Origin of the sequence: Rhodococcus sp. 24CO (genome assembly GCF_050586165.1) — a bacterium.
In the GTDB taxonomy this organism is placed as follows: domain Bacteria; phylum Actinomycetota; class Actinomycetes; order Mycobacteriales; family Mycobacteriaceae; genus Rhodococcus_F.
In genome coordinates this window covers 56,992-113,279 of the sequence record NZ_JAZFNF010000005.1, presented here as the reverse complement: position 1 = coordinate 113,279, position 56,288 = coordinate 56,992, and the positions used below count along the sequence as shown (strand labels likewise).

Sequence of the window (56,288 nt, the reverse complement as noted above, 5' to 3'; positions counted from 1 at the left end):
GTTCGAGACCTTCCTGACCGTGCTCGCCGAAATGGGCGCGTACCCGGCCGTCATCGAGAAGGAACTGACCCGCTACCTGCCGTTCCTCGCGACGACACGCGTACTCATGGCAGCAGTTCGTGCGGGCGTCGGACGCGAGACCGCGCACGAAGCCATCAAGGAGAACGCCGTCGCGGTGGCACTCGCGATGCGTGAAGAGGGCAAGGAACCCGATTTGCTCGATCGCCTCGCTGCGGACGACCGTCTTCCCCTGGATCGCGCTGCCCTCGACGAGGCACTCGCGGACAAGGCGGCCTTCATCGGTGCCGCGTCGGCTCAGGTCGACGCCGTGGTGGCCGAGGTCCAGAAACTTGTCGACGCCAATCCTGAAGCTGCGGCATACGTGCCGTCAGCGATCCTCTAGGGGCTACGCCCCCGTGCGCCTTTCTGGTAGTGACCACTGCCGAAAAGGCGCACAGGGTCGAAGACCATGAACTGCATCTTCTGCTCCATCATCGCCGGCGAAGCCGAGGCAAGTGTTGTCTACGATGACGCGAATGTCCTTGCCTTCATGGATATTCGACCGTTCACGTCGGGGCATCTCCTGGTCGTGCCGAAGCGTCATGCCAGTGGATTGTCGACCCTCGACTTCGACGAAGGTGCCAGGATCTTTGCAGTCGCGCACAAGATCGCAACAGCGATGCGTACCGGACAGCTGCCTGTCGACGGGGTGAACCTGCATCTCTCCGACGGAGCCGTTGCAGGGCAGGAAGTCTTCCATGTTCATCTGCACGTCATTCCGCGCAATCGGGGCGACGGTTTCGGGCTTCGTGCAATTCCGCGCACACCCACCAGGTCAGTTCTCGACAGTACGGCTGCTGTCATCCGAGATGCCCTGATCCAGTAGTTCACCCGACGTGGGTGATTCGCAGCCTGCCATACCCTTGGACTATCTGGGGTATGGCCGACATCGAACTGACCTATTCCACCGGCAAAGTCCGTCGCGACGGAGAATTGCCCGCGCGCGCCGACATCGGTACGGTTTTCGACGAACTCGACTTCCAGACGGCGGTACAGGCGTATCTCTGGTCCCTGCCGATCGTGTCGTGGGCGCAGTGGATGGACGTCCACACCACCATTTTCGGAGCTACCGCGTCGGACTTGGTCGTTTACCGCTCGTACCGCGATCGGTTGGGCCTGATCACGGCTAACGCGACAACGCCGTACATTCTCGGCTTCTTCGATCTTGGTGCATCGGGGCCCTTGGTGATCGAGCTACCGCCGGGACCGACTGCGGGTGGTGTCGCGGATTTCTGGCAGCGCGAATTTGCCGTGCTCGGAGAAATGGGACCGGATGCGGGCAACGGTGGGAAGACGCTGGTAGTCGGTCCAGGCCAAAGTGTGGACGACACAGGTGAATACACGGTTGTGCAGTCGCCGATGATGCACATCATGTTCGGCTTCCGCACGCTCGATCCGGACCCGGTGCGTTCGGGCGCATTGGTCGACGCGGTTCGTGTGTTCCCGCATCGCGAGCGCGAGAATCCGACGCCGACGCGATTGGTCTCCCCGGATGGCAAGCCGTGGACGGGAATTCAACCTCGAGATCTGAAGTATTGGGAGCTGCTGCACACGATCCTGCAGGACGAACCGGTGGAGGAGCGGGACCGCTTTCCGTTGGCGTGGCTACGGCAATTGGGGATCGAAAAAGGAAAGCCGTTTGCGCCGGATGAGCGGGTGCAGAAAATCCTGCAACGTGCCGTCGACGTCGGCGAGGTGTTTGCTCAGGCCAATGCATTTGTCAAACGGTTCCCAGGTTCGCGTTACTGGCCGGATCGGCAGTGGGACTTGGCAATTGTCCTCGACAACTCCGCTAAACGCGGGGACGGCTACGACGAGTTCTTTGAGCGCGCGTCGTGGTTCTACGAAGCGGTCAGCTTTTCCAAGGCGATGAAGAGTACGACGCCCGGGGTCGGTCAGGCATACCTCGGCAGCTATTGCGATACCGATGGTCAGTGGTTGGACGGCGGACAGAACTACACACTTCACGTTCCCGCCGACGTTCCCGCGAAACTGTTCTGGTCGGCGACGGTGTACACCGTCGACACGCGTTGCCTGATCGACAACGAGCAGGGGCGAGGCGACCGAGGTTCGCGGGATCCCGATCTCGTTTTCGACGACGACGGATCGGTGGACCTCTACTACGGACCGAGCGCGCCGGCCGGGAAGGAATCAAATTGGGTTCAGACAATTCCCGGACAGCACTGGTTTTCGTATTTCCGCCTCTACGGTCCGCTGGAGCCCTATTTCGATCGAAGTTGGAAACTCGGAGATATCACTCATTGTGCATCTGCCATCATCGAGAGCGATAACGTGGATTAATGCCGCGCCGAGCTGGAGGATGATCGCGTGATCACAGTACTCATCGCCGACGATCAGCAGGTTGTCCGTCAAGGCTTCGAGCTTTTCCTCACCGATCACCCTCGCATCGAGGTCGTCGGCCATGCGGCATCGGGATTCGAAGCACTCCAGCAAGTCCGATTGCTTCAACCGGACGTAGTTCTCATGGACATTCGAATGCCGCATGGTGACGGTCTGACTGCGACTCGCGAGGTTCTGAAGGAATTCCCGAAAACTCGCGTTATCGTCGTGACGACGTTCGACCTCGACGAGTACGTTTTCGGTGCGCTGGACCTGGGCGCGGTCGGGTTCTTGCTCAAAGACACCGACCCGGACGATTTGGTGGACGCGGTCATTGCCGCAGCAGACGGCGGCTCGGTATTGTCGCCGAAGCTCACCCGCAGAATGGTCGCCGAATTCGCGCGTCGTAAACCGTCTGCCCCATCCGAATTTCCCGACCACGGATTGAGTGTTCGGGAAATGGAAGTGGTCCAGCTTCTTTCGAGTGGGTTGGGGAACGGTGAGGTGGCCGACGCGATGAAACTCGAACTGAGCACGGTGAAATCGCATATCGGCAATATCTGCCGGAAACTCAATGTCCGCACGCGAGTGCAGATTGTCATCTGGGCGTATCGGAACAATATGGTGAGAGATTCGCGGGTCCGATAAGAACACGTGGTGTCCGCCTCCGCGAAGCGGCGACGAACACCACGTGAAAGTGCATTTATCCGAGCAGTTTGGCCTTCAGCGCCCCGATAGTCGACAGGCTGAGACCGAGGCCCTCGGTCAGGTACCGATCGATGGTTCCGTACGAGGATTCCACTTGATCGAGTCCCGCCTCGATGTAACCGGCCTCGACTCCGAGGAGCGGTTCCATATTGGTTGCCACTGCCGGACCAGCCACACTGGAGATGTACGCGAGTGTTGCTTTGATGCTTTCGGTCGAGTACTCGTTGGTCAGCAGATAATCACTCATGATCGTGGCGCGGTCGACGCCGGCGATGCTCAGCAGCAACATCGACGCCCAGCCGGTGCGGTCCTTACCTGCGGTGCAATGAAAGACCTGTGGCCCATCGGTTTCCGCGAGCGCAGTGAGCAGTTGAGTGAATCCGGCCCGTTCAGCGGCGCCCGTGACAAACGAGCGGTTTGCATCCTGCATCAATGAGCGGGCTTCCTCGGGCGACTTGATCTGGAATGCCATCTGGTAGATGTCGCCGGCCAGGACCGGGATGTTCTCGTAGGCGACCCCGGCAGGTAGAACATCCGGCTTGTCGGCGATTTCGGCTGCGGTGCGCAGGTCGTAGACCTTGGTCAATCCAAGTGACTCCAGGGCAGCCATGTCGGCGCCCTTCGGTGTAATGGCATTGGCGCGGTAGAAGACACCCTTGTTGACGTGTTGGCCGAAGGAGCCCGAGTACCCGGATCCGGTGCCGGCGACATCCCGGAAGTTGTCGATGCCCACCAGACGCGGAGCGTCGGCAACCTCCTGTGAGCTGCCGAAATCCAAGGAACCGAAGTCCAGCGAGCCGACGGGTGATGGGGGAGCGGCTTGGGCGAGTGCAGCGCCGCTGATCAGGAGGCTGCTTGTGATCGCCAATACTGCGACGGCACGGACACCGGTGTTGCGTGAAGCTCGTGACATGTGAAAGTCCTTCGTGGAGAGGGGATCTGATTGCGCGAACGAGGCTCTGAATCGAGTGTGGACCCGCGAATCCCGCAAATTGGAGGTGCCTCCCACCCAATGGGAGATCTGTTTCGGCGGGATTGTCGGCAAACCGGCAGCTCATCAACTGTGACGGTGACCTCTTGCGCACAGGGCATGGATTAGCTGCATATCCGGATAAGCAGGGCGGACGGCTCACCGAATGGGGAGTCCACTTACCTGTCCCGGCTACCAGGGTTCTGTACGAACTGCGAACGCCCGATAGGGTGATAACCGTGCGTCCTACACTTGATTCCTACACTCATCTGGCCGGTGGCAAGGTCCGCGACCTTTACACAATCGACGACGAGCACTTGCTGCTGGTCGCGAGTGATCGGATCTCGGCCTACGATCACGTGCTCAGCACGCCGATTCCGGACAAAGGCCGCGTCCTCACCGCGATGAGCGTGTTCTTCTTCAACGTCCTCGGCGGCAACAATCACCTCGCGGGTGAGCCCGACGACGACCGCATCCCCGAAGAGGTTCTCGGGCGCGCTCTGGTTGTGCGTTCGCTCGAGATGATTCCCGTCGAATGCGTGGTCCGAGGATTCCTCACGGGTTCCGGTCTGGTCGATTACCAGAAGACCGGCGCGGTGTGCGGCGTCAACCTTCCGGAAGGACTCGTCGAAGCATCACGCCTGCCCGATCCGATCTTCACCCCGGCGTCCAAGGCTGCTCTCGGTGATCACGACGAGAACATCAGTTTTGATCAGGTAGTGGAGAAGGTCGGTCAGACCCTCGCGATTCAGCTTCGTGAGGACACCCTCGACGTGTATGCGCGAGCATCCAATTTTGCCGCTGATCGCGGAATCATCCTCGCCGACACCAAGCTAGAGTTCGGTCTCGACGCGGGCGGCAATCTTGTGCTGGCCGACGAGGTTCTGACCCCCGATTCCTCGCGGTACTGGCCACTCGAAGGCTATGAGCCGGGCAAGGTTCAGCCGAGCTTCGACAAGCAGTTCGTTCGTGACTGGCTTACCGGTCCCGAATCCGGATGGGATCGGGCGTCCGACACTCCGCCGCCGGCTTTGCCGCAGGAGATTGTCGACGCGACTCGCGCGCGCTACATCGAAGCGTACGAACGTATTTCCGGATTGTCCTTCGCAGATTGGGTCGGTCCCAGCGCATGAGCCTCGTCCCGCCGGTCGCGAAGAAGGTTCCCACCGAACGTACCCATCACGGACACACGTTCGTCGACGAGTACGAGTGGCTGCGGGACAAGGACAACGCTGAGGTAGTGGCGTATCTCGAAGCTGAAAACGCGTATACCGACGAGCAGACGGCGCATCTGGAGCCGTTGCGCGAGAAGATCTTCCAGGAGATCAAATCGCGTACGCAGGAAACGGATATGTCGGTACCCACCCGGATGGGTAAGTGGTGGTACTACGCCCGGAGCGTCGAAGGTAAGTCGTACAACGTTCACTGCCGGTGCCCGATCGCCGACGACGGTGACTGGACGCCGCCCAACTTGACCCCCGGGGTTGAACTGGACGGCGAACAGATCCTCATGGACGGCAACCTCGAGGCAGAAGGGCACGATTTCTTCTCTCTCGGTGCGTTTTCCATCAGCGAGGACGGCACACTGCTGGCGTACTCCGTGGATATCGTCGGCGATGAGCGGTACATGCTGCGGTTCAAGAATCTCGAGACCGGGGAAATCCTCGGTGACGAGATTCCCGACACCGCTCCCGGTGCTACCTGGGCACTGGATCACAGCCACGTCTTCTACATGACTGTCGACGAATCCTGGCGCCCGGACACTGTGTGGCGCCACAAGCTGGGAACGCCGCAGAGCCAAGATGTTTCGGTGTTCCACGAACCGGATGAGCGGTACTGGGTGTCGGTCGGTTCGACGCGCAGCGAGAAGTACCTGGTGATCTGGGTCGGTTCCAAGGTGACCAGCGAGGGCTGGATCCTCGAATCGGCCAACCCGGAAGGCGACTTCCGCGTGATCATTCCGCGTCGTGAAGGCGTCGAGTACGGCGCCGAACATGCCGTGATCGGGGGAGAAGACCGCTTCCTCATCCTCCACAACGACGTCGTGGACGGTGTGAAGGCCGAGAACTTCGTCCTGGTCGAGGCTCCTGTGTCGGATCCGACGAACATGACTACGTTGATCGCGCACAGTGACGACGTGCGACTGGAAGAAGCCGAGGCTTTTGCCGGTCACATCGTGTTGAGTTACCGCCGTGAGGCGTTGACCCGAGTTGCCGTGTGGCCGTTGACAGCCGACGGCTACGGCGAGCGTCACGAGATCGACTTCGACGAAGAACTCTTCAGCATCGGAATGGGATCGAATCCCGAATGGGCGCAGCCCACCATCCGGTTGGGCTTCACGTCCTTCATCACGCCCGGTCAGGTCTACGACTACTACGTCGCCAGCGGTGAACTGGCACTGCGGAAGTCGCAGCCCGTGCTCGGTGACTTCGACGCGAAGAACTACGTGCAGCGACGCGATTGGGCAGTGGCCGAGGACGGCACCCGTATTCCGCTCTCGATCGTTCGCAAGGCTGGAGCGCCCGAAGGTCCGGCTCCGTTGCTGTTGTACGGCTACGGCTCCTACGAGGCCAGCATCGACCCGTCGTTCTCGGTTGCACGATTGTCGCTACTCGATCGCGGTGTTGTGTTTGTTGTCGCGCACGTCCGCGGTGGCGGCGAGATGGGCCGGCATTGGTACGAGAACGGCAAGACGCTCACCAAGAAGAATACGTTTGCCGACTTCGTCTCCTGCGCACGGCATTTGATCGACACCGGCGTCACCGCTGCTGATCGTATGGTTGCCGACGGCGGTAGTGCGGGCGGCCTGCTGATGGGTGCTGTAGCCAACCTCGCGCCGGAACTCTTTGCCGGCATCCTTGCAAATGTGCCGTTTGTGGATCCGCTGACGTCCATCCTCGACCCGTCGCTGCCGCTGACGGTCATCGAGTGGGACGAGTGGGGAAATCCTTTGCACAACAAGGCCGTCTACGAGTACATGCAGTCGTACAGTCCGTACGAGAACGTGGAAGCAAAGGATTACCCGGCGATTCTGGCGATCACCAGCATCAACGACACCCGAGTGCTGTACGTCGAACCGGCAAAGTGGGTCGCGAAACTGCGTGCCACCAAGACCGGTGACGCTCCGCTTCTTCTCAAGACCGAGATGAGCGCCGGACACGGTGGTGTCAGTGGTCGCTACGAGAAGTGGAAGGAAGTTGCCTTCGAGTTCGCGTGGGTTCTCGACACTGTCGGGGCGGCGAACTAGCTTCTGCGGTAACGGACCTGGGGGCGCCCAGCACGTCCGTATTCGGTTTCCCGGGTGAGCAGACCGTCGTCTGCCAGTTTTTCGAGGTAGCGCCACGCTGTCACCCGGGATACGCCGACGGAAGCGGCGACTTCCGCTGCGGTGAGCGGAGTATCGGTCTCCCGAACACACGCCGATACGAGTCCGAGCGTCTGGGAGGCAAAGCCTTTTGCCGACGCGGCCCGATCGTCGGAGGTGCGTAGCGCGGCCATCGCGCGATCGATGTCGTATTGGCTCGCTGCGGACTCGCCGGCGGGCAGCGCCGCGCGGTACTCCACATACCTTTCGAGCTTGTCGCGGAATGCTGCAAAAGTGAACGGTTTGAGCAGGTAGAGAACAATTCCGCGGGCAACGGCGGTTCGCACCACGTCGAGGTCGCGCGCAGAGGTCACCGCAATGATGTCCGGACTCGGACGCAACCCGCCGAGTGCCGATGCAACATCGAGTCCGCTCGCGTCCGGTAGGCCGATGTCGAGGAGCACCAGATCGATGGACTCACCGGCGGCGTGCGCCTCCGTGACCGCTCGCAGAGTGGCCTGACCGCTGTGAACGACACCGTGTACGACAAACCCCGGCACCCGCTCCACATACGATCGGTGTGCCTCGGCGATCAGTGGTTCGTCGTCTACAACGAGCACCCGGATCACTGCTGTGCCTGCCGCAGCGGGATTCGTACGACCAGCATGGAACCCAGCCCGGGCTCGCTCACGAAGGTGCCGCCGTGGCGTTTCACGATCTGCGAGACCAAGGCGAGGCCGATGCCGCGCGATCCGGATTTGGTGGAATAGCCACGCTCCTTGGCCCTTTCGAGCGCATCGGGCGTCATGCCTGGCCCACTGTCGGCCACCGCAACCACCATTGTCGAATCCTCTTCCATGACCGTCACTTCCACCCACGGCTGCTCGCTGGAGCGCGAGGCGTCAATGGCATTGTCCACCAGATTGCCGACCAGTGTGACCAACTCACGGGACGTGAGCGGCGTGAGAGCACCGAGTGCGGTGTCCTCGGTGACGGTCAACTCCACTCCGCGTTCGGTAGCTTCGCTGAGTTTTCCGAGCAACAGTGCGGCCAGTGCCGGTTCCTGGACGGCGTTGACGAGACGATCGATCAACTGTTGAGAGAGCCGTAATTCGTTGGTGGCAAAGGAAACTGCCTCGTCGTATTTGCCCAATTCCACCATCGTGATGATGGTGTGCAGGCGGTTGGCGCTCTCGTGAGCCTGCGAGCGCAGCGATTCCGCAAAATCGCGAACCGAATCGAGTTCGCCGAGAACATTCTGTAATTCGGTGTGATCGCGAATAGTCAGAACTGTGCCAATCCGCTTGCCTTCCCACTCAACCGGGTGCTGATTGACCACGAGTATTCGTTGATCGGTGAGATGGACTTGATCAGTGGCCGAACCTGCGTCGGCGTCGCGCAACGCGGGCGGAATCGCCGACAGATCGACTCGGCCTTCGGGTAGATCGAGAAGACGACGCGCTTCGTCGTTGACCATATCCACCTGAGCCGCCCCGCCCCGCCCCCGGCCGATAACCACCAAGCCCTCGCCGATGCTGTGGAGAACGGCGTCGTGGTGCTCGTACATCGTGAGCAGTTCGTCGGGTGCCAGACCCAGCGTTTGACGTTTGATTCGTCTACTCACCAACAACGAGCTCAAAACAGCCGCAGTCAATCCCGCGGCGGTAATCGTCAGAATGGTCGGAATGCTCTGGGCAAACTGCTTGCTGATCTCCTCGCGGGTGACACCGACAGCGACCAATCCGACAAGCGTCCCACTCGCGTCGTAGACCGGCGTGACTGCGCGAATCGACGGGCCCAACGAACCCGCGTACGTCTCGGTGAATGTCTCACCCGCCAACGCCCGGTCGATGTTGCCCGTGAACAATTCGCCGATCAGTTCGGTGTTGGTGTGGGTGTACCGGGTGCGATCGGGCGTCATCACCACGATGAAGTCGACGCCGGTGGCCATGCGAATTTTCTCGGTCTGCGGTTGCAAGATCGCGGTCGGGTCTTCGGTGGTGAGCGCCTGCGCAGTGGAGTCCGTCAAGGCCAGTGTCTCGGCGATCGAGCTCACCTGGCGGCGAATGGCGTCGTCGCTGTCACCGCGCTCGTCCACTACGGCCAGTGCCGCTCCCACACCGATGACCAGCGACAACAGTGCGAGCTGCAGCAGCAGGATCTGCCGGGCGACGCTCATGCGTCGGTGACTGCGTCGTTGGACCATCGGTTACTCCTGAACGTTATGAACACAAACTTCACGCCCTACACATTTCCAACAAGAATTCTCCACGAACTCGAGTGATCCCCATCACTTCACTGATTTCCATCAAAGGACATCCCCATGAGCGTCACGGCAACAGGGACAGTAAACGATTCACCCCAGCCTGAGGGCACTCCGGCGAAGCGCGACAAGACGCATTGGCTCTACATGAGCGTCATCGTCGCCGTCATCGGAGGCATTCTCGTCGGTTGGCTCGCGCCCGAATTCGGCAAGTCGGTCGCCGTGTTGGGCACGTTGTTCGTCGCCTTGATCAAGATGATGATCAGCCCGGTCATCTTCTGCACCATTGTGCTCGGCATCGGTTCGGTGCGCGCAGCGGCCAAGGTCGGCAAGGTCGGCGGACTGGCGCTTGCCTACTTCATCGGTATGTCCACTGTTGCTCTGGCGATCGGCTTGGGTGTCGGTAACCTGCTCAACCCGGGCAGCGGCCTGAACATCGAGCCCAACCCGGCGTCCGTCGAGAAGCTCACCACGGCAGCGCACAGTGCCGGTGGAACGTGGGACTTCGTCGCGTCGATCATCCCGACGTCGTTGCTGTCGTCCCTGACTGCGGGCAGCGTGCTGCAGACACTGTTTGTCGCCCTGCTCGTCGGCTTCGCGATCCAGTCGCTCGGCAAGTCCGGTGAACCGATTCTCAGGGGCATCGGTCACCTGCAGAAGCTGGTCTTCAAGATCCTGACCATGATCCTGTGGCTCGCGCCGATCGGTGCCTTCGGTGCCATCGCCGGCGTGGTGGGCCAGACCGGACTGAACGCCGTGGTCCAGCTCGGAACACTGATGATCGGCTTCTACCTGACCTGCTTGATCTTCATCTTCGGTGTACTCGGCACCCTGCTGCGCGCCGTCACCGGATTCAACATCTTCAAGCTGGTCAAGTACTTGGCTCGCGAATACCTGCTCATCTTCGCGACGTCGTCCTCCGAGTCGGCACTCCCACGTCTGATCGCCAAGATGGAGCACGTGGGCGTCGAACGCTCCACCGTCGGCATCGTCGTCCCGACCGGCTACTCCTTCAACCTCGACGGCACCGCGATCTACCTGACGATGGCCTCCATCTTCATCGCCGACGCGATGGGTCAGCCACTCGCGTTCGGTGAGCAGCTCTCCCTGCTGGTGTTCATGATCATCGCGTCGAAGGGCGCAGCCGGAGTCAGCGGCGCCGGACTCGCGACCCTTGCAGGCGGCCTGCAAAGTCACCGTCCCGAACTGCTCGACGGTGTCGGCTTGATCGTCGGTATCGACCGCTTCATGTCCGAGGCTCGCGCTCTCACCAACTTCTCGGGCAACGCCGTCGCCACCCTGCTCGTCGGCTCCTGGACGAAGACCATCGACAAGGAACGCGTCGTCGATGTTCTGGACGGCAAGATTCCGTTCAACGAGGCGACGATGCTGGACGACGAGGACGAAGCCGAACAGCACAAACTCGAAACCGCACCGACCGGCACCCAGCAGTCCTTCGTGAGCCACCACTAGAGGTTTGGCCCCTCCGCTGGAGCGGAACCCGTACTTCAGATCAGTGATCCTGGTCGGAGAATGACGAACGAGACCGTTGCACTCACCGTGCGGCGGTCTCGTTCCTCTTTCGTGGCAGGCTTTCCGTCAGTCGAACGTTTCCGACCGGCGCTGATGGTGCGAGACGGCCTGACCTACCGTGGGGCCATGTGCCTTCACCTCGACGCAACCGCCGCGCTGTCGATCGCAGGTTGGGTTCGCGAAGAACCTACTCGATCGGCCTCTGCCCCAGTTCCGCAACCGCTGGTCGGCGCTTGTGATCAACTCATCGAGTGGGTGAGTTCGTTCTCCGTACTTGCCAGTTCCGACGACCAGGTGTGGTTTCTCTCGGCGGAGAACTATGCCGGTGGGGTCGGCATCAGTGATGAGGCGTTTCCCTGGGATGCGTTCCGGCACGAGAGCCTGGCGGTTGCTTCCGGGCAGGCTGAGCGCGCGGCGATCAACGCCTTCTGGTCCACTCACCTCCCGGTCCTGCTGTCGGTACGCAATGGGTACGAGTACCTGGCGCTCGCACCGGACGGTCAGGTTGTCCGTGGGGGAGAGCCGGAGTTCGAGGACGTCGCCATCGTCGCCGCTGATTTCGACGCTCTGCTTCGGGGTGTAGCCGCAGGCGCCAGCACGGCAGACCCCCTCGCCGATGCACTGCTTGGAACAGTGGGTACTGCCCGGCCGGGCAGTGACCGGTAGCTCTAGGGGAGGCTGAGTTGATTGCTCGACTGTGTTCCTATCGAAGCCGCTGTGTCCATCAACCGATCGTTTCTCGGACACTGATCGGTGAGAGAAGCCCGAACGGTAGTCTTCCACCGCTACGGAAGGGTTTGGAGGACAATGTTTTTGCAGGGGCGGCCTGCACTGATATCGGGTGCACTGCCGCGAAGGTCAGCTGCCGAAGAACGAGTTCAGGGAGCCAAGGGATCCGGTGACTGGTGGTTCGCCCCAGTTCGGTCCGGCGATGACATCGACGGCGAAGTAACCATTGCTGTTCCCGTTGCTGGGATAGGAAGTGGTGACGGCGCATGTCACGACTGTGAGGCCGGTGGGAAACTTCGTCCCGGAGGAATAGTTGCAGGGGCCGAATTGCACTCCGGAGGGCATGCTGGGAGTGGCCCATGTTACGTCGGCTCCGTCGTACGACCATCCGGGGTCCATAACGTCCACAGTGATGTCGGCAGGCATAAGAGTTGAGCCGCCCAGTTGCGTGTAGGTCAGGTTCGCGCCGGTCAGGTTCGCGCCGGTCAGGTTCGCTTCGGTGAGGTTCGCGTCGGTGAGGTTCGCGTCGGTGAGGTCAGCGTCGGTGAGGTTCGCGTCGGTCAGGTCAGCGTCGGTGAGGTTCGCGTCGGCCAGGTTCGCGCCGGTCAGGTTCGCTTGACCCAAGTACGAGGAGTCCAGGTTCGCGCCGGTCAGGGTTGCGTTGGTCAGGTTCGCGTCAGCCATGTAGGCGCCGTGCAGGTCAGCGCCGGTGAGGTCAGTGTCGGTGAGGTTCGCTTCGGTCAGGAACGCCCAGGACAGGTCCATGCCGGACAGGTCCACGCCGGACAGGTCCGCCCCATCACAATGGCTTCTGGCGGCCTCGTAGGGTTGGGGGTTGGCGATGTAATTTGCGCACCGACTGGCAAGGAATTCGGCGGCGGTTTCTGCCGAAGCAGGTCCGACCGCGGTACCGAACGTCATGGAAGCGGCAACCGCGATCCCGCCGACCAGGGCGGCGAGGCGGGTGCTACGAATGCGAGTCCGCCCAGACTGAGAATCAAGAATCGTCATCTATATGGCCTCCACAATCGGGGTCCCCACACGGTGCGGCATGGCACCAGAAAAGTAACCACTTCGCGAACATAACGGACATTTGTGCATCAAACACCCCGAAACGGTGGCCTCTTTAGGTCACTCTTCGGCAATGGACCCACATGGCCGGAAGCGCCCTCGACATGTCGTACTGGATCACCGGCGTCGGATCGCTCGGTGGCCTCACCGTTCTGGACGACCTCGATCGCATTCTCGGAGCATCGACGTAGCGGTGGGCGCGAGAGTCGCTAAGTTGGACATCATGACTCCAGTACAGAACATCGTGATCAACACTCTTGGCGGCGTACCCACCTCGCTGGGCGAATACGACGGCCGGGCCGTGCTCGTTGTCAACGTCGCGTCCAAGTGCGGTCTCACCCCGCAATACGCCACGCTCGAGAAGCTGGCGAGCGAGTACGCAGATCGCGGCCTGACCGTGATCGGTATCCCGTGCAACCAGTTCATGGGCCAGGAACCCGGCACCGCCGAAGAGATCGAATCCTTCTGCTCCACCACTTACGGCGTCACGTTCCCCATGATGGAGAAGATCGAGGTAAACGGCGAGAACCGTCACCCGCTGTACGCGGAACTCACCAAGACTCCCGATGCGGACGGCGAAGCCGGCGACATTCAGTGGAACTTCGAGAAATTCCTCATCGCGCCGGACGGAACCGTAGTCAATCGTTTCCGTCCGCGCACCGAGCCGGATGCTCCCGAGGTCATTGCCGCCATCGAAGCGGTTCTGCCGCACAACTGACCACCATCTGCCGCCGGATGATCATCCGGCGGCAGTGTGTTGTTCACCCGGCGCTGCCACCATCAGAGGTATGTCTGCTGAACTGATCGTGTCAGTGTCCGGAATCAGAGACGAGACATGTTATCTCGCTGCGGGTTTCGCAGACGAGATGGATGCCAGGGGAGTGCGGCTTTCCCTCCTGGTGGCACCGAGGCTCAAAGACAAATACCGACTCGCCGACGACGCCGTCACCGCTGCCTGGCTGCGTGAACGCCGCGAGCACGGGGATGCCGTCGTATTGCACGGTTACGATCAGGCGGCGACCAAGCGTCGACGCGCGGAGTTCGCGACGCTGTCCAGACATGAGGCAAAACTCCGTTTGCTGGCAGCAGATCGAGTGCTGGAGCAGGCAGGATTGCGCACCAGAGTGTTCGCTCCGCCCCGGTGGGTGGCCTCCACGGGAGCGATGTCGGTGTTGCCGGAGGCCGGATTTCGCTCGATGGCCGGCCTCGGCGCTGTGCACGACCTTGCGCGAGGAACATCGCAGCGAGGTCGTGTGCTCGGAATCGGTGAGGGTTTCAAAGTCGAACCGTGGTGGTGCCGGGCCCTGATCCTCGGGGCCGGCCGTACCGCAAAGCGCGGCGGCCTTGTCCGACTGTCGATTTCGGCCAAGCAGCTGGGGAACGAAGGGCCGCGTCGGGCCATGCTCGACGCGATCGACCTCGCACTCTTCCATGAAGCGACATCGAATGTGTACCGGTGGAACTCGCCGGCATCGGAACTGGGCGCAGCCTGAATGTCGCTTCTGGCAACTATCGAGTAGCTGGATTGGTCAGCTGAGTTCTCGGCCGATCTTCGGAAGGTGCGCCTTTTGCCTTTTGTCTGATCAGCGAGGAGATTGTTGGTTAATCGAGCGTTTGTGGGCAAAGCGGACAAACATCTTCGTGGGTGTGGTCGACGCTTTGGTTCGATGCTACGGTGCTTCCAGTTAATTTACCGCTAGTAGATCGGGCTGGAATACAACCATGCGCGCACGAGTGTTCTCGAAGTCGACCAATCGACGTCTGGTCGCGGCAGTGGGCGCACTCGCCTGCGCTGCACTGGTACCAACTGTGGCAACTGCGGCACCCGTCGATCTGGGTTCGCTGTCCTCTGGCAGCCTGGACGGCGGATCGAGCGAATCGGGCCAAGGAGCGCTCGTTGTCACCGTCGACGATCAGGGCTCGCCCTTGACGTTGCGGTTGGACAAGGTAGATCTGCGCGGCAAGAATTTTCGGATGGCCGTGCAGAAATCCGGTGGAGCCCTTGTTGATTCGGAGTTGCCTGCGCCGCGCTCGTATCTCGGAAGCGTCGACGGTCATCGCGACGCAGTTGTTGCCGCCGTCGTCGACTCCACCGGTACCCTTCGCGGACAGGTGATCTTCGACCGAGGTGCCTCTATCGACTTTGTCGGCTCGACCGTGGTGAGCCGTACTTCCGCGCCGACCGATGCGGCCCCCACTTGGCCCACCGCTGCGATCGCGCCGGCATCGGCTGCATCGGTCGGAAAAACCATGAAGCAGTTCGACATTGGATTGGATCTGAGCGGGGAGTGGTACTCCGCGCACGGAAACGGAAGTCCTGCAGTTGCATTGGATCGCGTCGAGGAATCGATTGCGCGAACTGCAGCGATCTGGATGAGGGACGTGGGAATTCGGCCGGTCATCGGTCAAGTCGTGCTGCGGGCCGATGCAGCCAGTGATCCGTACAAGACATCCTGCGAAAACTTCGATGCTCTCGAGACTGAGTGGTCCGACAAGGTCGGCACCACCGTCGATCAGGCGACAGTAGTGTGCAAGTCCGGTGGCGGAAACGCCTACTACTCCAAGTTCCTCACCGATCACAGCTACGCGCACGTCGGTGCGGAAGGCGACGGTAACTTCTCCCGGGTACTCCGTCACGAACTGGGACACAATTTTTATGCCGATGACTACCACGGAGGTAGCGCGGAGGGCCGCACCATCATGAACGGCAATGATCTGGCCCGCTTCGACGGAACAGAATTTGCCGCCATCGTCGATGCCGCCGAGGTCGCGTCGGCTCGACTTGACGACCTGGGCCGGTACACGGCCACCGCGTTGCCGCCCTACGCAGCACTCGACACTGCGGAGGTTCGATCCGGTGCTTCGGCCACGATCGACGCAGTCGCGAATGATCATGACAGCAACGGAGATTCGATCTCCGTGACCGGTGTCGAGGCAACGTCACTGCTCGGGGGCACCGTGAAACTCGAAAACGGCAAAGTGGTGTTCAAGGCCGGAACGAAGACGGGCACCGACAAGATTCTCTACACCCTCACCGACGCGAATGGTGGGACTAGCACCGGCTGGATCATCGTCAAGGTGAAGGCGTAGAAGAAACTCGCCTCGGAAAACTCTAGCTACGCCACCTCGACATCGGACTCCTCGTCGAGCACCCGGAACTCGGTGCCGGCGGGGGCCATGTCCGTGTACCGGCCGTAGAAGATGCCCGTTGCCTCCTCGCGGAGTATGCCCTGATGAATAGGCACGGCGACACGAGGAGCTACCGCTCGGAGATAGTCGACGGCTTCCCAGATCTTCAACCACGGCGCAGCGGCAGGCAGAGCAAGAACATCGACGGACTGCTCGGGCACGACCAACGAGTCACCCGGGTGCATGAACTGTGCCGGATTGACGGCATCGCCGAGTAGGAAAGCAGTGTTGTCGATCATCGGCAGATCGGGATGAATGATCGCGTGCTCGCCGCCGGCGCCGGTCACCTCGACCTCACCGATGCTGAAGTGCTCACCCGCCCGAACAGCATTCCACCGGCCGCCGAGCTTGGCTGCCGTCTGCGGATCGCTGTACAAAGCCGCGTCGGGATTCGCGTCGACAAGAGCGGGCAGACGCTCCGGATCCGCGTGATCCGGGTGCTGATGCGTCACCAGAATGGCGTCCAGGCCGGTCATGCCCTCGAAACCATGCGAAAAATTGCCCGGATCGAAGAGGATTTTCGAACCGTTCAATTCGACAAGTACACAGGAATGGCCAAAATGTGTCAGTCGCATGATTTCGAGTATGCCTTTAACAGGTGGTGGGCGTCACCCCAGCTCTCACTCGATGCGAAGGTTCCAGACCGCGCCCGGTAAACTCGTCGATACCCGGTGTTTCACTCTGGGTTCGCGCACTAGTACCGAGGAGCAGCACGTGGCCCGTGTCGTCGTCGAAGTCATGCCCAAGGCCGAGATTCTCGACCCCCAGGGACAGGCCATTGTCGGGGCACTGTCTCGCCTGGGCTTTGCAGGAGTATCCGATGTCCGTCAGGGCAAGCGGTTCGAGTTGGAAATCGACGGCAGCGTCGAAGATGCCGAGCTCGAGAAGATCGCCGAAGGCCTACTGGCCAACACGGTGATCGAGGATTGGACCGTCAGGCGAGTCGAGGCATGAGCGCACGAATCGGAGTCATCACCTTCCCGGGCACGCTCGACGATGTCGACGCAGCTCGCGCGGTGAATTTGGCCGGCGGTGAAGCTGTGGCACTGTGGCACGGCGACGCCGACCTCAAGGGCGTCGACGCAGTCATCGTCCCCGGTGGATTCTCCTACGGCGATTACCTTCGCTGTGGCGCGATCGCACGGTTCGCTCCGGCCATGGGCAAGGTTGTCGAAGCAGCCAAGGGCGGCATGCCCGTTCTCGGTATCTGCAATGGCTTCCAGATCCTCTGCGAAGCTGGTTTGCTCCCCGGAGCCCTCACCCGCAACCAGGGGCTGCACTTCATCTGCCGCGACGAGTGGCTGACCGTCGAAGCCACCAACACGGCCTGGTCTTCACGTTACGAGGCCGGCGCTCAGATCCTCATCCCCCTCAAATCGGGTGAAGGTCGCTTCCAGGCATCCGAGAACGTTCTCGACGAACTCGAAGGCGAAGGCCGCGTCGTATTCCGTTACTCGGAAGAAAACCCCAACGGCTCACAGCGTCGTATCGCGGGAATTTCCTCCGCCAACGGTCGCGTCGTCGGACTCATGCCCCACCCCGAGCACGCCACCGAGGCTCTCACCGGCCCCAGCGACGACGGACTCGGCTTGTTCTACTCGGCATTGGATTCCATCGTCAACGCCTGATACATCTTTTCGGCAGCGCCCGCCCACCAGTTCACCTGGTTGGCGGGCGCTGTTGTTCATGTGTCCGATGCGAGTTGCCCGGGCAGTGCAAGTTCGAGAGTGGTGCCGCCGAGCGGATTCGGCCGCGCCGTCAACGTGCCGCCGTGAGCACGTGCGAGACTCCGCGCAATTGTGAGCCCCAATCCGGAACCGTCGGAACTCTCGCCGCGATGAAACCTGTCGAACACAGACTCGAGTTGATCCTCCGGGATGCCCTCGCCGGTGTCGCTGACAGCGACCGAAACGTGGTCGGGCGATTCTGCGACGGCTACGGTGACGTTTCCCCCGCCTGGCGTGTGCCGCAATGCATTCTCGAGAAGGTTGGACAGAATTTGTTCGATCCGCTGGCGATCGACCCGAACTCTCACCGGGTGCGCAGGTGTTGCCGTGGACAGCGTCACGGCCCGTTCCTCGAACCGTGGTGCGACCGCAGTTGTTGTGCTGCAGACGATATCGCTGAGGTCGTCGGCTGCGAGAATGAGATCCAGGGCGTGCTCGTCAGCCGCCGAAACATCGGAGAGATCATGAGCGAGCCGTCGCAGTCGTTCCAGCTGATCGCGCATCACTGCCCATGACGTGCCGTCGGCCTCGAGTACACCATCCTCGAGGCCGTCCACGTAAGCTGCCAAAGTTGATACCGGAGTGCGTAATTCGTGGGCCAGATCCGCCAACAGGCGCTTACGGACGCGATCGGAATGATCAAGTCGCTCGGCCATGTCTGAGAATGCGCCTTCCAGGCGCGTGAAATCCGAGTCGACATCCGAGTGCTCGATGTGGACGTCGTACTTGCCTTCGGCGACGCTCTGCGCCGCGACCGCGAGCCGACTGATAGGTGCGGTAATCCGCCGAACGACGTACACCGCAGCGATACTCGCGCCGATGAGTGCAACCGCTATGCCGCTCAACAGTGCCACGAATATTGTTTGGCTGAAGGCTTCTTCGGTGTGCAGGCGGACGTTGTCGTCTTCGATCCCGGCCATCGCGAGGTGATTGTGGAACAGAGGAGCCGCGACCCCGAGCGCGACCGCAGCGATCGTCACGCAACACACCAGTAGAACGACAATCTGAGCGACCAGCAACCTGCCGCGCAGGCCGAGGCGGTTCATGACGACCTCAATGCATAACCCATGCCGCGCACGGTCCGGATGAATCGGGGATCTGCTGCGTCGTCGCCGAGTTTGCGTCGGAGCGCGCGGATGTGGACGTCGACGATGTGCTGATCGCCGAACCACGAGGAACCCCAGACTGCCGTGATGATGTCGTTTCGGCTCAGAGCGGCGTCGGGTCTGGTCGCCAGGGCAGTGAGAAGTTCGAACTCGGTGGGGGTGAGTTCTACGGACGCTCCGTCGACGCGCACGGTCCGCGCGATGAGGTCGATGTCGAGACCGTCCGGCGTCGGCAACGGTTCGGACATCAGGCTCGACGCCCGGGGTCTACGCAGAAGCGCTTTGACGCGCGCGACAAGTTCGCGCGGTCCGAAGGGTTTGACCACGTAGTCGTCGGCACCGGCTGCGAGTCCCGCGACCTTGTCGGACTCGTCTCCGCGGGCCGACAACATCAGAATGTAGGCGTCGGAGAAACTGCGGATTCGTCGGCAGACTTCCATGCCGTCGAATCCGGGAAGCATCAGATCCAGAACGACAAGCGAAGGTTCGAAATCATGGGCAGCCGCGACGGCGGTCGGACCGTCATGCGCGATGCGGACGTTAAAACCCTCGCGTGCAAGGTAATTGGCTACCACCTTGGCGAGTGCCGGTTCGTCCTCGACCACCAGGACGCGGTCGGCTCCCTCGGCGCGTGAGTGTCCGGATTCGGAGTTCATGTTGTCAGGTTAGCCCAGCAGCGAGGCGATATCGGCGCCTTCAGATGGACTGTGAAGATTCGATGAAGGTACTCCGTTTCGATCGATTATCACGGGCTTCGGCGCACTCTCGTCGGTATGGTGGTGGACGCACGCTTCGAAGCTTTCAATTCCGAAGCCGTTGCACAGTAATAAGTTTCGTGTGAAGTCGGATTTTCAGGAGTGTTGTCGTGATGTTCTCTCTCAAGAGTGGTTATGTGAAGTTTGTTCCCGTCTTGGCAGCAGGTGCGTTGGTGATCGCCGGTTGTTCGGACAGCGGTGATTCGGCGCCCACGACCGCAGCGGAGACATCGATGTCCGCCTCCCAGACTGCGGTCCCGCAGGGAGTCAACGCAGCGGACATCGAGTTCTTGGAGGGCATGTACCCGCACCACGCCCAGGCGCTCGACATGGCAAAAATGGTTGAGGGGCGGACGGATAACGCTGAACTGATCGCGCTGGCAGCGCAGATCGAAGCTGCTCAGGACCCGGAAATGCAGCAAATGTCGGAAATGCTGACACAGTGGGGGCGCCCGGACCCGGCGTCCAACCCCGCAGGCGATATGGACCATTCCGGTCACGGAGTAGGAATGGCGGACATGCCGGGCATGATGTCGGATGACGACATGGCCGCGATGATGGATGCCCAGGGTGTCGAGTTCGACAAGATGTGGCTGACCATGATGATCGAACATCACACCGGCGCGATCACCATGTCGCAGACCGAACTCGACTCCGGGCTGGATCCAACTGCCGAGAAGCTGGCAGAAGAGATCATCGCTGCTCAGCAGGCCGAGATTGTGCAGATGCAAGCGATGCTGGCCGTCTTGTAGCGGTGCCTGCGATTGTCGACGCGTTGGATCGGGCATACGTTCAGTTCCGAAGTCCGAGGTTTGACGACGAAGGCCGCGGCACGCCGGCAACCGGACGCAAAGGGAGATGACCGCGCATGGACCACAGCGACATGGACCACAGCGACATGGACCACAGCCACGCCAACCACGGAGGGCATGGTGACCACGTTGCGCAGTTCCGGAAACTGTTTGTGATCATGCTTGTCATTGCGGTTCCGGTCGTGGCGGCCGACGCGATGTTCGCGGATGTGGTCGGATATACGTTGCCGGACAACACCGTGGTGACGTGGACGTCTCCAATCCTTGGCACGGTGATGTACTTCTGGGGTGGAAAGCCGTTCCTGGCCGGTGGGTTGTCGGAGATTCGTGCTCGGCAACCAGGGATGATGCTGCTGATCGCCTTGGCCATCACGGTGGCGTTCTTCGCATCATGGGCGGCAAGCCTTCACTGGGTCGACCACACTCTCGACTTCTGGTGGGAGTTGGCACTTCTCATTGTCATCATGCTGCTGGGGCATTGGATCGAGATGCGGTCACTTAGCCAGACGTCCAGCGCGTTGGACTCGTTGGCCGCGCTGCTGCCGGACGAGGCGGAGCGGCTGGTCGGGGACGAAGTCGAATCGGTGCCGACGAGCTTGTTGGCGTCCGGTGACCTTGTGATGGTTCGACCAGGCGGTCGGGTCCCCGCGGACGGGGCCGTGGTCGAGGGTAGCGCCGACATGGACGAGTCCATGATCACCGGTGAGTCGAAAACGGTGCGGCGCACAATCGGTGATCAGGTGGTTGCGGGCACTGTGGCCACGGATTCCGCTCTGCGCGTGCGTGTCACGGCGGTGGGAGAGGACACCGCTCTCGCTGGGATCAGGCGTCTGGTGGAGCAGGCGCAGAACTCGTCGAGCCGGGCTCAGGTGGTGGCCGACAAGGCTGCGGCACTTTTGTTCTGGTACGCACTGGGTGCCGCGGTGCTGACAGCTGCTGCGTGGACGGTCTGGGGAACTCCCGAGGACGCAGTGACCCGCACCATCACCGTGCTGGTGATTGCGTGTCCGCACGCGCTGGGACTGGCAATCCCGTTGGTAGTGTCGATTGCCACGGAACGTGCTGCGCGAGCGGGGATTCTGATTACCGACCGCATGGCGCTCGAGAACATGCGCAACGTCGATACGGTTCTCTTCGACAAAACCGGAACTCTCACGAAGGGGGAACCCGCAGTTGTCGGTGTGCGGGCAGTGGACGGATTCACTGAAGACCAGGTTCTCCGTGATGCGGCGTCAGTGGAGTTCGACAGCGAACATCCGCTGGGCCGTGCGATAGTCGCAGCCGCGCGCGAGAGAAATCTGGTACTCGCCTCTGGATCGGATTTTCAGGCGCACAACGGAATTGGTGTTGTAGCGAACGTCGACGGGGCGAGCATCGGCGTCGGCGGGCCGGGAATGTTGAAAGCGGCAGGTGCTGAGGTGATTTCAGGTAGCGATGACTGGTTGGGGGAAGGCTCGACGGTGCTGCATGTATTGAGGGACAACGTCGTGATGGGGGCGTTGGCTCTGGCCGACGAAATCCGGCCGGAATCCAAGTCCGCAGTCGACGCACTTCATGCCCGAGGCGTCAGAGTTGCGATGGTGACCGGTGATGCCGGCGCAGTGGCACATACGGTTGCCAGGGCACTCGGAATCGACGCGGTGTTCGCGGAGGTTCTGCCGCAGGACAAGGGGGCTGAGGTGTCGAAGCTTCAGGCGGCCCATCGCCGGGTTGCGATGGTCGGAGACGGGGTGAACGATGCTCCTGCGTTGGCCCAGGCCGATGTCGGTATCGCCATTGGCGCCGGCACTGACGTGGCGATCGCGTCGGCGGGAGTTGTTCTGGCAAGCGATGATCCGCGAGCGGTAGCCTCGGTTATCGAGCTGTCGCACGCAACCTACCGGAAAATGGTTCAGAACTTGTGGTGGGCAGCGGGTTACAACGCGATTTCGGTTCCCCTGGCTGCGGGTGTGCTGGCGCCTGTCGGGTTTGTGCTGCCCATGGAAGTGGGGGCAATCCTGATGTCGGTATCGACCGTGGTGGTTGCGGTCAACGCTCAATTGCTTCGACGGTTGGATCTGCGGCAACCACCCGTCCCCGCGGGGCAGTCGAAAGTCCTCACGCCGCAGCTTTGAATGGATCGTGTTCCGCGATCAGTTTGTCGAGCCTGGCTTCATCCATACGAACCCGGACGGTGGAGGCTTCCTGCTGATCACGAATCACCTTTGCCAAGGTGAATGTGCTGGTCACCAGAAACAGTAGAGACATGCCGAGGAATCCGCGCTGCCAGGCGTCGATCGGTAGGTAGGCGATGCCCACGAGGGTGCCTACGAAGCTCACGGCAAACGCTATTCCAGCCTGTGCAAAAAATGCGGCGGTGCTCTTCGAGGGTGTTGTCGGTGTGTTCATGACAAGAAGTCTGCAGGTCCGAGTGCCTTGGCTGGATGCGTAGTCCTACTCGAGTTCTCACGGTACTTACCCTGCAGGTGGCGGGCGGACTTGTATACATACCAACCGGTACTTTGTTGCGAGCCGTCAGTTAACGACAAAAGTAGTTTTCGGGCGAAAGTAACAAAACACTTGCCGTTTCTTTACAGATCTGGGTAACCTGTAACGGTAAGCCTGGTGAACAGGCAAAAAGTCTGCGGCATCCGACGGCGTACGGATGACCGTTGTGGCACGACCGTTAGTGCGAAATCGGTGGAGGTAGCATCATGGAAGGCGTTCCCATGTCTCATCAGGCAATCAGTCTCGGTAGCTCGAATGAGTTGTCCGACAAGCGAAATCGGAAATACGGAGGCGGAGGTTTAGCGGGTCGCCTTGGTGTCCTGTTCCAATCGGCGGCCGAATCGGGGACGGTACTCACTCGTGGGCACCTTGCGGCAGTGTTGTCCTGCTCGGATGCTCAGTGGGAGATGGCTGGTGGAGTGCTGACCGATGGTCGCGAACTCCTGGGGCAAGACCCCCGGAAGATCGTCCTGGAATGGTTGGGCGAGATGGGTGGCAGCAACGAGGTCGAGGAATCGGACGTCTGGGCGCTGCGATTCATGCGTGTCGCGGAGGGGTTGTCAGGTGAGTCACTTGCACTGTTGGTGCAGGCGTGTGCTCATCTGGCGCAGTCGGAACGCAGCGAAAACCACACTGCAGTTTAGGTAGTAGCAGCTAGACCGGTTGGGCCGTGAGTTCGTCGACAAGTGCCTGTACATGGGCCTTGATCTTGTCCCGGATAGGTCGGACGGCGTCGATGCCCGCTCCAGCCGGATCATCGAGAACCCAGTCTCGGTAGGTTGTACCCGGGAAGACCGGGCAGGTATCGCCGCAACCCATCGTGATGACAACATCCGAATTCTGCACTGCATCGGCGGTGAGGATCTTCGGAGTTTGGTCGGAGATATCGATACCCAGCTCCGCCATCGCTTCGACCGCAGCGGAATTGACGCTCTCGGCCGGCGCGGATCCGGCTGAGCGAACCTCGATGGCATCGGCGGCGAGATGATTCAGGAATCCGGCCGCCATCTGTGACCGGCCGGCATTGTGGACGCACACGAACAGGACGCTGGGTTTGTCGGACATGAGTTTTGGGTTCCCTTCCCGAAGCAGCTCTAGGACGATGCGTTCGTAGAGTCGGCAGATGCGAGTGAAATATCTTGCATGGCAAAGCGTTTACGTAGAGCGAGTGAGACGTAGACCAAGCCGACCAGCACCGGTACCTCGATCAGTGGGCCGACAACACCGGCGAGTGCTTGGCCGGACGTGGCGCCGTACGTGGCGATGGCAACGGCGATCGCCAATTCGAAGTTGTTGCCGGCTGCGGTGAACGCGAGTGTTGTGGTGCGTTTGTATCCCAATCCCATTGTGGCACCGAGGATGTAGCCACCGCCCCACATCAGGGCGAAGTAAGCCAGCAGGGGAAGCGCTATGCGGACGACGTCCCACGGCTGCGAAGTGATCTGCTCGCCTTGCAGCGAAAACAGGACAACGATAGTGAACAGTAGACCGTAGAGCGCCCACGGGCTGATCTTGGGAATGAACGTGTTGTCGTACCAGTCTCGGCCTTTCGACCGCTCACCGAAAAAGCGGGACAGGAAGCCGGCGAGCAACGGGATGCCGAGAAAGATCAGCACGGATTTGGCGATCTGCCACGGTGACGTATCGATCGTTGTCTGCTCGAGGCCGAGCCACCCTGGAAGGACGGATAGGTAAAACCAGCCGAGCACGGCGAACATGACCACCTGGAACACCGAGTTGATGGCTACCAATACCGCAGCGGCTTCGCGGTCCCCGCAGGCCAGGTCGTTCCAGATGATAACCATCGCGATGCACCGAGCAAGGCCGACGATAATCAAACCCGTCCGGTATTCGGGGAGGTCGGGCAGGAAAAGCCAGGCAAGGGCGAACATTAGTGCCGGTCCGAGGATCCAGTTCAGGAACAGCGATCCGGCAAGGAGTTTCTTGTCGCCGGTGACCGTGTCGAGGCGGTCGTATCGAACTTTCGCGAGTACTGGATACATCATGATCAGCAAGCCCAGCGCGATCGGCAGCGAGATACCGTCGATCTGCACCTTTTCGATTGCTGTGTTCAAGCCTGGAACCCAACGGCCCAGCAGCAGTCCGGCAACCATCGCGACACCGATCCACGCCGGAAGAAATCGGTCGAGAGTGGAGAGTTTGCCGACAACGGCTGGATTCTTGGTTGTGTCAGCGTTGCTCATGCCGTGACCTCGGCGCATTTGTCTACGGCGGATCCCTCGACCAGGAGAACCGCTGAAAGCTGTCGTAATGCAGCAGGAACAACCCAGTAGTACACCCAGGTGCCACGTCGTTCGCAGTCGAGCAGTCCGGCCTGGCGCAGCACCTTGAGGTGATGCGAGATTGTCGGCTGAGACAGATCGAACGTGTCGGAGATGTCGCAGACGCAGGCTTCTCCACCCTTGTGGCTTGCCACCAGACTCAGCAGGCGTAGTCGCACGGGGTCGCCGAGTGCCTTGAACATCCGGGCCAGGTCACCGGCCCAGTCTTCGGTCAACGGTTCGCGGACAAGCGGGGTGCAGCACGCGTCGGATTCCGGCACGTCTTGATTCGACATTCGTCAATATTGACAGATATCGAAATAGGGCGCAATCCGGCGATCGTCGAACCGTCGATCGAAGGCCTCAGGCAGGCTCGGCCGCCGATCTCCGTTCGAGAAGAACGGTGTCGCGCCAGACGCCGTCGAGTTGGGCGATCTTCTCGCGGATGCCGATGGTGCGGAACCCGGCGGAGTGATGCAGTGAGATCGAAGCGCGGTTTTCGGGGAAGATCGAGGTCTGCAAGGTCCAGAAGCCGTCATCGTCGGCGGACATAACCTGCTTGCGTAGCAACGCTTTTCCGACGCCTCGGCCACGCATCCCGTCAGCGACATAGACGGAGTTCTCGGCAACCCCGCGGTAGCAGTCTCTCCCGGAGGCTTGGCTCAGGGTGGCCCATCCCACGACGACATCGTCGATGGTCGCGACCCAGCGGTGTTTTGGTAGCCACTGCGCATCGAGTTGCTCGCGGGTGGGCACCTCGACGGCGAAGGTGGCGTTGCGGGTGTCGATCCCTTCGCCGTAGATCCGTAGGACCGCGTCCCAGTCGTTGTCAGCCATTGCCCGCACGGTGACGTCGTCGGGCAGATCGCTCGGGCAGCAGGGCCGCGGCGCGAGAACCCCCATGACGATGTCGGCCGGCTGTGGCAAGGCAACGCAGCACGTCGGACTCATCGCAACAACGGTGCTGGTTCCATCCTTGCGCAGGTCTACGAATCCCACGTCGGCGAGCTTGCGTAGGTGGTGGGAGACGGTTGGTTGTCCGATTCCCAGAGCCTCCGCGAGTGCGCCGACGGTAATCCCGCCGGTAGCGCTCGCGACTCGGTGCAGCAGTCGGACCCGCATCGGTTCGGCCAGGCAGGCGAACCACTGCGCGTAGGTGTCGGCGTCACTCTGCTCGAGCAGGTTCGAACCGAGCTGGCCCTGAGCCGAATCGCCGACGCGAACGGTTGGAGTCTGCAGCGATGTCATGTCAACACTCTATCGACATCCATCGATGGTTGCGTTCATTGATGGATGTCAATATAGTCGGGTGAAAGATTGATGACTGTCGATGAAGGGGTGTTTGTGATGGGTGAGCTGCCTGTTGTCGTGATCGGAGCCGGACCGATCGGTCTCGCCGCTGCTACACAGTTGCGCGAGCGCGGACTCACGCCGCTGGTGTTCGAGCGCGGCGATGTAGCGGGCGCAGCGATATCCGAATGGAATCACGTGCGGCTGTTTTCGCGTTGGTCCGAACTTGTCGACCCGGCGGCTCGGCGCGTGCTGGAGCAGAACGGGTGGACCTCGCCCGATGCCGATACTTACCCGACTGGTCAACAATGGCGTCGGCACTACCTCGAGCCGCTCGCCGGTGCGCTCGGCGATGCGGTTCAATTCGGTACCGAGGTCATCGGGGTCGCCCGCCGCGGCCGCGACCTGGTAGTTGACGCCGGCCGCGACACCGAACCTCTCTCGATCCATATTCGTCGTACCGACGGAACTGAGGATCGAGTTTTCGCTCAGGGAGTTGTCGATGCGTCAGGGACCTGGGGAACGCCCAATTCTCTTGGCAGCGAAGGTTTGCCGGCGCTCGGTGAGAATGCAGGCGGGGATGCGATCACGTACCGTGTTCCCGATCTCGACGACGAGGAAGTGCGCGCACGGTTCGCAGGCAAACACACCGTCGTCGCGGGTAGTGGGCATTCTGCGCTGACGGCGATCGTCGCTCTGGCTGCGCTCGAAGTGGAGGGCACCCGCATCACGTGGGCGGTCCGTCGGGGGAGCGTCGGTTCCGCGTTCGGTGGCGGCGAGTCTGACGAACTGCCCGCTCGCGGCGCACTCGGGCTACGTGCGAAGAAAGCCGTCGACGACGGACGCCTCACGGTGGTCACCGGATTCCGCACCGCGAGCGTGGAATCCGCGGGTGACGGCCGGGCGACGCTGATCTCCGATGCCGGCATCCGGATCGAGAACGTCGACAATGTCGTCGCATTGACCGGTTTCCGTCCTGATCTGACCTGGCTCTCGGAAATCCGCCTCGGTCTCGACCCCGTGCTGCAGGCGCCGACGCAGCTCGCGCCGCTGATCGACCCGAACGTGCACTCCTGCGGCACCGTGTATCCCCATGGTGCGAAGGAACTTCGCCACCCGGAGCCGGGTGTGTACCTGGCGGGGATGAAGAGCTACGGCCGCGCGCCGACGTTCTTGGCCATGACCGGTTACGAGCAGGTTCGCAGCATCGCCGCAGAACTTGCCGGCGACCACGAGGCTGCTGCCCGGGTGGAGTTGATTCTCCCGGAAACCGGAGTGTGCGGTGGTGCAGGCGTTTTCGATGAACCTGACGCCGCGGAAGCCGAAGGTGGCTGTTGCGCCGCGCCTGCTCCGCAGCTGATTTCGCTCTCCGGTCCCGCCGGTAGTGCCGATTCCTGCGGATAGAACTCGGCCGAGGGGGAGAATCCGCCCTTGTTGTCGGTGCCTTCCTTTAACGTTGGCTCATGACACTGACTCTGGGAATGATCACATTCGACAGCCTTGATCCGGGTCCACTTTCGCGATGGTGGGCCGAACAACTGGGCGGCTCCGTCACCCAGGAGAACGACGGATGGTTCTACATCGTCGAGGTTCCCGGCGCGTCCACCAATTTTGCCTTCCAGAAAGTCCCGGATCCCACGGCCGGAAAGAACCGAATCCACCTCGACCTGTCCAGCGAGGATCTCGACGCTGAAGTGGCGCGGCTGATTGAGGCCGGCGCGTCTGAGCATCACCGCGAGAACATGGACGGATTCCGCTGGGTGACACTGACAGACCCCGACGGTAATCAGTTCTGTGTGTCCGGCGCCCACAGCTGAGTGGTAGGTAGTCGGGCATGATGAAGGACATGACTTCCCACCCTTCGCTGACCGGGGCCGACGCTACTGGCCTGTGTAGTTTCGTTGATTCGTCGCCGTCACCGTTCCACGTGTGTGCAACAGTGGCGTCGCAGCTCACAGCCAGCGGATTTGTGGAGTTGCAGGAGACTCAGGCGTGGCCGTCGGAGCCGGGTCGGTATTTCCTGGTGCGCGGCGGTTCGTTGATCGCGTGGAGTACCGACGGAGTCACCGATAGTGCACCGTTCCGCATCGTCGGTGGTCATACAGACAGCCCGAACTTGCGGGTGAAGCAGCATCCGGATCTGACCTCGGCGGGCTGGCAAATGGTGGGCCTCGAGCCGTACGGCGGGGCTTTGCTGAACTCGTGGCTTGACCGCGATCTCGGTATTTCCGGCCGTGTGAGTGTCCGGGTGGGAAACACTGTGGAGCAGAAGCTGGTTCGCATCGACGAACCGATTCTTCGTGTCCCTCAGTTGGCGATCCATCTGTCCGAGGACCGCAAGGGCGTCACACTGGATCCGCAGCGGCATGTCAACGGAATCTGGGGTGTGGGTACCAAGCCCAAGTCGTTCATCGGATTTGTCGCCGGTCGGGCAGGAGTGGCTGAATCATCCGTCCTGGGTTGGGAGTTGATGACTCACGATTTGGCACCGAGTGCTGTGGTGGGCCTGGGCAAGGAGCTCGTCAGTGCGCCGCGGCTCGACAACCAAGGAACGTGTTATGCCGGGACACAAGCACTTCTAGCCGCCGCCGAATCTCCGGGGAACCATGTTCCGGTGCTTGCGCTCTTCGATCACGAAGAGGTGGGCAGCATGTCCGATCGCGGTGCGTTCTCGGATCTGCTGAACACGGTCCTCGAGCGAATAGTGTTGGGCCGCGGCGGTGGTCGTGGCGAATTCCTACAGGCAATGGCAGGGTCGGTGTGCGCGTCCGGCGACATGGCACACGCGACGCATCCCAACTACCCCGAACGTCACGAACCCGCGCACCGCATCGAGATCAATGGTGGGCCGGTACTCAAGGTCAACCAGAATCTGCGATACGCGACGGATGCCGCCGGTGCCGGTGAGTTCGCGCTTGCCTGCGACCAAGCGGGAGTTCCGTTGCAACGCTATGTGCATCGGGCTGATCTGCCGTGCGGTTCTACCATCGGACCGATCACAGCATCGCGGACCGGGCTGTCCACCGTGGACGTCGGAGCGCCTCAGCTCGCAATGCACTCGGCGCGCGAGCTGATGGGCGCCGCCGACATCACGATGTATGCAGACGCTCTCGGCGCGTTCCTTACGCCGAGGAGTTAGAAGCCAAGGAGTTAGAAGCCATAGCGGGGAGTTTCTCGAAGAATTCCGTGGTCGGGGTGAAGAACATCGAACCCGTCACGGCTGTCGAGAAGTCGAGAAGGCGGTCGTAGTTGCCGCGCGGTGAGCCGAGGAACATGTTCTCCAACATGCGCTCGGTGATGGCGGGAGTGGCGCAGTACCCGATGAAGAATGTGCCGATCTCGTCATCACCGAGGCGTCCGTACGGCATGTTGGCGCGCAAGATTTCGAGGGAGTTGCCATCGTCGTCCTTGATCGCGTTGAGCGCGACGTGTGAGTTGGCCGGCATGACGTCCTTGGACATCTCGATGTCCTCGAGTTTGGTGCGGCCGATGACGCGTTCCTGTTCGTCGACCGTGATCGCTTCCCACTCACGCATCTTGTGGATGTATCGCTGGATATGGACGTAGCTGCCGCCCGAGAAATCGGGATCTTCGTCGCCGACGGTCACGGCAGCGATCGCGGCGCGGCCCGACGGGTTTTCGGTTCCGTCAACGAAGCCGATGAGATCGCGGTTCTCGAAATACTGGAAACCGTGAATCTCGTCGACGACAGTTGCCGCGCCGTGCAGGCGCTTCGTAATCTGACGAGCCACCTCGAAGCACGCGTCCATGCTCATCGCGCGAATGTGGAAAAGCAGATCTCCGGGAGTCGACGGCGCGTGATGGACGTCTCCCTGCAGAGCAGTGAACGGTCGTAGCAAGGCGGGCCTCGGACCGGCGAACAAACGATCCCAGACGTCCGAACCGATGCTGGTCACCACGTCCAAACCGGAACCGGGAACGCGCAGACCCACCGACCGCTGCAGGCCCGCCACATCGGCGAGCAGTGCACGCGTTGCGTCCTCCCCACCAGGGTTCACCGTCGCAACCAGGAAGATCGCCGCGGGAGTCAGAGGGGTCGTCACCGACTGGGACCTCGCCGCGACGTCCGACTGACGCACATCCTGTGGCATGGGAAACCTTCCGTTCGAGTACCGAGCGACACCGGACGGAAAATAAAAACCGACCGGTTACCGAAACCGTAAACGAGTGTGACGGGGACGACTTCGAAGACCCACTGCTCGCGTCGGTGCTGCCGTCTGCGGAAGTCGTCGGCCCACCCCGATAGACTGTCTCCCGGCACGTTCTTTCGTTGGGCACATTTGTGGTGTCCCGCTCCGCGCCGGCTCGCTCTTGACTCCCGTAGGGAAGGGACCCCTCTCCAGTGTCTGCTCATCAGGTCGATACCGTCACGCACGCATCGGCTGATCCCGATGCCGCTCAGCCGTTCAAGGAGCTAGGTCTCAAGGACGACGAATATGCCCGCATCAAGGAGATCCTGGGTCGCCGTCCCACGGACGCCGAACTGGCGATGTACTCGGTGATGTGGAGCGAGCACTGCTCGTACAAGTCCTCCAAGGTTCACCTCGGATACTTCGGCAAGACCACCACCGACGAGATGCGCGCCAACATGCTGGCCGGTATCGGTGAAAACGCCGGTGTTGTCGACATCGGCGACGGCTGGGCAGTCACGTTCAAGGTCGAGAGCCACAACCACCCGTCCTACGTCGAGCCCTACCAGGGTGCGGCAACCGGCGTCGGCGGCATCGTCCGCGACATCATGGCCATGGGTGCTCGTCCGATCGCCGTCATGGATCAGCTGCGTTTCGGCGCTGCTGACGCCCCCGATACCCGTCGCGTCGTCGACGGTGTCGTGCGCGGCGTCGGTGGATACGGCAACTCCCTCGGCCTCCCCAACATCGGCGGCGAGACCGTCTTCGACGAGTCCTATGCCGGTAACCCGCTGGTCAACGCGCTCGCGGCTGGCGTCATGCGCGTCGAGGATCTGCACTTGGCCTTTGCGTCGGGTGCAGGCAACAAGATCATCCTGTTCGGCGCACGTACCGGTCTCGACGGCATCGGCGGCGTCTCGGTTCTCGCGTCGGCAACCTTCGACGACGAGGGTGGAGACACCGGCGGACGCAAGAAGCTCCCCGCGGTTCAGGTGGGCGACCCCTTCACCGAGAAGGTGCTCATCGAGTGCTGCCTCGACCTCTACCACGCCGGCCTCGTTGTCGGTATCCAGGACCTCGGCGGCGCCGGACTGTCCTGCGCCACCTCCGAGCTGGCCGCAGCCGGCGACGGCGGCATGCACATCAACCTCGAAAAGGTTCCGATGCGCGCCACCGGAATGACCCCGGCCGAGGTTCTCTCCAGCGAATCGCAGGAGCGCATGTGCGCCGTGGTCACGCCTGAGAACGTCGACGCGTTCATGGAGGTCTGCAAGAAGTGGGACGTCCTGGCCACCGACATCGGCGAGGTCACCGACGGTGAGCACCTCACCATCTCCTGGCACGGCGAGACCGTCGTCGACGTTCCTCCGCGCACTGTCGCTCACGAGGGCCCGGTCTACCACCGTCCCGTCGAGCGTCCGTCCACCCAGGACGCGTTGATCGCGAACACCACCGCAGGCCTCAAGCGTCCCGAGACGGATGAAGAACTCGAAGCCACCTTGCTGAAGATGATTGCTTCGCCTGCGCTGTGCAGCCGCAAGTGGATCACCGAGCAGTACGACCGCTACGTCCGCGGCAACACCGTTCTGGCCGAGAACGCCGACGGCGGCGTGATCCGGATCGACGAGAAGACCGGCCGCGGAATCGCTCTGTCCACCGACGCTTCGGGCCGCTACACCGCGCTCGACCCGTACACCGGCGCGCAGCTCGCGCTCGCTGAAGCATTCCGCAACGTGGCAGTCACGGGCGCGACGCCCAAGGCCGTCTCCAACTGCCTCAACTTCGGTTCGCCCGAGGACCCGGGTGTCATGTGGCAGTTCCAGCAGGCTGTTCGCGGCCTCGCCGACGGTTGCGCCACCCTCGGCATCCCCGTCACCGGCGGCAACGTCAGCTTCTACAACCAGACCGGATCCACGGCCATCCTGCCGACGCCGGTGGTTGCCGTCCTCGGTGTGATCGACGACGTTCACCGCCGCATCCCGACGGGCCTCGGACTCGAGCCCGGCGAGACGCTGATCCTGCTCGGCGACACCCACGACGAGTTCGACGGTTCGATCTGGTCGCAGGTCGAGCACGGCCATCTCGGTGGCGTGCCGCCCAAGGTCGACCTCGCCCGTGAGCAGCTGCTCGCGGACATCCTGCTCGCCTCCTCGCGTGACGGTCTCGTCACCGCGGCCCACGACCTCTCCGAGGGTGGACTGGCCCAGGCTGTCGTCGAAGCTTCGCTGGCCGGCGAAACCGGTTGCCGCATCCTGATTCCCGAGGGCGCCGATCCGTTTGTGACCCTGTTCTCGGAATCGTCCGGACGCGTCCTGGTTGCGGTTCCGCGCACCGAGGAGACCCGCTTCACCGGTATGTGCACCGCTCGCGGCTTGCCGTGGACGCGTATCGGGGTCGTCGACGAGGGCAGCGACTCCGTCGAGGTCCAGGGACACTTCTCCGTGACGATGGCCAAGCTCCGTGAGGCCTTCGAGGGAACGCTGCCTGCCCTGTTCGGGTGATAGATGGTCGATTCCGGAGAACTGATTTCTTCTGACAGCCAGCCGCAGGAACACCACCTGCGGCTGGCTGTTCCCGCATCTTTCGAGAAGCTCGACAACCGCTTCACCGAGTGGGCGTGGGGGCTCCTCAAACTCGACTTCACCGGCATTGCCTTTGCCGCGTTCTTTTTCTGCTGGTCGCTGACCCCTTCGCTGTTGCCGCGTGATTGGCTGTTCCAAGGTTTGATCGGCGGTATCAACTCGGCCATCGGTTACGGCGTCGGAACTGCAATCGGATGGGCCGTGGAGCGGTATTTGCTTCGGGGCCGTCGCTGGTGGCCGCTCCCGGAACCGGTGCCGAGCGCGATCAAGATCTTTGTTCCCGTCGCGTCGATCGTGGCCGCGGTCATCATGCTCGTCTACGCCGCGGGGTGGCAGCGGGAAATTGCCGCGCTGACCGGCGCGGAAGGCACCACCACCAGCGGATACATTCGTACTCTCGGGCTGAGCGTGCTCATCGGTGGTTCACTGATCGCGTTGTGGCGATTGCTTCACGATCTGGTGAAACTCATTGCGCGCGTGCTGATGCGGCGCTTCCGCTGGTCGCGGTCGGTTGCAAACGGCGTCGGCGTTGTGGTTGTGACGGTTCTGTTCTTCATGTTGGTCGACGGCGTACTGGTGCGCGGAATCTACGCCGCGACCAACTCGATCTTCAGCCTGCAGAACTCCACCACGCGCGACGGCGTCGTCGAACCACAGGATCCGATGAAGTCGGGTAGTCCCGAATCTGCCGCGCCCTGGGACACATTGGGGTTCGAGGGACGGAACTTCGTCGCACGTGGATTGAACGCGCAGGAACTCGAAGCGGCCAACGGCAAGCCCGCGATGGACCCCATCCGCGTGTATGCGGGCTTGGAAAGCGCCGAAGATCCGGATGAGCGCATGGATCTGGTCATCAAGGAACTCGAGCGGACCGGCGCTTTCGCGCGCAAAGTGCTTGTTGTCATTCCGACAACAGGTACCGGTTGGGTGAATCCCACCGCCGCGCAGGCGATCGAGTTGGTCGGAAACGGCGATACGGCGCTCGTCGCCAGCCAGTACTCGTATCTGCCGAGCTGGATCTCGTTCCTCGCAGATCAAGAAAAGGCGCAAGCTGCCGGACGTCTCTTGGTCGAGCGGGTTCACGAAAGATGGCTCCAGGAACCGGAAGCAACCAGACCCAAGTTCATGGTCTACGGCGAAAGCCTCGGCGTTATGGCCGGCGCCGGAGCTTTCGACACTCTTCAAGCCGCCCGCGAGACCGCCGACGGAATCTTGTGGGTGGGCCCGCCCAACGCGACGTCGTTGTGGCGTTCGATTGTGCAACGACGCGACCCCGGCACAACTGAAGTGGCTCCCGTCTACGCTGACGGTCTGGCCGGGGTCCGGTTTGCGGATCGCGCCGAAGACATTCCGACCGAAGCAATGGTGTGGCCGGACCCCCATGTGCTGTTCATTCAGCACCCGTCCGATCCGGTGGTGTGGTGGTCGCCTGATCTCATGTTCAACCGCCCACCGTGGTTGAACGAGATCCCGGGATTCGACCGGTCACCGTCGATGAAATGGTTCCCGATCGTCACGTTCTGGCAGGTCTCTGCCGATCTCGGTAATGCCGCGGGTGTTCCGGACGGGCACGGCCACAACTACGGAACCACCGTGCTCGACGGCTGGGTCAGTGTCGCTCAACCAGAGGGCTGGACGGCGGCGGACACGGAGCGAGTGCGAACGTCACTGGTTGCCGCGTTGAAGTCGCAAGGCCCGGAGAAGTGAGGGGAGTAGCGTCGATTGCGCTCTCGGTAGCCGCGATCACGTGGAGCAATGCGGTGCTTCCGGCACTCGGACTTTCACCCCGCGCGCGGGCAGTGGTCAACACCGTGGTGGGGTGCTCGGCCATCGGCGCCCTTCTGGCGCGCGGTTACAGCCGTGAGGAACTGGGTCTGGCGCACACCGGTATTCGTGGCGGTGCGCAGTTCGGGGGAGCTGGCGCCGGGGCTGTCCTGACGGGCTACAGCGTCGCCTTGGCTGTTCCGTCGTTGCGCGCGACCCTCGCTGCCGACGAGCGCGCGGACGGCCGCGAAGACTTCCTCGAATGGATCATTCTGCATATTCCGTTCGGCACGGTGTTGTCCGAAGAATTGTTGTTCCGCAGCGCTATGTCCGCAGTCTGGAATCGCGAACTGAACCGCCCTGCAGCGCAGGCCGTACATGCCCTCACCTTCGGATTGTGGCACGTTGCGCCGGCGCGCGGCGCCGGCGACAATGTCCCTGCCGCAGTGGCTTTTACGGGCGCGTCGGCATTGCTGTTCGAGTGGCTGCACCGCAAAGGTGGCAGCGTCCTCGCGCCGGCGTTACTGCACCTGGCTACCAATGCCGGTGGAGCACTTGCCGTTCGAATCGCCACCAATGGACAGGGAGTGAACTGATGCCACCGCGCCGCGCGGTCGACCCCGCAGAATTTCGTGCCGCGATCCTTGCTGTGGGACCGTGGCTTCGAGATCCGGAGTTTCCGAAGCCCACTCGCGCTGAACTCGGTGCGGCAGTGAAGATGAGTGCGCGCACTCTCGAACAGATTGCTCCCGGATCGAGCGTCGAGGTGCGGGTGCCGCCCTTTGTTGCGGTGCAGTGCATCGAAGGTCCGCGTCATACTCGCGGAACCCCACCCAACGTCGTCGAAACCGATACTCGTACATGGTTGTTGATGGTGACCGGCCTGCTCGATTTCGGTGAAGCTGCTGCTGACGGCCGGGTTGACGCATCCGGCAGTCGGGCTCCCGAAATTGCGCACTGGTTGCCGCTGCTGCGTCTGTGACATTGAGCTACGAAAGGTTAACTGTCGCAGGGCTAGTGCTGGACTACTGTTGCTTGTCCGGGGTGCGACCCGCTCAAAACTTCGGGCCCCGGAGTGGGGGGAGTCGTTCAGAGGTGGGTCGGAGGAGGAGTTGCGCCATCTGCCCTCGTTGCAGGAGACGGAAGCGCAGATGTCGGATCTGATTGTGCGGAGGGGGAGGCAGTCGCGAAGATTGCTCCGGCGACGAGTTGGCGGTGGATCCAGCAGAGACAGCACAGTAGCTGCAATATCCCGCGCCTGCCTACGACAGGCTTATCTGTGCACAGCGCGTTCTGGACCTCAGATGTGCCGTGCAGGTGGATCTTGCGGGGCGGCGTGACGAGTCCGAGCTGGGTGGCACTCCGTGAACCATCACTGAATTTTGCCGTGGCCACCAGAGAGACTGATCGGTCCGATTCAAAGGCAAGGTTGCCCTGGGCAAGGCGCGAGGAAAATTGGCCGTAGACTGTGTATGCCCCCCAACCCCTGCCCACAAAGGGAGCGCCACGTGACTCGTGCCGATCTGTCGGTCAACAGTCCAAATCTCCTCGCTACGAACCCGTCCGACGAGGACGAGAACGAGCCCCGCGAAGAATGCGGTGTATTCGGCGTTTGGGCGCCGGGAGAGGATGTGGCGAAGCTCACGTATTACGGACTGTATGCGCTGCAGCACCGTGGTCAGGAAGCTGCCGGCATTGCGGTGGCAGACGGCTCCCAGGTGCTGGTGTTCAAGGATCTCGGCCTGGTCAGCCAGGTATTCGACGAGCAGACCCTCGCAGCGATGCCAGGTCACGTCGCCGTCGGACATTGCCGTTACTCCACGACCGGTTCCACGACGTGGGAGAACGCGCAGCCCATCTTCCGCACCACCGCGGCGGGAACGGGCATCGCCCTCGGCCACAACGGCAACCTGGTGAACACCGCTGAGCTCGCGAGCCGCACCCGTGCGGCCGGCCTGGTCAACGACAAGCGCCCCAACGCTGCGACTTCCGACTCCGACCTCATCGGCGGTCTCCTGGCGCACGCTGCCGGCGACAGCACCATCGAGCAGGCCGCCATGGAACTGCTTCCCACGCTGGAAGGCGCGTTCTGTCTCACCTTCATGGACGAGCACACGCTCTACGCAGCGCGTGATCCGCACGGAATTCGTCCGCTCTGCCTCGGTCGCCTGGATCGCGGTTGGGTAGTTGCCAGCGAGACCGCGGCCCTGGACATCGTGGGCGCGTCGTTCGTCCGCGACATCGAACCCGGCGAACTGCTCGCGATCGACGCCGACGGCGTCCGCTCCTCCCGTTTCGCCAACCCGACGCCCAAGGGTTGTGTTTTCGAGTACGTCTACCTCGCCCGTCCCGACAGTGTGATCGGTGGCCGTTCGGTCCACTCGACCCGCGTCGAGATCGGCCGACTGCTCGCCAGTGAGCATCCCGCCGAAGGCGACTTGGTCATTCCGGTTCCCGAGTCCGGCACCCCTGCAGCCGTCGGGTACGCACAGGGTTCAGGCATCCCTTACGGCCAGGGCCTGATGAAGAACGCCTACGTCGGCCGTACCTTCATCCAGCCGTCGCAGACCATTCGTCAGCTCGGCATCAGGCTCAAGCTCAACCCGCTCAAGGAAGTTATCCGCGGCAAACGTCTTGTGGTGGTGGATGATTCGATCGTTCGCGGCAACACTCAGCGTGCGCTGATCCGGATGCTTCGCGAAGCCGGCGCCCTCGAAATTCACGTCCGCATCGCCTCGCCGCCGGTCAAGTGGCCCTGCTTCTACGGCATCGATTTCGCCTCACCGGCCGAATTGATCGCCAACGGAGCAGGCGGACAGGATGCCACGTTCGAGGAGATGCTCGACGGAGTGCGTCGCTCCATCGGAGCGGACAGCCTCGGCTACATCTCCACCGAAGGCATGATCGCGGCCACCGAGCAGCCGGCAAGCCGTCTGTGTGCTGCCTGCTTCGACGGCACCTACCCGATTGCGCTTCCCAAGGAAACGTCGATGGGTAAGAACGTCCTCGAGGGCATGCTCGAGAGTGCGGCCGGTTCGGCTGCCACCCGCGACAACGACAACGCGAGCGCGCTCAGCCGCCCGTAATCCGCGAAAACGGACAATTTGCCGCCCCGCTTGTCGGGGCGGCAAATTTTTTTATGTTTCCGGTCACTTCAAGTGTCGCGGCTATCTGGCATAGTGCCCTCGTGGCGCAACTGAGAATGGATGGGCATCGAGTCCTGGTCGCGGACTTGATGGGGGACACCATCAAAGCGATCAGCGGATCAATGGTGGCGTACGAGGGTGCGGTCACCTTCAAGAACGCCGGAATGGGCGGCGGCGGCGGAATCCGCGCCGCGCTCAAACAGAAGGCAGCCGGAGAATCGCTGTCATTGATGGAAGTCAGTGGTCAAGGCACCGTCTACTTCGCCGTGGACGCCCAGGACATCACGATCATCGAGCTCAACAACGACGCTCTTCACGTAGAAGCGTCGCAGCTGTTGGCACTTGTGGGCCAGCTACGCACCGACGTGAAATTTGCCGGCCTCCGCGGCGCCGGCTCCGGCCAGGGTTTGTTCACGACAGTTGTCAGTGGCACCGGTCTGGTGGCCGTGCTGTCGAAGGGCGGGCCGATCATCGCGCTCGAAGTCAGCCCGCAGTACCCGCTTGTTGCCGACCCCGACGCCTTTGTCGCCCACCGTGGACAACTGAATCAGAGCTTCGTCACCGACGTCACCTGGCGATCCGCGATCGGCGGCGGCAGTGGTGAGGCGTTCTCGTTGCGCTTCGACGGATCCGGTGTCGTCTACATCCAGCCCGAGGAGCGCTGAACCATGCCGTTGGAAAAGGTGAACAGCAAGGTCGTCAAGTCGACCCTCGTTCCAGGGCAGAACGTGCTGGCCCGCACCGGATCGATGCTCTACTACACCGGCGACGTCAGATTCGTCCCGCACAGCATGGGGGGCGGTCCTGGTGCGATGCCGAACATGGGCGGCATCGCGGGCATGGCCGGCCGGATGATGTCGGGCGAACATGCACGCATGATGGCCGCGGAAGGACAGGGCGAGGTCCACTACGGTCACGCTGGGCTGTACGTCGACGTCATCCATCTGGACGGCTCATCCATGCTCACCGTGGAAGCGGATCGCCTCCTAGCGCATGACGCCTACCTGCAAAGTTCGATCGTGGCCCTGACGTCTCAAGGTGGTGTTCGCGGCGCCGTCCGCGGTGCGATGACAGGGCAAGGACTTTTCACGACACAACTGCACGGTCAGGGAAGCGTCGCGGTGCTCTCGCACGGCGGGGCCATTCCGCTGCAGGTCGGTCCGAACAATCCCCAAGTTGTGGTGGATCCACAGGCCTACGTGTGCCATCTCGGGCAGATCACCGTCGACATCTCCGCCAACGTCGGCTGGCGTGAAGCCGTCGGCAAGGGCTCGGGGGAGTCCATTCAGCTGAAGATGACCGGTATGGGAACCGTCTGGGTTCAGGCGTCCGAGCAGAAGTTCTGAGGGAGAAATCGAATGAGTATCGAAATTCACACTCCGGCATCTCTGCCCGCGAACGACAACGTCCCGGGTAATGACTACGCCTTCTGTGTCGAGCTGACCGGGCAGCCCTGGTTCACGTCCAAAGGCGCGATGATCGCGTACTACGGCATGGTCAACTTCGAGCCACTCGGACGCACCAGCATGTCGGCGATGGTGGCAGCCAGATTCTCGTCGCCGCTGTACGCGGACGACTGGGTAATCGCGCAGGGCCAAGGCAAGCTGATTCTCGGCGACCGGGGATTCAACATCAATTCCTACGATCTCGACGACGGCAACCTCACGATCCGCGCTGCCAACCTCCTTGCGTTCGAGAACGGCCTCGAACTCAAACAGTCAATCGTGCCAGGCTTTTTGACGTTGCTCGGAACCGGGAAGTTTCTGGCGTCGTCCAACGGTCCGGTCATGTTTGCCGAACCTCCGTTGCGGATCGATCCACAGGCTCTCGTCGGTTGGGCGGACTGCCCGTCGCCGTCGCACCACTTCGACGCAGACTGGATGCAGAGCTTCCTCGGATCGGTGCGGGGAACAATGTTCGGCGCGAATACCGGTGAGGAGAAACAGTTCGATTTCACCGGCGCCGGAACGGTGCTGATCCAGTCGAGCGAGAAGGTCCTCAACGACGGACACCTCCTGCGACACATCCAGTCGGAGACTGTTGCACTCGGGCAGAACAGTCTGCGGGCGCTGCACACCTCGATCGGTTCGCAGCTCCAGAACTGAGCTCGAACGGTACGCGAGGTCTCGTCAGCTGCCTGTGTCCGGTAGCGTAAGGGCGTAATCGTCGGTATTTGTGTGCGCTGAGGTCTTGTTCGCTCGAGTCGACCGCCTCGGCACGTCGCGAGGATTACACAACACATACCTGTGCACGGAGAAAACGTGCGCGAGAAATACTAGGGCTGGAGTAGTAATCCGATGACCGAGGACAGTCACCGCACAGCAGGCGCCTCCTACGCAGCAGCAGGAGTCGATATCGCCGCCGGCGACCGGGCGGTGGAACTCTTCGCCCCCATGGCCAAGAAGGCCAGCCGCCCCGAGGTCATGGGTGGCCTCGGCGGATTCGCCGGATTGTTCTCGCTCAAGGGTGACTACAAGGAGCCTGTTCTCGCTGCTTCCACCGACGGCGTCGGTACCAAGCTGGCCGTCGCTCAGGCGATGGACAAGCACGACACAGTCGGCCTCGACCTCGTCGCGATGGTTGTCGACGACCTCGTCGTCTGTGGCGCCGAGCCGCTCTTCCTTCAGGACTACATCGCCGTCGGTCGCGTGATCCCCGAGCGAGTTGCCGAGATCGTGGGCGGCATCGCCGAAGGCTGCATCCAGGCCGGCTGCGCGCTGCTGGGCGGCGAGACCGCCGAGCACCCCGGCATCATGGCCGATGGTGACTACGACCTCTCCGCCACCGGCGTCGGCGTCGTCGAAGCGGAGAAGCTGCTCGGACCGGACCGCGTCCGTCCCGGCGACGTTGTCATCGCCATGGGATCCTCGGGTCTGCATTCCAACGGTTACTCACTTGCCCGCAAGGTGCTTCTCGAGATCGACCGCATGAACTTGAACGCGCACGTCGACGAGTTCGGCCGCACCCTCGGTGAGGAGCTCCTCGAGCCCACCAAGATCTACGCCAAGGACTGCCTGGCACTCGCTGCCGAGACGGACGTCCGCACCTTCTGCCACGTCACCGGTGGTGGCCTCGCCAACAACCTCGGGCGCGTCATGCCCAAGGGCCTCGTTGCCGAGCTCGATCGTGGAACATGGAGTCCCGCCGCCGTCTTCGCGATGATCGCGCAGCGCGGACGCGTCGAGCGCGCCGAGATGGAGCAGACCTTCAACATGGGTGTCGGCATGGTTGCCGTCGTCGCTCCTGAGGACGTCGATCGTGCGCTGGCCGTGCTCACCGCACGCCACATCGACTGCTGGACGCTGGGAAGCATCAAGAAGGCCTCGGACGCCGCAGCAGAGCGTGCGTTCCTGGCCGGAGATCACCCGCGCTTCTGAGCCGGTAAGACCACAAAGCTGCCCCGCCGATTCAGTTCGGCGGGGCAGCTTTTTTGTGCGGATCGAGCACCTGGAACAGGCACGCAAAAATGAGGAAGAGCGATCAGCTCTTCCTCATTTCACAGTCTGCGCAGATGGCAGTGCGCGGTCAACGCCGCCAGTCGTCGTAGTCGTCCTCTCGCGAATGCCCTTCCCTATCGGAAGTCTGGTCCGATCGGACACTGCTCCGATGCGAGTTGGTCGATCCACCTGCGAGCTCTCGTTGCAGGCTATCGAAATCCGTGGTCGGTACGCTGTACTTCAATTCGCGTGCAACCTTGGTCTGCTTTGCCTTAGCCCGGCCGCGGCCCATGGCTGACCCCCTCGCGCTTTCGCGGGGCGGCCTGGGGAATTTGGCGGCCCCGTTTGAGTGTGTAAGTTTCCTGACACACACTCTAGCCTGGAAAAGTCGCTTCCGCTTCCACGTGGCCCTCGTTGCCGTGTCTGTTTGCTCTCACTATGGCCGCGAGCTGCCAGGATGCCGACAGAACTGCTCAGAACTTTGTTAGAACTGCGCAAAAGTTTTCCCGGAACTACTCAGAAGTTCCCCGGAATCGCTCGAATCGTGCCCACGCGGGCATCCCCGCCGAACACCGGAGCCGACGCCAGAGCCGCCAGTTCTTCGGTCCATTCCGTGTTCATCCGCTTGAGTAACGCGGCGGCCAACGGAAGCAGAGCCCGTTCGTGTCCGTCGTCGATCTTGAGAGCAAACGCCGAGCCGTCGGGGAGGGCTCCCGCGTAGATACCGTCGTATCCGGTCTTGGTGAACAGACCGGGCACTGCGGACATCAGACGCTGATCGTTGCGCCCGGTTCCGGAGACGAGAAACGGGTTGGCTCGCACGGCGTCGGCGACAGCGCGCTCCGGGGAATCAGGCGTCGCCGACGGCAGGCGACCGAAGGCCCGCGCCAGATTCGAGAGCGAGAGTGGCACGATCGGCAGGCCGCAGCCGTCGATTCCCAGCTCCTGCTCCTCCTCCCCGCTGAGATCGAAGATCGTCTCGGCGATCGCGAGTTGCAGGGGATGTGTCGGTTCCATGTACGTCTCGAGCGGCCAGTCGTTCACCACGCACGTGGCGAGCATCGCGGAGTGCTTACCCGAGCAGGTCATGTAGATCGGGCTGGGGAGCTGGCCCGCGGCAATCAACTCGGCGCGGGCGAGTTCGTTGCCTGGCAGATCGGCAGGGCACTGTAATTGATCGACGCGGAGGTCGTAACGATCGAGTAGGCCCTCGACGAGTTCGATGTGGTCGGCCTCACCGGCGTGCGACGACGCCGAGACGGCCAGTTCCTCCGGGCTGCTGGGTTCGAAGCCGTTGCGGAGCGCTGCGACGGCCTGCAGCGGCTTGTTTGCCGAGCGGGGATAGATGGGTGTGTGGATTTCGCCCACTCCCACGACCAGGTCGCCGTGGGCGTCGAGGATGACGGCCGATCCGCGGTGTACACACTCGCGGAATCCGGAGCGGACAACTTCGACCAATTCAAGGCTCACGAATGCACCTGTGTTTCCGCTCGTTCTACGAATGTGCTGATCCGCTCGAGGACGTTCGGCGCAAGATCGTGGTGACCGTTCAACAGCTGCCGCAGGTGTTCGGGATCTGCGCCGGTGAATACTTGTCGAACCGTGACGCCGTGATCGGGGACGTGCACTCGCGTGACCGTATCGCCGGCTGCGAGGGTGCCCGTTCGGTTCACTCGCAGATACGCGCCGACATCGGCTCGCTGGGTGAACCGCTTCACCCAGCCCTTCTCGCCCGACCAGAGTCCGAAGGTGCCGCACGGCACGCGGGGCCCGGTGACCTCGAGCTCCACCACATCGGACGAGTCCGCTCCGGTGATGTGCCAACGTTCGCCGATGACTGCGTCGGTCACGGCGATACCGGTGATGCTGAGGTTCTCACCGAACCAGCCCGGATGGAGGGGGCGGCCCAACTCCGTCGACCAACGCTGCGCCTCGGCATGGTCGTACGCGTAGACGGCTTGATACGCGCCGCCGTGGAATTCGGTGTCGCAGACATAGTCACCCCCGAGGCCGAGTCGGCCCAAGGGGACCCGGCCGTCGACGGATCGTTTGTCGATTGCAGTTCGAGTCACACGTTTGACGCCGCTGTCGCGTTCGGTATGTACGACGCACACGGCGTCCACGACGCCGGTCACTTCCCGCGCAATCGGTTGACGGCTTCACGTCCGGCCTGAGGTGCGTTGTCGTCGACTATCGAGTCCGGATCGATCGACGCGGCGCTGGGGCCGGCAACCAATTCGGTCCCCGCGGGGACGTTGCGCTTGACCAGTGCGAGCGCGATAGGTCCGAGCTCATGATGATTGACGACGGTTCCGACGCGGCCCACTGCGCGGCCACCGGCTGTGATGGGGTCGCCCGGTTCGGGGAGGGCTTCGGCGCTTCCGTCGAGGTGCAGGAGAACGAGGTGCCGCGGCGGCTTGCCGAGGTTGTGCACGCGGGCGACGGTTTCCTGGCCGCGGTAGCAGCCCTTCTCGAGGTGGACCGCGCCGTATTCGGCGGGGCCACCGATCCACCGCACTTCGTGCGGGATGGTCTTCTCGTCGGTGTCGAGTCCGATGCGAGGGCGGACGGCTTCGACGCGTAGGGCCTCGAAGGCCCACGTTCCGGCCGGTGCGGCGCCGGCGTCGGTGAGCTTGGTCCACCAGGTTGCCAAGTGCTCGCGGGGTACGAGGAGATCGAAGGAGTCTTCGGTCGGCCACGGCATCCGACGGACGAAGCCGCCGCCTGGCAGGGCCTGCGCGTCGTACACGTCGACGGGCGCACTCGTTCCGACGGCGTCGAGGACCGAGGCGGCTTTCGGCCCGAGAATGCTCAGAACGGCAAGTTCGTTGCCGTCGCGGGGTTCGGCCTTGGACCAGAACACCATCTTCTTCAGGAAGGCGAGGAGTGCGGGGCCTCGATCGGCTTCGGTGTCGATCCAGGTGACGCCGCCGAGGTCCGTCTGGACAAAGTGGTGTTCGACGCGGCCGTTGATGTCGAGGCTGAGATTCTCGGCGCTCTTCCCGTCGGGGAGCGCGGCAATGTGCTGGCTCGAAATGGTGTGCAGCCAGGTGAGTCGCTCGTCGCCGGGAATGGCGATGACAAATCGGTGGCTGCGATCGACGACAATCGCGTCGCGTTGCGCAGTCCGTTGCTCACCGAGCGGATCGCCGTGATGCCACGCGACGCCGATGTCGACCGATCCGTCCGGGGCTGCGACCGCACCGGGGGCAGTCATGAGTGGGCTGTTGGGCACAAGAGCGTTGTCGACCACGTCACCAGTCTAGGAGTGTGGTCCGTGCGTCGGTCGAGTGCGGGGCGTGAGCGGTGTTTTCCGTCGCTAGTGTTGAGGGTATGGCTGATCGCGTATTGGTAACTCTCGACCATGAGGTGCTCGATGCTGACGCACCCTTCCTCCATGCTGACGACTTGGCTGTCGTGCGGGGTGACGGGGTATTCGAGACGTTGTTGGTTCGGGGTGGCCGAGCGCGGGTAGTCGAGGCTCATCTGAGCCGACTGGTTCTCAGCGCCGAGGCATTGGGTTTGCCTGCCCCGGTGCTCGACGACTGGCGTCTGGCGATCGAGATGGCCGTCGAGGAGTGGGGGAGCGAGAAGGAAGGCGCCTTGCGTCTCGTCCTGACGCGCGGGCGCGAGAGCGGGGACAAGCCGACGGCTTTCGTGATGGTCGGACCGGTGGCGGATCGGGTGCGGCAGGTGCGTGAAGCGGGTTTGTCGGTAATCACGCTCGAACGCGGATTCTCGGTGGATTTGTCGGCACGCGCGCCGTGGCAGTTGCTGGGAGCGAAGACGTTGTCCTACGCAACCAACATGGCAGCACTGCGTTACGCCGGCACTTTGGGGGCCGATGATGTGATCTTCGTCAGCTCTGAGGGCAATGTGCTGGAAGGGCCGCGGTCGACGGTGGTGGTCGTGCGGGACAGGACTTTGATCACACCACCGCCCGCTCAGGGCATTTTGATGGGCACAACACAGCGTGCGCTGTTCGACGTCGCCAAGGGTGCGGGCTTCGACAGTCGTTACGAGACCCTGCGACCTGCAGACTTGATCGCAGCGGACGGAGTGTGGATGGTTTCGAGTGTCACGCTGGCCGCGCGCGTCACTACACTGGATGGCTTTGCTTTACCAGAGCCTAAAGTCGCTGCCGAATTCACGAAGTTGGTCGAACGGGCGGTCGACTAGAGAGCGGGGCCGAGATGGGCGAATAGGAATCCTCAACGGTCTCTACTACCTTGAGTAGTAGCAAAGTCCTGCGGTCCAAACCGGACAGCAGTACCGTGTCCGCAGGGGCCGAGCGACTGCCCGCGTCTCGAACCCCGAAGCCTGTCCCAGGGCCCTACTCTCGGAGTAGCCAATGGATACTTTGGACGTCTCCAGGTGGCAGTTCGGTATCACTACCGTCTACCACTTCATCCTTGTTCCGCTGACCATCGGACTTGCACCGATGATCGCGATCATGCAGACGATGTGGGTGGTCACCAAAAAGGACCACTGGTATCGGCTCACCAAGTTCTTCGGCAAGCTCTTCCTCATCAACTTCGCACTCGGTGTGGCCACCGGCATCGTGCAGGAATTCCAGTTCGGCATGAACTGGAGTGAATACTCACGATTTGTCGGTGACGTATTCGGTGCACCGCTGGCTCTCGAAGGTCTTGTGGCCTTCTTCATGGAGTCCGTCTTCATCGGACTGTGGATCTTCGGTTGGGGCAGGCTGCCCAAACTCGTTCATCTGGCGTGCATTTGGCTCGTGGCGATCGGCGTCAACGCGTCGGCCTTCTTCATCATCGCGGCCAACTCGTTCATGCAGCACCCTGTCGGAGCGGTGTACAACCCGGAGACGGGTCGTGCCGAGCTCACCAGCATCTGGGAGTTGTTGACCAACAACACTGCTCTTGCCGCCTTCCCGCACGCCGTCGCCGGCGCCTTCCTGACCGCGGCGACGTTTGTTGCCGGCATCAGTGGTTGGTGGATGGTGCGGAACATGCGCCGCGCCAAGAAGGCTGAGGCCGCCGAAGCCGAGCGTCTCGAATCCGATGCACGGACGATGTACCGTCCGGCAACACGATTCGCCTTGCTCGTCATGATCGTGGCCGGCATCGGCATCATCTACACCGGTGACGTCCAGGGCAAGCTCATGTTCCAACAGCAGCCGATGAAGATGGCGTCGGCAGAGTCGCTGTGTGAGACCGAGATGGATCCGGACTTCTCGATTCTCACCATCGGTACTCACAACAACTGTGACAGTGTGACGCACGTTCTCAAGGTGCCGTTCGTTCTTCCGTGGCTGGCCGAGGGCAAGTTCACCGGTGTCGAACTTCAAGGCGTCAACCAGTTGCAGGAACAGGCTGAGCAGGACTTCGGACCCGGCAACTACCGCCCGAATCTCTTTGTCACGTATTGGTCTTTCCGCGCGATGATCGGTCTTGCCGCCGGTTCGGCAGCGTTGGCTCTCGCGGGGCTGTGGGTCACTCGCAAGGGGCGGGTCCCGGACCAGAAGTGGTTCGGAATCCTGAGCATCGTCGCGATTCCAACGCCGTTCCTCGCGAACAGTGCCGGCTGGATCTTCACCGAGATGGGTCGGCAACCCTGGGTGGTGCATCCCAACCCGACCGGCGTAGACATGATCAGACTCACTGTCGACCAAGGTGTTTCGGACCACGCGTCGGCAACGGTCTGGGCCTCGTTGATCACGTTCACCCTTCTGTACGGCGCGCTGGGTGTCGTCTGGTTCAAGCTGATCGTGCGGTACGCGAAGGAAGGCCCGTTGGAGCACGACATGCATCCGCCGGGAGATACCGATCACGAAGAGCCGGAAGATCCGGACAAACCCAAACAACTGTCGTTCGCGTACTAGGAGGCGATCATGGGACTTCAAGAAGTATGGTTCGTGCTCGTCGCAGTACTGTTCGTCGGCTACTTCGTCCTCGAAGGTTTCGACTTCGGTGTCGGAATGCTCATGCCGATCGTCGGCAGAGGCAGTGGGCTGCCGGCAGATACGCGTCGACGGGTAGCGCTCAACACGATCGGCCCGGTGTGGGACGGCAACGAGGTGTGGCTGATCACCGCCGGCGGCGCGATGTTCGCGGCCTTCCCGGAGTGGTACGCGACGTTGTTCTCCGGGTTCTATCTGCCACTGCTGATCATCCTGGTGGCCTTGATCGTTCGAATCTGCGCCATCGAATGGCGAAGCAAGATCGACGACGACAAATGGCGGCAGCGCTGTGACTGGGGCATCATCTTCGGTTCCTGGGTCCCGGCAGTTCTCTGGGGCGTGGCTTTTGCGAACATCGTTCGGGGCGTGGCGATCAATGCCGACAAGCAGGTCGTGTCAGGGTTCTTTGATCTGCTCAACCCGTACGCACTGCTCGGCGGTCTGACCACCGCGTTGGTGTTCGCTCTCCACGGTGCTGTGTTCCTGGCGCTCAAGAGCGCCGACGAGGTTCGCGAAGACGCAGTGAAAATCGCTGCACGACTGGCAATTCCAGCTATCCCGGTCGCCGGCGGATTCGTTCTGTGGACGCAACTCGCCTACGGCAAGGGGTGGACGTGGATTCTGGTGGCACTCGCTGCCGCAGCACTGATCGGCGTCGTCTTCCTGACGCGGGCCGAGAGCGAAGGTTGGGCCTTTGTCCTCACCTGTGTGGCTGTGATCGCCACCGTCGTGCTGCTGTTCGCCTCGCTGTTCCCGAATGTCATGCCGTCGACGCTCGATCCGGCGTACAGCCTGACCATCGAGAACGCGTCATCGAGTCCGTACACGCTCAAGGTGATGACCTGGGCGGCGGCATTTATGACGCCGATCGTGATCATTTACCAGGGCTGGACCTACTGGGTGTTCCGCCAGCGCATCTCCACCAAGCAGATTCCACCGTCGATCGGGCTGAAGTTCAAAGCCAAGACGTGGTAAATCCGGCATCAGTGCCTCGAAAGAAGTGACGGTCGAATTCAAGTGACAATCGAGGTAGGCGACGCTCCCACCACTCGGGAGCGTCGCCGCGGACCGATCGATCCGCGTCTGTGGCGGCATTCCGCCTCTGCGCGTGGATATCTGATTCTGACAGTGGCTCTGTCGATCATCAACGTCGTGATGGTTATCGTCTCGGCACTCATGATCGGCCGGGTGCTGGCCGGCGTCATCACCACCCGAACCGTCGATATTTCCTCGTGGACAACCGAACTCGGTGTCCTCGCAGGCGCTGTCGGGATTCGAATACTGGGTACCTGGCTGCAAGCGCGGTTCGCTCACCGCGCGTCGACCCGTGTTGTGGCCGAGATCAAGGACGGTGTGCTCGCGTCGGCGACGGCGATGAGTCCCCGCGATCTCGATCCACGTCGCGATGAGATCGCTACGGTTCTCACCCGTGGTGTCGACGGTCTTGCTCCGTATCTGACGGGCTATCTGCCGTCGTTGATCCTGTCGGTGACGCTGACCCCGATCACGCTGATAGTTATTGCCCTGCAAGATATGACGTCGGCAGTAATCATCTTGATCACGTTGCCCTTGATTCCGATTTTCATGATCCTGATCGGATTGCTGACGAAGGGTAAGTCCGAGAAGACCCTGGCTGCGATGACGACGCTGTCGTCGCAATTGCTCGATCTCCTGTCGGGTTTGCCCACGCTGCGAGCGCTCGGTCGACAAGACGGTCCGGCCGAGCGGGTTCGGGAACTGGGCGATTCGCATCGCCGCACCACGATGTCCGCGCTGCGGGTCGCATTCCTGTCGTCGATGGTGTTGGAATTCCTTGCAACGCTGAGTGTCGCTTTGGTGGCGGTCAGTATCGGCTTGCGGCTCGTGTACGGCGACATGTCGCTCGAGCCAGGTGTCGTTGCGTTGATTCTTGCCCCGGAGGTGTATCTGCCGTTGCGGATGGTCGGAATGCAGTTTCACGCGGCCGAGGACGGAATGGCGGCTGCGGACAAAGCTTTCAGTGTCATCGAAGCGGACACCTCTGCACCCGTCGGCGGCGCAGCCGTGGTTGATGCGCGCGGCACGGACATCGTTTTCGACACGCTGAGCGTGAATTCGCGTGGTGGTGTTGCGCCGTACGAGCTTTCGGGAGTGATGCGACCCGGTGCGATCACCGTTCTTACCGGAGCAAACGGTTCCGGCAAGTCGAGCGCGGTGCAGGCCCTGCTCGGGTTGATCGAACCCAGCGGTGGTTTTGTGAGCGTCGGCGGATCCGACGTTCGGCAACTCGACGAGAACGCGTGGTGGGCGCAGATCGCTTGGCTGCCACAACATCCGGTCATGTTGCCGGGAACCATTCGGGAAAACCTCCATCTCACCGGACCCATCGACTCCGATGCGCTGCAGTATTCTTCTGCGGCCACAGGGTTCGACGGAGTTCTCGCCGAACTGTCTTCAGGACTCGACACCGTGGTGGGGGCCGGTGGTTCCGGTCTCTCACTCGGGCAGCGGCAACGGCTGGCACTGACACGTGTCCTGGCGTCCGACCGGCCCGTCCTTGTGCTGGACGAACCCACCGCCCACCTGGATGCGGATTCGGAGACTACGGTTCTGGATGCATTGCGAGCGCGAGCGAAGGGCGGCGACACCGTCATAGTCATCGGACATCGCCCCAGCGTGCTTGCAGCCGCAGATCAGATCATCGAGGTGCACGCACATGAGAACTGACCACCGCGATCCGTTGCTGCGCGCACTGGGTCTCCTAGAACTGCAACCACGACGCGTACTCATTGCCGTCGCGGCCGGCGTGGCGACGCTCGGCAGTGCTCTGGCGTTGGCGGCGCTGTCTGCCTGGTTGATCACCAGGGCCTGGGAAATGCCGCCGGTATTGGATCTCAGCGTGGCTGTTGTTGCCGTGCGTGCTCTGGGTATATTCCGGGGTGTGTTCCGCTACTTGGAGCGTCTCACGACGCACGATGTTGCGCTGCGCGGGACAACGGCAGCGCGGGCCCAGATATACGCGCGCCTAGCAGCGGGTAACCCGGCTGCGGCCGCAGGCCTGCGACGTGGCGACTTGCTTGCGCGCACCGGAGCGGACGTCGATGCAGTCGGTGACGTGGTAGTGAAAGCACTTGTCCCCATAGCTGTATCGGCTATTCTTGCCGTTGTTGCCGTGGGCATCTTGATGTTCATCTCCGTGCCGGCGGCAATGGTTTTGGCGATCGCGCTCGCGGTCTCCGGAATACTGGCTCCCTGGCTATCGGCCCGAGCTGCTCGAATCGCTGAAACCGACAGCTCTTCTGCTGCTGTGCGATTCAGTGCGTCAGCGGTCACCGCGCTCGATCATTCGGCCGAGCTTCGAGTGGCGGGACGTTTGGACGCTGCCGTGTCCGACGCGGTGTCGGCCGAAGGCGACGTGGTCGATGCTACCGACCGCGCTGCGGTGCCGAGCGCATTTGCCGCTGCCGCAACACCTCTCGCAGTGGGAGTCAGCGTCTTGGCGTCGCTGCTCATCGGTATCGTGCTCTACGGGGATACCGACATGACACCGATGGCACTGGGCATCCTCGTATTGCTCCCGCTCTCGGCGTTCGAGGGAACTGCGGCTCTGCCCACTGCCGCAGTGGCATTGACCAAAGCGAGGTTGGCGTCAGCGCGAATTATGGCGGTACTCGACCGCGCAGACGAGGAGATTGCAGAGGGCGACAACGCATGGCCCGAGTCGGATGTCCTGACCGTCGACGGACTGCGCGCCGGCTGGCCTGGAGGCAATGTCACCGCACCGCTCACGTTCGACGTGCTCCCCGGCACGCGGATCGCGATGATCGGCGAGAGCGGATCAGGGAAGACGACGGCCCTGATGACGATGGCGGGGCTCCTCCCGCCGGTGTCGGGGACAATCTCCGTTGGTGGCGTTCCGATTTCAGAGATCGAACCAGCAGAACTTCGCCGACATATCGGGTTCTTCGCAGAAGACGCACATCTCTTCGAGACCTCCGTGCTCGAAAATCTGCGAGTAGCGCGCGGTGATCTCACGGCGGCTGCCGCGGAGACAGTGCTTGGTGACGTCGGTCTGGGGGAGTGGCTCGCTCACCTGCCCGCCGGACTCGACACCGTTCTCGTCGGCGGCATGCGAGCAGTCTCAGGCGGCGAGCGTCGGCGATTGCTGTTGGCGCGGGCGCTCGTGTCACCCGCGCAGGTCCTGCTCCTCGACGAACCAACCGAACACATGGATGCCGAAGCCGGTGCGGAGGTGCTGCGTGAACTCCTCGGACGAGACGGCACCTTGCTGGCTCCGTCCCGGACCGTCGTCGTCGTCACCCATCAACTTCCGGAACACACTGGAGCTGACCAGGTGATATGCGTCGAAAAGTTTTCAGCGGAAAATAAATTGCCGTCGCGGTGAAGTGGGCGTACTTTCTCCTGTACACAAGGAAGGAGGTGGTCTGAAATTGAAGTACAGACGGACGCGTGAGGTGGCTGCCAGCTAGCCGCAATCGCTGACGGAATTCACTAACCGCAGGAGCGGCCGGCGAATCCCGGGCAGCCACCCGACCCCCGAGCCCCCGATCAGTCCGACCGGGACCTGCGCGAAAGCGTGGGTATGGCTCGGGGGTCGCTTCGTGCTGTGTGTAGCAGTTAGCCGATGTAGCGCGTCAACCGCGCCGAGTAGCGCGGTTCGAGCGCGCCGTCCGCGAGGATTCGCTCCTCGACGTAGGCGAGGTCTCCACCTTCGACGATGCCGTACAGACGCTTTGCGCCGCCGTACAGGGCACCGGACTGGCTGCGGATCACGACGTCGGTCGCGAGTTCCCACGACGATTGGGTGAGTGCGGTGCCGTAGTACATTTCGACGACGCCGGAGCTGTGGGTGAGGAGTAGTTCGACTACTTCCTCGTTCACGCTGCCGGGGATACCGTCGCCACCCATGCGCCAGTAGCCGCTTTCGCGGGTGTCGGGCTTGGTGTAATTGCCCTCGGCGTCGAGAACCCAGGATCGGGATTCCCAGCACAGGTAGGGGCCACCATCGTGGGAGATGACGATTTGTTGCCCGAAGGGATAGTCGCCCGTTTCCGGGTCATGACCTTCGCCTTCGCCGCGCCAGACACCGACAAGCGGCAGCAGAGCGAGAAGGGCAGGATTGATGTCCGGGCCGAGTCGCAGATTTGCGGTGTCCTCGGGGACCGGGAGATCCGGGAGAGTGGGAATGTTGAGTGAAGCTGTCGACTTGGAACGTTCGACAGCTATTGCGACTGCCTCATCCCCGCTGCCGCGCCTGATGGCACCTGAAGCGGTGGAATCGTCAGCTGTCGCGTCAGACCCTGATCCCGGAGCTTGACTCACGATTCGTCGGTGACCAAACGGTAAACGACGTACACGGAGAACCAAGCGATCATGACGGATGCGAGTGCGAGAAGTACCTCGAAGAAGATGACCACGTGCCTATCTTAGACGGCCTCGACCTGCCGGAAAAATCGGGAGGCTGTGACAAATGAAACGACAAGAAAAGGTCCCGCATCCTCCTGGGATGCGGGACCTTTGCTGGTAAGTCTGGAACTTACTTGCTGACCGTGACTTCCACGTTGTGGACGCCCGAGGTTTCGGGGTTCACGGTGGCGGTGCCGTTGCCGGAGCTGGAGAGTGCACGCACAGTCCAGGATCCGGGGGCGGCGAAGAATCGGAAGTCGCCGGTAGCGGACGCGACGACCTCGGCGGTGAATTCGTCGGAGCCGTCGAGCAGGCGCACGAATGCGCCGCCGATGGGCTGGCCGTCAGCCGCGAGAACACGGCCGGTGATGACGGTTTCCTTCTCGACGTCGACGCCGGCAGGCAGGGTCTGACCCTGAGTAGGTGCTCCGCACATGTTCTATGCTCCCAATTCGATCGGTGCGCCGACGAGTGAGCCGTATTCGACCCAGCTGCCGTCGTAGTTCTTGACGTTGCTCTTGCCGAGGATTTCCTGCAGGACGAACCAGGTGTGGCTCGAACGCTCTCCGATGCGGCAGTAGGCAATGGTGTTCTTGGTGTCGTCGAAGCCCTTGTCCGCGTATAGCTTTGCAAGGTCGTCGTCGGACTTGAAGGTGCCGTCTTCGTTGGCGGTGGTGCTCCACGGGATGTTGATCGCGGTGGGGACGTGGCCACGCTGCTGAGCCTGCTCCTGCGGAAGGTGCGCGGGAGCGAGGATCTTGCCGGAGAACTCGTCGGGGCTACGTACGTCGACGAGGTTGACGGAGCCGATGGAGGAGATGACCTCGTCGCGGAATGCGCGGATCGAGAAGTCGGGTGCCTCGGCCTTGTACTGCGTTGCGGGACGGGTTACTTCGTCCTTGGACAGCTCGCGTCCGTCGAGTTCCCACTTCTTGCGGCCACCGTCGATGAGCTTGATGTCCTTGTGGCCGTACAGCTTGAAGTACCAGTAGGCGTACGCGGCGAACCAGTTGTTGTTGCCACCGTAAAGGACGACCGTGTCGTCGTTGGCGATTCCCTTGGCCGAGAGGAGGTCTGAGAACTGCTCCTGGTTCAGGAAGTCACGGCGGACGCTGTCCTGGAGGTCCTTGCGCCAGTCGAGCCGGACTGCACCTTCGATGTGGCCGCCGTCGTATGCACTGGTGTCCTCGTCCACCTCGACAAAAACGGTCTTGGGGGCGTTGAGGTTCTGCTGCGCCCAGTCGGCGGAGACTAGGACGTCGGAGCGAGCCATGGTGTTCCTTTCGATGTGGTCGTGCTCGATATGGTCTTGCGGGGGTATGTGTCCGGTGGGGTCACCGGTGATGCGCTTTCACGCGGTGCTTGCTCTTCCGATTGTTCGGAATCGCGTCACGAGTGGGTAGAGCTGGCAGCCGAGGCAGATGCCGAAGGCTGCGTTCAGAAGCGCCGCGAACAAGGCAAAGCCTGTGGCCACGGTGCCGACGACGGTGGATCCGGCAAGGAATCCGACGGTCCCGGCGAGTGCGAAGACAAAGCCGACGAACTGTGCGAAGCGCAGCGGCGCAACAGGTTCACGTTCGCGCACGGGGGAGATGCGTGGGGCGACGAGTTTGCCGAAGATCAGTCCGTACGGGCTGCGCTTGGGTCCGGCGACGGCGCCGATCGCGAAGACGATTGCCTGCAATGCCAACAGAGTGGTGGCAGCGGGCAGCGAGAATGTCGAAAGAATCAGTGTCAGAACAAGTACCGCGGTGGTGATCCACGCGGCGAACCGCGGACCGCGCACATCGACCTGCTCGGATTGCGAAGTGGTGGTGGACATCGGGTGTGCTCCTGCGTTGGTTGCATGGTGCTTGCCTGGGCCGAGAATTCAGACTTCAGGCTCGGAGAAATGTGGGCTGGACAGCCCGTATTCGGCGAGAGTGATCACGTGAGCGAAAGGCTCGAATCTCAGCGAAGGCTGAGTGCTGGGTGATCAGCAACAAGAACAGCAACAACCACCGAGGCGGCACAGGTCTACTGCGCGGCGTCGGGTGAGCATGAGCTCGTGGCGGGTTTGCACGGTTGGGAGTTTACCCTGCAAACGGCGAATTCGGGGTACCGGGTGTTGAGAAGGGGGCGAGCGCGGTTGTGAGGTCCGCGGTGGACGGCACCCCGGACACTCGGAATCGTTCGACCAGGTCGCGGTCGAGGATGAAGGTGGTCGGCAGCGACAGGACGCTCATCTCACGCGCAAGCGCCGGGTTCTTGTCGATATCGAGCTCGATGTCGACGGGCGGATGTGGGGCGTTTGCCATCGTGGTCACCACCTGATCGACGACGCGGCGGACAGCGCTGCACGGACCACACCAGTCTGCGGAGAAATGCAGGACGACTGGTCCGGAGCCGGGCGTTATGCCCGCCGCAGCGAGGAGTTCGATGCGGCTGCCGACGGCTTCGGGGGTACCCGAGCCGCTGGCTCGAACGGCCCCGCTACGCGACTTGAGGAACAGTCCGACCGCCACAACGGCGACGAGGGCGATGAGTAGAACTGTGATACCGGTCATTGGTTCTGCAGATCTGCGAGGTTGATGACTGTGTTTTCCGTGCTGCCTTCGATCACTATGCGACCGCCTTCTGCGTAGACGAGGCTCGGCTTCACGTTGAAGGGAAGTGACTGTGGGTCGATGGTGTAGCTGAACATGCCGAGGACGACCGGCTCGAGAACCGACGGGATCGAGAAGTTCGCTTCGCCTTCGGGGCCGAAGTAGAGATTGCTTGCAACGATCTTGACCTGATCTCCCTCGAGCACGAGGTTTGCCTGAACGCTGACTGCGGTGTCGATGGGTCCGACGGGGACCGTTCCGGTCAGTACGATCGCGCCCGCGGTGCTCGCCCCGGTACCGCCGCTGCCACCCGTGCCGTCGGACTTGTCGGCTGGAGGGGAGGAAACTTGCAGGTCAGGTATATCGAGGAGCTTGCCGAGGTCCGTGGCGTTGATGCTCATTCTGCCGTCGAGCTTGTCGACGGGAAGTTCGGTCACCCTGCCGTTGACCAGGTCCGAGAACGGGACGGTGACGCCCCGCAGATTCGCTTCGACGGTGACTTCGCCGACGATGTTGCTCTGCACTCCGGTCGCCCGGATGTAGACGTCTTTGTACTTTCCGCCCAGAGCTTGGGTGAGGAACGGGAAGCCGTTGAACGTGACTTCGGGGTCGGCGTCGAGTGACGCGCCGGCGCGTAGCTCGCGGGAAACTCGGTATTCCGC

The 56,288-nt window shown here is 62.2% G+C and carries 57 protein-coding genes (2 of these 57 only partly in view); 33 read left to right on the top strand and 24 right to left on the bottom strand.

Going from position 1 to position 56,288, the window contains the following annotated elements; genetic code table 11:
• The 4 genes from purB to V2B23_RS13435 all read left to right on the top strand — a co-directional run.
• Positions 1–403, top strand: the 3' portion of a protein-coding gene (gene purB / locus V2B23_RS13450; protein ID WP_430950803.1) for an adenylosuccinate lyase. 1,019 nt of this gene lie to the left of the window's left edge; only the last 403 of its 1,422 coding nucleotides appear in the window; its start codon lies beyond the left edge, outside the window; the stop codon is at positions 401–403.
• Between the two features lie 66 nt (positions 404–469).
• A complete protein-coding gene (locus V2B23_RS13445) occupies positions 470–886 on the top strand; it encodes an HIT family protein (RefSeq protein ID WP_430950802.1) in 417 nt (138 codons plus the stop codon).
• 53 nt (positions 887–939) lie between these two features.
• Positions 940–2,361 carry a DUF1254 domain-containing protein gene (locus V2B23_RS13440; RefSeq protein WP_430950801.1) on the top strand — a complete coding sequence of 474 codons (1,422 nt, stop codon included), beginning with the start codon at positions 940–942 and terminating at the stop codon, positions 2,359–2,361.
• Positions 2,362–2,388: 27 nt separating this feature from the next.
• Complete coding sequence (locus tag V2B23_RS13435; protein ID WP_430950800.1) at positions 2,389–3,048, top strand: response regulator; 660 nt, start codon at positions 2,389–2,391, stop codon at positions 3,046–3,048.
• Between the two features lie 55 nt (positions 3,049–3,103).
• On the opposite strand, the gene V2B23_RS13430 is transcribed toward V2B23_RS13435, so the two are convergent.
• Positions 3,104–4,021 carry a tyrosine-protein phosphatase gene (locus V2B23_RS13430; RefSeq protein ID WP_430950799.1) on the bottom strand — a complete coding sequence of 306 codons (918 nt, stop codon included), beginning with the start codon at positions 4,019–4,021 and terminating at the stop codon, positions 3,104–3,106.
• Positions 4,022–4,317: 296 nt separating this feature from the next.
• On the opposite strand from V2B23_RS13430, the gene V2B23_RS13425 reads away from it, so the two are divergent.
• Positions 4,318–5,211: a phosphoribosylaminoimidazolesuccinocarboxamide synthase gene (locus V2B23_RS13425; protein ID WP_430950798.1), complete on the top strand. Its 894-nt coding sequence runs from the start codon at positions 4,318–4,320 to the stop codon at positions 5,209–5,211.
• The gene (locus V2B23_RS13420; RefSeq protein WP_430950797.1) at positions 5,208–7,325 is read left to right on the top strand and encodes a S9 family peptidase; all 2,118 of its coding nucleotides are present in this window, start codon (positions 5,208–5,210) and stop codon (positions 7,323–7,325) included. Before V2B23_RS13425 ends, V2B23_RS13420 begins: the two co-directional genes overlap by 4 nt.
• Here the strand turns inward: V2B23_RS13420 and V2B23_RS13415 are convergent.
• Positions 7,322–8,011, bottom strand: coding sequence for a response regulator (locus V2B23_RS13415; RefSeq protein ID WP_430950796.1), 690 nt, complete (start codon positions 8,009–8,011; stop codon positions 7,322–7,324). The genes V2B23_RS13420 and V2B23_RS13415 overlap by 4 nt on opposite strands.
• On the bottom strand, positions 8,008–9,588 hold the full coding sequence (locus V2B23_RS13410) for an ATP-binding protein (protein WP_430950795.1): 1,581 nt from the start codon (positions 9,586–9,588) through the stop codon (positions 8,008–8,010). The genes V2B23_RS13415 and V2B23_RS13410 overlap by 4 nt, the downstream gene beginning before the upstream one ends.
• Before the next feature lie 117 nt (positions 9,589–9,705).
• Here V2B23_RS13410 and V2B23_RS13405 point away from each other — a divergent pair, with 117 nt between their 5' ends.
• Together V2B23_RS13405 and V2B23_RS13400 are read left to right on the top strand one after the other, a co-directional pair.
• A complete protein-coding gene (locus V2B23_RS13405) occupies positions 9,706–11,118 on the top strand; it encodes a cation:dicarboxylate symporter family transporter (protein WP_430950794.1) in 1,413 nt (470 codons plus the stop codon).
• Positions 11,119–11,178: 60 nt separating this feature from the next.
• The gene (locus V2B23_RS13400) at positions 11,179–11,844 is read left to right on the top strand and encodes a hypothetical protein (RefSeq protein WP_430950793.1); all 666 of its coding nucleotides are present in this window, start codon (positions 11,179–11,181) and stop codon (positions 11,842–11,844) included.
• 192 nt (positions 11,845–12,036) lie between these two features.
• Here the strand turns inward: V2B23_RS13400 and V2B23_RS13395 are convergent, their stop codons facing one another.
• Positions 12,037–12,918, bottom strand: coding sequence for a pentapeptide repeat-containing protein (locus V2B23_RS13395; protein WP_430950792.1), 882 nt, complete (start codon positions 12,916–12,918; stop codon positions 12,037–12,039).
• 280 nt (positions 12,919–13,198) lie between these two features.
• On the opposite strand from V2B23_RS13395, the gene V2B23_RS13390 reads away from it, so the two are divergent.
• The 3 genes from V2B23_RS13390 (at position 13,199) to V2B23_RS13380 (ending at position 16,068) form a co-directional block, all read left to right on the top strand.
• A complete protein-coding gene (locus V2B23_RS13390; protein ID WP_430951150.1) occupies positions 13,199–13,696 on the top strand; it encodes a glutathione peroxidase in 498 nt (165 codons plus the stop codon).
• A 70-nt stretch (positions 13,697–13,766) separates the two neighbouring features.
• Positions 13,767–14,471, top strand: a complete 705-nt coding sequence (locus tag V2B23_RS13385) for a DUF2334 domain-containing protein (protein WP_430950791.1) — start codon at positions 13,767–13,769, stop codon at positions 14,469–14,471.
• Between the two features lie 229 nt (positions 14,472–14,700).
• Positions 14,701–16,068 (top strand): Ig-like domain-containing protein, encoded by a 1,368-nt coding sequence (locus V2B23_RS13380; protein WP_430950790.1) that lies wholly within the window; start codon positions 14,701–14,703, stop codon positions 16,066–16,068.
• A 26-nt stretch (positions 16,069–16,094) separates the two neighbouring features.
• On the opposite strand, the gene V2B23_RS13375 is transcribed toward V2B23_RS13380, so the two are convergent.
• Complete coding sequence (locus V2B23_RS13375; protein ID WP_430950789.1) at positions 16,095–16,742, bottom strand: MBL fold metallo-hydrolase; 648 nt, start codon at positions 16,740–16,742, stop codon at positions 16,095–16,097.
• 139 nt (positions 16,743–16,881) lie between these two features.
• Here V2B23_RS13375 and purS point away from each other — a divergent pair, with 139 nt between their 5' ends.
• The gene (purS, locus tag V2B23_RS13370) at positions 16,882–17,121 is read left to right on the top strand and encodes a phosphoribosylformylglycinamidine synthase subunit PurS (RefSeq protein WP_003945817.1); all 240 of its coding nucleotides are present in this window, start codon (positions 16,882–16,884) and stop codon (positions 17,119–17,121) included.
• Entirely contained in the window at positions 17,118–17,795 is a 678-nt protein-coding gene (gene purQ / locus V2B23_RS13365) for a phosphoribosylformylglycinamidine synthase subunit PurQ (RefSeq protein ID WP_033233932.1), read from the top strand. The genes purS and purQ overlap by 4 nt, the downstream gene beginning before the upstream one ends.
• 56 nt (positions 17,796–17,851) lie before the next feature.
• Here purQ and V2B23_RS13360 read toward each other — a convergent pair whose 3' ends face one another.
• Positions 17,852–18,940: a sensor histidine kinase gene (locus V2B23_RS13360; protein WP_430950788.1), complete on the bottom strand. Its 1,089-nt coding sequence runs from the start codon at positions 18,938–18,940 to the stop codon at positions 17,852–17,854.
• Positions 18,937–19,656 (bottom strand): response regulator transcription factor, encoded by a 720-nt coding sequence (locus tag V2B23_RS13355; RefSeq protein WP_430950787.1) that lies wholly within the window; start codon positions 19,654–19,656, stop codon positions 18,937–18,939. Before V2B23_RS13355 ends, V2B23_RS13360 begins: the two co-directional genes overlap by 4 nt.
• 212 nt (positions 19,657–19,868) lie before the next feature.
• Between V2B23_RS13355 and V2B23_RS13350 the strand changes: the two genes are divergently transcribed.
• A complete protein-coding gene (locus V2B23_RS13350) occupies positions 19,869–20,507 on the top strand; it encodes a DUF305 domain-containing protein (RefSeq protein WP_430950786.1) in 639 nt (212 codons plus the stop codon).
• A gap of 116 nt (positions 20,508–20,623) precedes the next feature.
• Positions 20,624–22,681, top strand: coding sequence for a heavy metal translocating P-type ATPase (locus V2B23_RS13345; protein ID WP_430950785.1), 2,058 nt, complete (start codon positions 20,624–20,626; stop codon positions 22,679–22,681).
• Here V2B23_RS13345 and V2B23_RS13340 read toward each other — a convergent pair.
• Positions 22,665–22,955 carry a YiaA/YiaB family inner membrane protein gene (locus tag V2B23_RS13340; RefSeq protein ID WP_430950784.1) on the bottom strand — a complete coding sequence of 97 codons (291 nt, stop codon included), beginning with the start codon at positions 22,953–22,955 and terminating at the stop codon, positions 22,665–22,667. The genes V2B23_RS13345 and V2B23_RS13340 overlap by 17 nt on opposite strands.
• A gap of 320 nt (positions 22,956–23,275) precedes the next feature.
• On the opposite strand from V2B23_RS13340, the gene V2B23_RS13335 reads away from it, so the two are divergent.
• Positions 23,276–23,698 (top strand): hypothetical protein, encoded by a 423-nt coding sequence (locus V2B23_RS13335; protein ID WP_430950783.1) that lies wholly within the window; start codon positions 23,276–23,278, stop codon positions 23,696–23,698.
• 10 nt (positions 23,699–23,708) lie between these two features.
• Here V2B23_RS13335 and V2B23_RS13330 read toward each other — a convergent pair whose 3' ends face one another.
• The 4 genes from V2B23_RS13330 to V2B23_RS13315 form a co-directional block, all read right to left on the bottom strand.
• A complete protein-coding gene (locus tag V2B23_RS13330) occupies positions 23,709–24,119 on the bottom strand; it encodes an arsenate reductase ArsC (protein ID WP_430950782.1) in 411 nt (136 codons plus the stop codon).
• Between the two features lie 29 nt (positions 24,120–24,148).
• Positions 24,149–25,258: an ACR3 family arsenite efflux transporter gene (gene arsB, locus V2B23_RS13325; protein ID WP_430950781.1), complete on the bottom strand. Its 1,110-nt coding sequence runs from the start codon at positions 25,256–25,258 to the stop codon at positions 24,149–24,151.
• Positions 25,255–25,632, bottom strand: a complete 378-nt coding sequence (locus tag V2B23_RS13320) for an ArsR/SmtB family transcription factor (RefSeq protein ID WP_430950780.1) — start codon at positions 25,630–25,632, stop codon at positions 25,255–25,257. Before V2B23_RS13320 ends, arsB begins: the two co-directional genes overlap by 4 nt.
• A 67-nt stretch (positions 25,633–25,699) precedes the next feature.
• The gene (locus tag V2B23_RS13315; RefSeq protein WP_430950779.1) at positions 25,700–26,584 is read right to left on the bottom strand and encodes a helix-turn-helix domain-containing GNAT family N-acetyltransferase; all 885 of its coding nucleotides are present in this window, start codon (positions 26,582–26,584) and stop codon (positions 25,700–25,702) included.
• 99 nt (positions 26,585–26,683) lie between these two features.
• Here V2B23_RS13315 and V2B23_RS13310 point away from each other — a divergent pair, with 99 nt between their 5' ends.
• From V2B23_RS13310 to V2B23_RS13300, 3 genes are read left to right on the top strand one after another with little or no spacing between them, the layout of a single operon-like run.
• Complete coding sequence (locus V2B23_RS13310) at positions 26,684–28,030, top strand: NAD(P)-binding domain-containing protein (RefSeq protein ID WP_430951149.1); 1,347 nt, start codon at positions 26,684–26,686, stop codon at positions 28,028–28,030.
• A 59-nt stretch (positions 28,031–28,089) separates the two neighbouring features.
• Positions 28,090–28,443 (top strand): VOC family protein, encoded by a 354-nt coding sequence (locus V2B23_RS13305; protein WP_430950778.1) that lies wholly within the window; start codon positions 28,090–28,092, stop codon positions 28,441–28,443.
• Positions 28,444–28,472: 29 nt separating this feature from the next.
• Complete coding sequence (locus tag V2B23_RS13300; RefSeq protein ID WP_430950777.1) at positions 28,473–29,765, top strand: M18 family aminopeptidase; 1,293 nt, start codon at positions 28,473–28,475, stop codon at positions 29,763–29,765.
• Here the strand turns inward: V2B23_RS13300 and V2B23_RS13295 are convergent.
• Complete coding sequence (locus V2B23_RS13295) at positions 29,749–30,738, bottom strand: Dyp-type peroxidase (RefSeq protein WP_430950776.1); 990 nt, start codon at positions 30,736–30,738, stop codon at positions 29,749–29,751. The two genes, V2B23_RS13300 and V2B23_RS13295, sit on opposite strands and share 17 nt — an antisense overlap.
• Positions 30,739–30,989: 251 nt before the next feature.
• Between V2B23_RS13295 and purL the strand changes: the two genes are divergently transcribed.
• The 9 genes from purL to purM all read left to right on the top strand — a co-directional run bounded on the left by purL (position 30,990) and on the right by purM (position 41,646).
• The gene (gene purL, locus V2B23_RS13290; protein WP_430950775.1) at positions 30,990–33,278 is read left to right on the top strand and encodes a phosphoribosylformylglycinamidine synthase subunit PurL; all 2,289 of its coding nucleotides are present in this window, start codon (positions 30,990–30,992) and stop codon (positions 33,276–33,278) included.
• A 3-nt stretch (positions 33,279–33,281) separates the two neighbouring features.
• Entirely contained in the window at positions 33,282–35,066 is a 1,785-nt protein-coding gene (locus V2B23_RS13285; RefSeq protein ID WP_430950774.1) for an alpha/beta hydrolase, read from the top strand.
• Complete coding sequence (locus V2B23_RS13280) at positions 35,063–35,719, top strand: CPBP family intramembrane glutamic endopeptidase (RefSeq protein ID WP_430950773.1); 657 nt, start codon at positions 35,063–35,065, stop codon at positions 35,717–35,719. The genes V2B23_RS13285 and V2B23_RS13280 overlap by 4 nt, the downstream gene beginning before the upstream one ends.
• Entirely contained in the window at positions 35,719–36,105 is a 387-nt protein-coding gene (locus V2B23_RS13275) for a sterol carrier family protein (RefSeq protein WP_430950772.1), read from the top strand. Before V2B23_RS13280 ends, V2B23_RS13275 begins: the two co-directional genes overlap by 1 nt.
• Positions 36,106–36,631: 526 nt before the next feature.
• Complete coding sequence (purF, locus tag V2B23_RS13270; RefSeq protein ID WP_116102222.1) at positions 36,632–38,209, top strand: amidophosphoribosyltransferase; 1,578 nt, start codon at positions 36,632–36,634, stop codon at positions 38,207–38,209.
• Between the two features lie 116 nt (positions 38,210–38,325).
• A complete protein-coding gene (locus tag V2B23_RS13265; protein ID WP_430951148.1) occupies positions 38,326–38,934 on the top strand; it encodes an AIM24 family protein in 609 nt (202 codons plus the stop codon).
• A gap of 3 nt (positions 38,935–38,937) precedes the next feature.
• Positions 38,938–39,615, top strand: coding sequence for an AIM24 family protein (locus tag V2B23_RS13260; RefSeq protein ID WP_033233947.1), 678 nt, complete (start codon positions 38,938–38,940; stop codon positions 39,613–39,615).
• Positions 39,616–39,627: 12 nt separating this feature from the next.
• The gene (locus tag V2B23_RS13255) at positions 39,628–40,374 is read left to right on the top strand and encodes an AIM24 family protein (protein WP_430950771.1); all 747 of its coding nucleotides are present in this window, start codon (positions 39,628–39,630) and stop codon (positions 40,372–40,374) included.
• A gap of 192 nt (positions 40,375–40,566) precedes the next feature.
• Complete coding sequence (purM, locus tag V2B23_RS13250) at positions 40,567–41,646, top strand: phosphoribosylformylglycinamidine cyclo-ligase (protein ID WP_033233949.1); 1,080 nt, start codon at positions 40,567–40,569, stop codon at positions 41,644–41,646.
• A gap of 148 nt (positions 41,647–41,794) precedes the next feature.
• Here the strand turns inward: purM and V2B23_RS13245 are convergent, their stop codons facing one another.
• From V2B23_RS13245 to V2B23_RS13230, 4 genes are all read right to left on the bottom strand, one after another.
• Positions 41,795–41,998, bottom strand: a complete 204-nt coding sequence (locus V2B23_RS13245; RefSeq protein ID WP_033233950.1) for a DUF3073 domain-containing protein — start codon at positions 41,996–41,998, stop codon at positions 41,795–41,797.
• A gap of 224 nt (positions 41,999–42,222) precedes the next feature.
• Positions 42,223–43,176, bottom strand: coding sequence for an asparaginase (locus V2B23_RS13240; RefSeq protein WP_430950770.1), 954 nt, complete (start codon positions 43,174–43,176; stop codon positions 42,223–42,225).
• Positions 43,173–43,841, bottom strand: a complete 669-nt coding sequence (locus tag V2B23_RS13235) for an MOSC domain-containing protein (protein WP_430950769.1) — start codon at positions 43,839–43,841, stop codon at positions 43,173–43,175. The genes V2B23_RS13240 and V2B23_RS13235 overlap by 4 nt, the downstream gene beginning before the upstream one ends.
• On the bottom strand, positions 43,838–44,923 hold the full coding sequence (locus V2B23_RS13230) for a YgfZ/GcvT domain-containing protein (protein WP_430951147.1): 1,086 nt from the start codon (positions 44,921–44,923) through the stop codon (positions 43,838–43,840). The genes V2B23_RS13235 and V2B23_RS13230 overlap by 4 nt, the downstream gene beginning before the upstream one ends.
• 116 nt (positions 44,924–45,039) lie before the next feature.
• Between V2B23_RS13230 and V2B23_RS13225 the strand changes: the two genes are divergently transcribed.
• The 5 genes from V2B23_RS13225 to cydC all read left to right on the top strand — a co-directional run bounded on the left by V2B23_RS13225 (position 45,040) and on the right by cydC (position 52,019).
• Positions 45,040–45,885: an aminodeoxychorismate lyase gene (locus tag V2B23_RS13225; protein ID WP_219110918.1), complete on the top strand. Its 846-nt coding sequence runs from the start codon at positions 45,040–45,042 to the stop codon at positions 45,883–45,885.
• Positions 45,886–46,057: 172 nt separating this feature from the next.
• The gene (locus tag V2B23_RS13220; protein WP_430950768.1) at positions 46,058–47,557 is read left to right on the top strand and encodes a cytochrome ubiquinol oxidase subunit I; all 1,500 of its coding nucleotides are present in this window, start codon (positions 46,058–46,060) and stop codon (positions 47,555–47,557) included.
• Between the two features lie 9 nt (positions 47,558–47,566).
• Complete coding sequence (gene cydB, locus V2B23_RS13215; protein WP_430950767.1) at positions 47,567–48,610, top strand: cytochrome d ubiquinol oxidase subunit II; 1,044 nt, start codon at positions 47,567–47,569, stop codon at positions 48,608–48,610.
• A gap of 42 nt (positions 48,611–48,652) precedes the next feature.
• Positions 48,653–50,341, top strand: a complete 1,689-nt coding sequence (cydD, locus tag V2B23_RS13210) for a thiol reductant ABC exporter subunit CydD (protein ID WP_430950766.1) — start codon at positions 48,653–48,655, stop codon at positions 50,339–50,341.
• The gene (gene cydC, locus V2B23_RS13205; RefSeq protein ID WP_430950765.1) at positions 50,331–52,019 is read left to right on the top strand and encodes a thiol reductant ABC exporter subunit CydC; all 1,689 of its coding nucleotides are present in this window, start codon (positions 50,331–50,333) and stop codon (positions 52,017–52,019) included. The genes cydD and cydC overlap by 11 nt, the downstream gene beginning before the upstream one ends.
• A gap of 233 nt (positions 52,020–52,252) precedes the next feature.
• Here the strand turns inward: cydC and V2B23_RS13200 are convergent, their stop codons facing one another.
• From V2B23_RS13200 to V2B23_RS13170, 7 genes are all read right to left on the bottom strand, one after another.
• Entirely contained in the window at positions 52,253–52,894 is a 642-nt protein-coding gene (locus V2B23_RS13200) for an FABP family protein (RefSeq protein ID WP_172935982.1), read from the bottom strand.
• 277 nt (positions 52,895–53,171) lie between these two features.
• Positions 53,172–53,477, bottom strand: a complete 306-nt coding sequence (locus tag V2B23_RS13195) for a DUF1416 domain-containing protein (protein WP_430950764.1) — start codon at positions 53,475–53,477, stop codon at positions 53,172–53,174.
• Between the two features lie 3 nt (positions 53,478–53,480).
• Positions 53,481–54,314 carry a sulfurtransferase gene (locus V2B23_RS13190; RefSeq protein ID WP_045068818.1) on the bottom strand — a complete coding sequence of 278 codons (834 nt, stop codon included), beginning with the start codon at positions 54,312–54,314 and terminating at the stop codon, positions 53,481–53,483.
• Between the two features lie 78 nt (positions 54,315–54,392).
• Entirely contained in the window at positions 54,393–54,863 is a 471-nt protein-coding gene (locus tag V2B23_RS13185; RefSeq protein ID WP_430950763.1) for a DUF4395 domain-containing protein, read from the bottom strand.
• A 153-nt stretch (positions 54,864–55,016) separates the two neighbouring features.
• Positions 55,017–55,103 (bottom strand): putative leader peptide, encoded by an 87-nt coding sequence (locus V2B23_RS13180; protein ID WP_353805918.1) that lies wholly within the window; start codon positions 55,101–55,103, stop codon positions 55,017–55,019.
• A gap of 10 nt (positions 55,104–55,113) precedes the next feature.
• On the bottom strand, positions 55,114–55,587 hold the full coding sequence (locus V2B23_RS13175; protein WP_430950762.1) for a thioredoxin family protein: 474 nt from the start codon (positions 55,585–55,587) through the stop codon (positions 55,114–55,116).
• On the bottom strand, positions 55,584–56,288 hold the 3' portion of the coding sequence (locus tag V2B23_RS13170) for an LmeA family phospholipid-binding protein (protein WP_430950761.1). 75 nt of this gene lie beyond the right edge of the window; the window shows 705 of its 780 coding nt (coding positions 76–780); its start codon lies beyond the right edge, outside the window; the stop codon is at positions 55,584–55,586. The genes V2B23_RS13175 and V2B23_RS13170 overlap by 4 nt, the downstream gene beginning before the upstream one ends.

Bases quoted from the DNA above. Each gene is read 5' to 3' on its own strand.
- V2B23_RS13375 (WP_430950789.1), bottom strand. From the start codon at position 16,742: ATGCGACTGACACATTTTGGCCATTCCTGTGTACTTGTCGAATTGAAC.
- V2B23_RS13255 (WP_430950771.1), top strand. From the start codon at position 39,628: ATGAGTATCGAAATTCACACTCCGGCATCTCTGCCCGCGAACGACAAC.
- V2B23_RS13385 (WP_430950791.1), top strand. From the start codon at position 13,767: ATGTCTGCTGAACTGATCGTGTCAGTGTCCGGAATCAGAGACGAGACA.
- V2B23_RS13395 (WP_430950792.1), bottom strand. From the start codon at position 12,918: ATGACGATTCTTGATTCTCAGTCTGGGCGGACTCGCATTCGTAGCACC.
- V2B23_RS13185 (WP_430950763.1), bottom strand. From the start codon at position 54,863: ATGTCCACCACCACTTCGCAATCCGAGCAGGTCGATGTGCGCGGTCCG.
- V2B23_RS13355 (WP_430950787.1), bottom strand. From the start codon at position 19,656: ATGAACTCCGAATCCGGACACTCACGCGCCGAGGGAGCCGACCGCGTC.
- purM (WP_033233949.1), top strand. From the start codon at position 40,567: ATGACCGAGGACAGTCACCGCACAGCAGGCGCCTCCTACGCAGCAGCA.
- V2B23_RS13305 (WP_430950778.1), top strand. From the start codon at position 28,090: ATGACACTGACTCTGGGAATGATCACATTCGACAGCCTTGATCCGGGT.
- V2B23_RS13360 (WP_430950788.1), bottom strand. From the start codon at position 18,940: ATGAACCGCCTCGGCCTGCGCGGCAGGTTGCTGGTCGCTCAGATTGTC.
- V2B23_RS13260 (WP_033233947.1), top strand. From the start codon at position 38,938: ATGCCGTTGGAAAAGGTGAACAGCAAGGTCGTCAAGTCGACCCTCGTT.
- purQ (WP_033233932.1), top strand. From the start codon at position 17,118: ATGAGCGCACGAATCGGAGTCATCACCTTCCCGGGCACGCTCGACGAT.
- V2B23_RS13295 (WP_430950776.1), bottom strand. From the start codon at position 30,738: ATGCCACAGGATGTGCGTCAGTCGGACGTCGCGGCGAGGTCCCAGTCG.
- V2B23_RS13315 (WP_430950779.1), bottom strand. From the start codon at position 26,584: ATGACATCGCTGCAGACTCCAACCGTTCGCGTCGGCGATTCGGCTCAG.
- V2B23_RS13285 (WP_430950774.1), top strand. From the start codon at position 33,282: ATGGTCGATTCCGGAGAACTGATTTCTTCTGACAGCCAGCCGCAGGAA.
- V2B23_RS13350 (WP_430950786.1), top strand. From the start codon at position 19,869: ATGTTCTCTCTCAAGAGTGGTTATGTGAAGTTTGTTCCCGTCTTGGCA.
- V2B23_RS13330 (WP_430950782.1), bottom strand. From the start codon at position 24,119: ATGTCCGACAAACCCAGCGTCCTGTTCGTGTGCGTCCACAATGCCGGC.
- V2B23_RS13245 (WP_033233950.1), bottom strand. From the start codon at position 41,998: ATGGGCCGCGGCCGGGCTAAGGCAAAGCAGACCAAGGTTGCACGCGAA.
- V2B23_RS13405 (WP_430950794.1), top strand. From the start codon at position 9,706: ATGAGCGTCACGGCAACAGGGACAGTAAACGATTCACCCCAGCCTGAG.
- V2B23_RS13190 (WP_045068818.1), bottom strand. From the start codon at position 54,314: ATGGCTCGCTCCGACGTCCTAGTCTCCGCCGACTGGGCGCAGCAGAAC.
- V2B23_RS13195 (WP_430950764.1), bottom strand. From the start codon at position 53,477: ATGTGCGGAGCACCTACTCAGGGTCAGACCCTGCCTGCCGGCGTCGAC.
- V2B23_RS13275 (WP_430950772.1), top strand. From the start codon at position 35,719: ATGCCACCGCGCCGCGCGGTCGACCCCGCAGAATTTCGTGCCGCGATC.
- V2B23_RS13345 (WP_430950785.1), top strand. From the start codon at position 20,624: ATGGACCACAGCGACATGGACCACAGCGACATGGACCACAGCCACGCC.
- V2B23_RS13400 (WP_430950793.1), top strand. From the start codon at position 11,179: ATGACGAACGAGACCGTTGCACTCACCGTGCGGCGGTCTCGTTCCTCT.
- cydC (WP_430950765.1), top strand. From the start codon at position 50,331: ATGAGAACTGACCACCGCGATCCGTTGCTGCGCGCACTGGGTCTCCTA.
- V2B23_RS13300 (WP_430950777.1), top strand. From the start codon at position 28,473: ATGACTTCCCACCCTTCGCTGACCGGGGCCGACGCTACTGGCCTGTGT.
- arsB (WP_430950781.1), bottom strand. From the start codon at position 25,258: ATGAGCAACGCTGACACAACCAAGAATCCAGCCGTTGTCGGCAAACTC.
- cydB (WP_430950767.1), top strand. From the start codon at position 47,567: ATGGGACTTCAAGAAGTATGGTTCGTGCTCGTCGCAGTACTGTTCGTC.
- V2B23_RS13310 (WP_430951149.1), top strand. From the start codon at position 26,684: ATGGGTGAGCTGCCTGTTGTCGTGATCGGAGCCGGACCGATCGGTCTC.
- V2B23_RS13410 (WP_430950795.1), bottom strand. From the start codon at position 9,588: ATGGTCCAACGACGCAGTCACCGACGCATGAGCGTCGCCCGGCAGATC.
- V2B23_RS13175 (WP_430950762.1), bottom strand. From the start codon at position 55,587: ATGACCGGTATCACAGTTCTACTCATCGCCCTCGTCGCCGTTGTGGCG.
- V2B23_RS13420 (WP_430950797.1), top strand. From the start codon at position 5,208: ATGAGCCTCGTCCCGCCGGTCGCGAAGAAGGTTCCCACCGAACGTACC.
- V2B23_RS13220 (WP_430950768.1), top strand. From the start codon at position 46,058: ATGGATACTTTGGACGTCTCCAGGTGGCAGTTCGGTATCACTACCGTC.
- V2B23_RS13335 (WP_430950783.1), top strand. From the start codon at position 23,276: ATGTCTCATCAGGCAATCAGTCTCGGTAGCTCGAATGAGTTGTCCGAC.
- V2B23_RS13340 (WP_430950784.1), bottom strand. From the start codon at position 22,955: ATGAACACACCGACAACACCCTCGAAGAGCACCGCCGCATTTTTTGCA.
- V2B23_RS13380 (WP_430950790.1), top strand. From the start codon at position 14,701: ATGCGCGCACGAGTGTTCTCGAAGTCGACCAATCGACGTCTGGTCGCG.
- V2B23_RS13265 (WP_430951148.1), top strand. From the start codon at position 38,326: ATGGATGGGCATCGAGTCCTGGTCGCGGACTTGATGGGGGACACCATC.
- V2B23_RS13430 (WP_430950799.1), bottom strand. From the start codon at position 4,021: ATGTCACGAGCTTCACGCAACACCGGTGTCCGTGCCGTCGCAGTATTG.
- V2B23_RS13320 (WP_430950780.1), bottom strand. From the start codon at position 25,632: ATGTCGAATCAAGACGTGCCGGAATCCGACGCGTGCTGCACCCCGCTT.
- V2B23_RS13445 (WP_430950802.1), top strand. From the start codon at position 470: ATGAACTGCATCTTCTGCTCCATCATCGCCGGCGAAGCCGAGGCAAGT.
- V2B23_RS13230 (WP_430951147.1), bottom strand. From the start codon at position 44,923: ATGACTGCCCCCGGTGCGGTCGCAGCCCCGGACGGATCGGTCGACATC.
- V2B23_RS13225 (WP_219110918.1), top strand. From the start codon at position 45,040: ATGGCTGATCGCGTATTGGTAACTCTCGACCATGAGGTGCTCGATGCT.
- V2B23_RS13440 (WP_430950801.1), top strand. From the start codon at position 940: ATGGCCGACATCGAACTGACCTATTCCACCGGCAAAGTCCGTCGCGAC.